This is a genomic window from Streptomyces sp. NPDC091682, assembly GCF_044756625.1.
Classification (GTDB): Bacteria; Actinomycetota; Actinomycetes; order Streptomycetales; family Streptomycetaceae; genus Streptomyces.
Genome location: NZ_JBIVTH010000033.1, coordinates 1 through 52,078 on the forward strand (window position 1 = coordinate 1; position 52,078 = coordinate 52,078).

Here is a 52,078-nt window from a genome sequence, read left to right on the forward strand (position 1 = left end):
CCCCCCCCCCCCCCCCCCCCCCCCCCCCCCCCCCCCCCCCCCCCCCCCCCCCCCCCCCCCCCCCCCCCCCCCCCCCCCCCCCCCCCCCCCCCCCCGACCCCCGCCACCGCACACGGCACGGGCCCGCATTTCCAGCCCCGCCAGCGTTTGAGGCGGAGCCCGGCACGGATCCGGACCCGCCGCACACCACCGAGCAAGCCCGCAGGGCAACGGCACGGGTCCGGACCCGCCGCACACCGCCGAGCGAGCCCGCAGGGTTACGCGTCCAGGTGACCCGTGTCGTTCCAGCGTTCCAGCGCCGGCGCGCCGTAGGCCCAGCCGAGGACCGAGAGGGAGGTCGGCTCCAGCCGGATGCGGGCGCCGAAGGAGGCCTCGAAGCCCAGCCAGCGCGCGGCCAGCGTGCGCAGGATGTGCCCGTGCGCGAAGACCAGGACGTCGCGCTCCGCCGAGCGGGCCCAGGCGACCACCTCGTCCGCGCGGGCCGCCACGTCCGCCACGGACTCGCCGCCCGGTACGCCGTCGCGCCAGATCAGCCAGCCCGGCCGGACGGCCTGGATCTCGGCCGGGGTCATGCCCTCGTAGTCGCCGTAGTCCCACTCCATCAGCGCGTCCCACGGTTCGGCCCGGGCTCCGAAGCCCGCCAGGTCGCAGCTCTCGCTCGCCCGCACGAGCGGGCTGGTGCGGACCTCGACGCCCGGTAGCCCCCGCCACGGGTCACGGGCCAGCCGCTCGCCGAGCAGCTTCGCGCCCAACTTGCCCTCCTCCAGCATCGGCACGTCCGTGCGTCCGGTGTGCTTGCCGAGCTGGGACCACGCCGTCTGGCCGTGGCGGGCCAGCAGGATGCGGGGGGCCATGTCACTTCTCCCGGTTCGTTCGAGGTCCGTCCATCATCCATCACCGGCCCCCACCACCGGTTTCCGCGCTCCTTCCACGATTGTCAGTGGTGGATGGGACACTTCCGCGGGTGAGCTCTTACCCGCCCAGCAGCCCCGCGCAGCCGACGACCCTGCGGCAGCGGCTCGCCGGTCTGCGCGGCCCCGCCGTGCCGCCCCGTCCGCTCGACGCCCGGGCACTGGCGGCCCTCGCCGCCAATCCCGGCTGCGGCAGACGCGCCCTGCTCGACGGCGCCGGGGTGGACAAGACCGCCCTGGCCACGGCGCTCGGCTCCCCCGCTTCCTTCGGGCAGTCGCAGTTCGCCATAGTCCGCGGGAACTCCTTCGAGGCCAAGGTCAAGGGCGACGGCGGGGCCGAGCTGCTGCGGCTGGTCCACGCGCACCTCGCGCCGACCGCGGAGTCGCCCGGGTCCCCCGGGGCCGGTGCCCGCGTACCCGACCTGACCGCCGCCGGACCCGAGGGCCGCGCCGCGCGGACCGCGCTCGCCCTGCGCGAGGCGACCGCCGCCGGCCGGGACTCCGGGGCCTGGACGCTGCTGGACCACCCGATGCTCGCCCTGGAGGTGGCCGGCTCCCCCGCCTATCTGGAGCCCGACGCCGTCGTGGTCCACCCCGACGGCCGCTGGACCGTCGTGGAGATCAAGTCGTTCCCGATGGTCGACGGCGCCGCCGACGCCGCGAAGGTGGGCGCCGCCGCCCGGCAGGCCGCCGTCTACGTCCTGGCCCTGGAGCAGACCGCCGGGAAACTGCCCGGCGCCGAGGTCGGCCACACCGTGCTGCTGGTCTGCCCCAAGGACTTCTCGAACCTGCCCACCGCCGCCCCCGTCGACATCCGCCGCGAGCGCTCCGTGACCCGCCGCCAGCTGGACCGGCTGACCCGCGTCGAGGAGCTGGCCGCCGCCCTGCCCGAGGGCCTCAGCTTCGACCCGGCGACGCGGACCCCCGAGCAGCTGGTCGAGGCGGTCTCCGCGGTCGACGCCGCCTACGCCCCCGAGTGCCTGGCCGCCTGTGAGCTCGCCTTCCACTGCCGCGACCGGGCCCGCGCCGCCGACCAGGTCACCGCGCTGGGCCGGTCGGTACGGGGTGAGCTGGGTGCGCTGACCACCGTCGAGGCCGCCCTCGCGGCGGCCGCCGGCTTCGGCTGCGCCGAGGATCCGACCGCCGCCGCGCTGCACCGCGCCGCCCGGTTGCGCGCCGAGGCCCTGGAACTGGCCGCCGCCGCCCGTCCGCCGCACCACGCCCCGGAGACCCCCGCATGTCCCTGCTGAACACGCTGGCCCGGCTGGAGGCCGTACGTGCGGGCCGCGCCCAGCCGCTCGCGACCGTGCGCCACCGTCACCTGAGCGAGCGCCCGATGGTTTTCGTGCCGCTGACGACGGCCGGTGAGGCGGGCGCCCCGCTCGGTGCGATGGTCGGCACCGACCGGCACGAGCCGCGGGTGTTCGTGATACCCCAGCCGCGCGACCGCGACCGGCGCTGGGCCTTCCTCGCCGATCTGGCCGTGCAGGTGCTGGGCCACATCGACGCGTACGCGGACGTCGTGGAGCCGGCCGAACGCAGCGAGACCGACCCGGAGACGGGCAAGCGGGTCAAGGTCGAGACCGAGCTGTGCGTGGACGCGCCGCAGCTGATCGTGCCGAGCCGGGCGGGCATCGAGTACGTCCGGCTGCTGGGGCGCTCGATGCGGTTCCGGCGCACCGCCGAGGAGGATCCGGACAATCCGTATCCGGCGCCCTCGCAGGTGCCGATGCTCGGCCGCTGGTTCACCCACCTCGCCGAGCGCTCTCGGGTGCCCGGCTCCTCGATGCTGCTGTCGGCCACCGACCTGCTGTCCCGGCACTGGGCCACCGGCCAGAGCAACCTGGAGGACCAGCACCTGGGCGCGCTCCTGGGCTGGATCGCCCCGCCCGCGGGCCGGTCGGGCGCCGAGGAGGCGCACCGGGCCGAGCTGGGTCGTGACCGGGACGGCCAGCTGCTGTGCCCGCCCGCGGGTCCGGCCACCGATCCGGCTTTCGACAACAAGCTGCTGGCTCCCGCCATCACCCGCTACGACGCCGCGCGCGCGGCCCTGGCGGCCGGCCCCGGCGACGACGACCGCCATGTCCGGGCGGCCGAGCAGGAGGTGCACCGGCTGGTCGAATCCCAGCTGTCGGGCACCTGGTGGCAGACGTGGCAGGCGATCGACCTGCTGCGCGCCCTGCCGCCGGGCGAGCGCGCGGAGGAACGCTGGACGCGCGACCGCTGGTCCTACACCGGCCACCGCGACCGCGTACGGGCCGGTGAGCCGCCGCAGCCGCGCCGCGACGACGCGGTGACGGCGGCCCAGAAGCTGGCCGTGCGGGAGACCGAACAGGTGCGGCTGGACGCGCAGGAGGCCCTGGACGACCCCCTGGTGATGGCGGGCCGACGGCTCGCGGGCGAGGCCTTCGCCGGTGAGGTCACCGAGGTGGTGATGGAGTGGACGGAGTCGAAGCGGCCGAGCCCGCGCCCGCTGGTGACCGTGGTGACGGAGGACCGCCCGCAGCTCGCCGACGAGGGCGGCGGGAAGGTGTTCCGCTCGCTGGAGGGGCGCCCGCAGAGCGCACAGTTCGTCCGCTTCGAGGAGGACGGGCGGCTGGTCCTGCGGCTCCTCGACAAGATGGGCCGCGGCCGGGACCCCGAGCCGGGGACGGTCCCGGAGAAGGGCGACCAGCTCTGCTGGACGCTCTTCGAGCACGATGCGCGCGGCGGCCCGAAACTGCCGGAGCCCGAGCAGACCCCGTGGACGCACGGCGGCCCGCCGGGGTCGGCGGGCGCCCTTCCCCTGCCCGACTCCGTGACCGACGAGGACCTGCTGTGACCACGACCGCCCCCTTCGACCCGGGCGCGGCGGCCGCCCGGGCGACCGCCGCGATCCTGGCCGACACCCTGCACGGGTCCGAGCGGGGCGTGGTCGTCGACTCCCCGCCCGGGGCCGGCAAGTCCACGCTCGTGGTCCGTGCGGCCCGCGAGCTGGCCGCGGCCGGACGCCGCCTGATGGTGGTGGCGCAGACCAACGCGCAGGTCGACGACCTGGTGCTGCGCCTCGCCGACAAGGACCCGGAGCTGAAGGTGGGCCGGCTGCACAGCAGTGACGGGGACGCCTACGACCCGGCGCTGCGCGAGCTGCCCTCGGTCACTTTGTCGGCCAAGCCGAAGGACCTCGCGGAGCTGCCGATCACCATCTCCACGGCGGCCAAGTGGGCCTTCGTCAAGGACGTCGAGCCGTGGCAGCACGCGATCGTCGACGAGGCGTACCAGATGCGTTCGGACGCGCTGCTGGCCGTGGCCGGGTTGTTCGAGCGGGCGCTGTTCGTGGGCGACCCGGGGCAGTTGGACCCGTTCAGCGTGGTCGGCGCGGAGCAGTGGGCGGGCCTGTCCTACGACCCGTCCGCCTCTGCGGTGAGCACCCTGCTCGCGCACAATCCGCAGCTGCCGCAGCACCGGTTGCCGGTGTCCTGGCGGCTCCCGGCGTCGGCGGCGCCGTTGGTCTCCCGCGCCTTCTACCCGTACACGCAGTTCCGTAGCGGTACGGGCCCGGGCGAGCGGCGGCTGTCGTACGGGGTGCCTTCGGACGGGTCGGGTCCGGACCGGGTGCTGGACGAGGCGGCCGAGGCGGGCTGGGGCCTGCTGGAGCTGCCCGCGCGGCACACCCCGCGCACGGACCCGGAGGCGGTGCGGGCGGTGGCCCTGGTGGTCCGCCGGGCCCTGGACCGCGGGGCGGTGACCTCGGACGAGCAGTCCCCGGACCCGGCCCCGCTGACGGCGGATCGGATCGCGGTCGGCACGGCCCACCGGGACCAGGCGGCCGCGGTCCGTGCGGCGCTGGCCTCGCTCGGGGTCTCGGGGGTCACGGTGGACACCGCGAACCGGCTCCAGGGCCGCGAGTACGACCTCACAGTGGTCCTCCACCCGCTGTCGGGCCGCCCGGACGCGACGGCCTTCCACCTGGAGACGGGCCGCCTGTGCGTACTGGCCTCCCGGCACCGGCACGCGTGCGTGGTGGTGGCCCGGGCGGGCATAGCGGAACTCCTGGACGACCATCCCTCGACGGAACCGGTCCAGTTGGGCGTGACGGTCAAATTCCCGGACGGCTGGGAAGCGAACCATTCGGTGCTCGCCCACCTGGCCGAGCACCGGGTCCCCTGGCGGCCCTGAAGATCGGCACGGGTGGAACCGAAGACCCCTCCGCGCACATCCTTGAACATGTTCAAGTGAATGTGACCAGGGGGTTTTCAAGTGATATCCGTACGACGCAAGCGCATCACGGTGTGGCTCGCGATCACCGCCACGACAGCCGTACTGGCCTTCGGAGGCTGGTACGCGTATCAGGTGTCGGCTGCCTTCGTCGGCGTCCTGGGCGCGCCGTGCGACAAGGCGGCCGCGTTCGTCCGCGCTGCCGAGCTGCCCGCGGGGACGCACGACCGGCGGTGCACGACGGGCCAGTGGATGAGCATCTCGTACGACCTGGACTTCCGCGCGCCCCGGAAGGAGACGGAGGCATGGCTGCGGACCTCCTATCCCGAGGCGACGTTTTCCATGGGCTGCCTGGACAGCGACGCGTGCGCGAGCCCGCCGCTGCCGGGTCACGCGCCCGTCAAGGACGAAGCCGGCCACCGACTCGCGGACGCGGTGAACATCGAGCTCGACTACGAGGACGGGGACGTCACGCACGTGCGGATCTCCGGCTGGACCGGCTGAGGCCTACGCGGCCACCGGGTCAGGGCTCGCGGCGGGCACCCAGGTGCGCGTGGAGGGTTTCGCCGACCTCGGCCAGGGTGCGCAGCTGTTCCGGGGTCAGGACGTCGATCAGGTGGTGGCGGACGGACTCCACGTGGAGCGGGGCCGCGTCCGTGATCGCGGTGACGCCGGCGTCGGTGAGGACGACCTCCGCGCCCCGGCCGTCGGCGGCCACCTCCTCGCGGCGGACGGCGCCGCGCTGCTCCATGCGGGTGAGCTGGTGGGACAGCCGGCTGCGGGACCAGCGCATCAGCTCGGCCAGCGCGCTGATGCGCATCCGGTGGCCGTCCGTGGAGCCGAGCACCGACAGGACGTCGTAGTCGGCTTCGGAGAGCCCGCTGTCCTGGCTGAGGTCGCGTGCGATCTCCGCGTTGACCAGCGGGAACATCCGCCGCCACGCGTACCAGGCGTCCTGTTCGGACTCGGTGAGCCAGCGGGGCCCGGGCTGCGGTGCGGGGGTCATGCCCGCCACTCTAACCAGGTCGGTGACACATCACTTACCTGGTTGACATGTCATTCAGATTCTGGGTTTGATCAACCGACACATCAATGATCACGCCGACCGGAAGTCCTCGCCATGACCCGCCTGCACGTCATCTCCGCCGCCACCCGCCCCACCTCCGCCGGCCGCCCGCTCGCCCGCTGGGTGACCGAGCAGGCCCGCGGGCGCGGCGGCTTCGACGTCACCTCCGTCGACCTCGCCGAGATCGCCCTGCCCTTCCTCAACGAGCCGGAGTACGCCTCCACCGGCAACTACGCGCACCAGCACACCCGCGACTGGAGCGCCCTGGTCGACTCGGCCGACGCCTTCCTCTTCGTCCTGCCGATGTACAACGGCGGCTTCACCGCCCCCTTCAAGAACGCCATCGACTTCCTCTACAACGAGTGGAAGGGCAAGCCGGTCGGCATCGTCAGCTACAGCGCCGGCCCCACCGGCGGCGCCCCGGCCGCCGAGATGCTGCTGCCGGTCCTCACCCGTCTCGGCATGCTGCCCGCCGAGCGCTCCGTCGCGATCCCGGGCATCCCCAAGCTGCTCGGCCCCGAGGGCTTCCGGGCCCCGGAGACGCTCGCGGGCGAGCTCGCCGGGGTCCTGGACGACGTGGCCGAGCTGGCGGCGGGGCGCGCCGCCGAGGCCGTCACGGCGTGAGCAGGGTCCCCACCGGATGGTCGTACGCGGCGTGCGTGCGCAGCCGTACGCCGTAGCCGAGGGCGCCGCCCGCCTCCGCCACCGGGGCGGGCGGCACGGGGGCGGTGCCGGCCGCCCGGGCGCGGAGGCGTGCGACTGACGGCCGGTCAGCGCGACGTGGGCCGGAGGGGGCGCGTCCCGATCGCCCGTGCGACTCCCCCGTCACTGGGCCTTTCCACCTGCTCGTGCACCTCATCGGCCATACGGGTGTTCTAGCCCGTCGCGCAGGGGTCTTGCGCGGCGTTGGACAATGGACGGTGGCCCGGAATCACGTCGTACGCGCAGCAGGAGGACACGCATGGCAGAGCCCGAGCGGACCGAGCGGCGGCTGCGGCCGGCGCCTCTGCTCTTCGAGCCCTCGGAGGCCGTGGCGGACCCTGAGCACTTCTTCGACCTCGAGTCGATCGAGGACCCTCGGGAGCTTCTGACCCGCGCGACCGAGCTGACGCTGGCCTTCCGGGCCGCGCAGGAGCGGGCGGTGGAGTTCCAGGCCCTGGCGGCGGCCCAGCTGGCGGATCCCCGCCGGTTCGACCGGCTCTCACCGGCCCTGATCGCCGAACAGGCGGAGTGGACCGAGGACTACGCCCGCAAGATGATCGAATTCGGCGAGACCCTCCAGCGCGGCACGGGCATGCCGTAACCCCTCGACCGATCGCCGCGGGGGCCGGGCGTCCGGCACCTGCGGCGGTTCGAGGGGCGCACCATACTCCGCCGGCGGCCCCGCCGTCCCGGTTTTTCGTAACTCGCGGATACTAGTCCGCTACGGCGGGTAGACAGTGGCATATGACGACGCTGACGACGGCTCCCGGCTGCACCGCCCTCCATGCGCGCAACGAGCGCACCCGCACCGCGCCCGCCACCCACGTCACCCCCCAGGGCGCCGCCTGGCTCACCTCCGGAGCCGCCCATCCCCGGCGCACCCTCGCGGTGTGGGAGGCCCGTCCCGGGCTGCCCGCCACGCTGCCCTGCGGCGATCCCTTCGACGTCGTCAACGTCCCGCTGGTCCTCGGGCGCCGCATCCTCGACCTGCTCTGGGCCGAGGGCCCCGGCTCCGGGCCGGTCGCCGTGCACCGCGGCCGGATGCTGCTCTTCGCCGCGCCCGGCACCGCGCACCGGCTGCCGGCCCTCTTGGCGTGGGAGGAGTGGGGAGGCTCCCGCACCGCCCCGGCGCCGCTGTGCCACGGCCGGGGCGACGCGGTCACCGTGCCGCCGCTGGCCGCCACGCCCGGGCCGTCCCGGTGGCTCGTGGCCCCCGACGCGCGCGAGCCCTGGCTTCCCGGGCCCGAGGCCCTGCTCTGGGCCTTCGTACGGGCGGCCCGCACCCCCGCACCGACCGGACCTGGGGATATCGATTTTTCGTTCCGCCGATCCTCCTGCTAATGTCTTCCACGTCAGACAAGCGCCGCTAGCTCAGTTGGTTAGAGCAGCTGACTCTTAATCAGCGGGTCCGGGGTTCGAGTCCCTGGCGGCGCACAGACGGAAGAAGGCCCCCACGCAAGTGGGGGCCTTCTTCGTTGTCCGGCGGGGCCGTCCGGCGGGGCGCGCCGCGGGGTGTCCCGCGGCGCGCCCGGCCGTCACGTCGTGATCTTCACGGTGTACGCGCCGGACCGGGTGCGGTCCGCGACCTCGATGGTGATCCGCTCGCCCGGCACGGTGTACGTCTCGCCGACCTCCAGCGGTGCGTCCGCCAGCGGCGGGTACACCGAGCGGTCCCAGCACGCCTCCGTCGACGGGTGCGCGTCCAGCACCTCGATCGGGCCGCCGCCCGACGACGCCTCGTTGCGCACCCGGTAGACCAGGACGCCCTCCGTGCACGTGTCCCCGTCGTTGCCGGCGGAGCCCCGCGCCTCGACGGCGATCGCGCTGCCGGGGCCCGTGCGGATCACCGCGAGCCGCGTGCCGCCCGTTCCGCCGCTCAGCGGGGCCTGGGCCAGCGGCTGCAGGGTGTGCAGCGAGGATCCCGTCTGCACGCAGTCCACCTGGGAGGCGTCCAGCCAGCCCAGCTTCCACTTGTGCCAGGCGAAGAGGTCGGGGGCCATGCCGAACTGGCTGCCCATGACGTCCCAGTCCCCGACGTAGGTGTCCCAGTCGCCCTTGCCGTCCGTGGGTCGGTGGTAGAGGTCGGGCAGGTCGAAGACGTGCCCGGTCTCGTGGGCGAGCACGTTCCGGTCCGGCGGGTGGCGCTCGAAGACGGTGACGATCCGCCGCAGTTCCGTGCCGTCCGCGACGATCGGGTGCTCGAAGTTGACGACCTTCGTGGCGTCGGAGTCCACGCCGGGCGCGTCCGGGTCGGCGACGAAGTAAACGACGTCGTACTTGCGGAAGTCCACCTGGGCGTCGGCGGTGGCGACCGCGTCCCGCAGGTAGGAGGCCCGGTCCCCGGGGGCCCAGTCCCGCTTTATCCCGTACGCGGTGGACGGCTTGGGCATCTGGATCCACTGCTTCTGCGGGTGCGGGACCAGCCGGAACCGCCCGTACGAGGCCTGCTGGAAGAAGTCGCTGGTGGCGGGGAAGTAGTCGCCGACGATCTGCTCGGTGGTCAGGGCGCTGCGGTGGTCGGGGAAGGAGAGGAAGACCATGACGGCGTTGAGGGTGCGCTCGGGTTTGGGGTAGGCGCCGTTCCAGGTGTCCAGGCCGAGGGAGTGGTGCGCCGAGGTGCGGGTCAGCGCGCAGGGTCCGGCTCCCGAGTCGGCCACCGCGGGACCGGCGACGAGCGACATGGCGGCGAGCGCCGTCAGGGAGGTGAGCGCCGCGGCGGTACTTCGGATGCGGGAGCGTTCCACTCCCCCGGGTGTCTGCTGTCGCGCCACATCGACCTCCGGTGGTGGATTCGTGCCTGTTCATCCACCTTGAGGCGATTGTCTTACTAATGCCCTGTTCCGCTGCCCCACACGAGTGAGCCGTACGGCAAGTCGGTGACCCTCGAACTTCACGCCCCCACCTACAGAAAGTCACGACCGATCACCTGAGATCAGCAGGGGCCTCGGCATGCTCAGAGCCGCGCAGAAACGATCGCCCGGTCTTCCGTCACCGATCCGTCATCACACCGAACCGAACCGTCTCAACCCGTGGCGCCGCTGGATAGGGCCTCCCCGCAGCCTCTATGATCGGCACACTTTCCTGCGCGGACACTCACGAACACTGCGGGAGCCAACGGTGAGCGGAACCTCAGAAGGAACCGGTTCGGCGGCCGACAGCATCCGATCGGCCATTACGGAGCGTCACCCGGCAGTGCCGGCAGTGCCGTCGACATCGGCCGCCCAGGCCGTCCAGGCCGCGCCGGCCCCGCCGTACCGCGCCGCCGACTCCGACCTGCGCGACTACCGGGCCGCCTTCAACGCGGCCCACCTCGCCATGGCCGTCGTCGACCGCGAGGGCTACGTGGTCGCCGCCAACCAGGCCTTCGCCGGGCTGCTCGGCAGCGAACCGCACACGCTCGTCCACCGGCCCGCCGCCGACCTGGTCGACCTGGCCGCCGAGGCCCGCACGTGGGCCGCGTACCAGGAGGTGCTCCGCGGCCGCCAAGCCCGACTGCGCTGCACCCGCCGCCTCAAGCATCCCGACGGGCACTCGCTCTGGACCGAGGTCACCCTCGGGCCCGTCCCCGACACCGGGGACGTCCTGCTGTCGGTGGCCGACATCAGCGACCGCCGCGACCTCCAGGCCCGCCTGCGCCACCTCCAGATGCACGATCCGGTCACGCGCCTGCCGAACCGCGCGCTGTTCTTCGAGCGGCTCTCCGCCGCCCTGGAGGCCGCCTCGTACGAACACGGCGGCGGCACGGGCCGGATCGGACTGTGCTACCTGGACCTCGACGGGTTCAAGGCCGTGAACGACACCCTCGGCCACCGGGTCGGCGACCGGCTGCTCACCGCCGTCGCCGCCCGGCTCACCCAGTGCGCCGACCAGTCGGGTTACGGACGCACCGGCGGGCACCTGGTCGCACGCCTCGGCGGCGACGAGTTCGCCCTGCTGGTCGAGGACTCCACCGGCACCGAACAGCTCGCGGACCTGGCGCGGAGCGTGCTGACCGCCGTACAGGAACCCTTCGACCTGGCCGGGCAGCGGCTGTCCGTCTCCGCCTCCATCGGGGTCGTGGAGCGGGCGGCGGCCGGCACCTCGGCGACCGGCCTGATGCAGGCCGCCGACACGACCCTGTACTGGGCCAAGGCGGACGGCAAGGCCCGTTGGACGCTGTTCGACCCGGAGCGCAACGCGCACCGCATGACCCGCCAGGCGCTCTCCTCCACGCTCCGACGGGCCGTGGACCGGGGGGAGTTCGAGCTGGAGTATCAGCCGCTGGTGGACCTGGAGAGCGGCGCGGTGCGCGGGGTCGAGGCCCTGGTGCGCTGGAACCACCCGCAGTTCGGCACGCTCACGCCGAATCGGTTCATCGGGATCGCCGAAGAGGACGGTTCCATCGTCCAGTTGGGACAGTGGGTCCTGCGGACCGCCTGCCGGCAGGCCCGCCGCTGGCAGATCGAACAGCCCAGCGACGCCCCGGTCTTCGTGTCCGTCAACGTCGCCGTCCGGCAGGTCTGGGACTCGGACCTCGTGGGCGACGTCGCGGAGATCCTGGCCGAAACGGGCCTCGCCCCGCAGCTGCTCCAACTGGAGCTCACCGAGTCGGCGGTGATGGGCTCGGCCGGGCGCCCCCTGCAAGCCCTTCAGGCGCTCAGCGACATGGGCGTGCGGATCGCGATCGACGATTTCGGCACCGGCTATTCGAACCTCGCCTACCTCAGCAGACTTCCCGTGTCCGTTCTGAAACTGGACGGTTCGTTCGTGCGCGGATTCCGCTACGAGGAGGGCTCGCACCCGAACCCGGCCGACGAGACGATCGTCGAAGCCCTGGTCCAGCTCGCGCACCGGCTCGGCCTGACGGTGACCGCGGAATGCGTGGAGACCGCCGGACAGGCGGCGCGGCTGCGGCGCGTGGGCTGCGACACGGGCCAGGGCTGGCTCTACTCGCGGGCCGTGGGACCGGAGCGGATCGCCGAGATGATCGGCACCAGACCGGGCGCGGAGCACCCCGGCTAGCCGTTCCGCTTCGCCGTTCTCGACCTGCGGGCCAGCGCTTCCGGTGGCCTACGCCGTGCGGCCGGGCAGGCCCGGCCAGTTGGAGCCGATGGGCAGCGGGTAGCCGTCGTCGACCCGGTCGGCGGCGATGTCGTACCGCACGTACTGCGAGCCCTTGAAGAAGTACGCCTTCCCGTTGTCCCACACGATCCCGGCGTCGACCCCGTCGCTCCACAGACCGGGCCAGTACGGGCTGATCGGCAGTGGGTATCCGGGGTCCACCTTGTCGGTGGCGATGTCGTACCGCATGTACTGGTTGCCGCGGAAGAAGTACGCCTTGCCGTTGGTGGGCCACAGGACGGCGGCATCGATCCGGTCGCTCCACAGGCCGGGCCAGTTCCCGGCGATCGGCCGCGGGTAGCCGGGGTCCACCCGGTTGGTCGCGATGTCCCAGCGCACGTACTGCCTGCCGCGGAAGAAGTAGACCTTCCCGTTGGGCCACGGGATGCCCGAGTCGACGGTGTCCCACAGGCCCGGCCAGTTCCCGGCGATGGTCAGTTCGTAGGTGGGGTCGACGACCCGGTCTTCCGCGATGTCGTAGCCCCTGTAGTGGGTGCCGCGCATGAAGTAGGCGTTGCCGTTGTTGTACATGATGGCCGCGTCGAGGCCTCCGCCGCTCCAGAGTCCGGGCCAGTTCTCGCCGATCGCCCGCGGGTAGGCCGGGGCGACCCGGTCCGCGGCGACGTCGTAGCCGACGTACTGCCAGCCGCGCATCAGGTACGCCTTGCCGTCGTTCCACATCACGGCGCCCTGGATGCCGTCGCCCCACAGGCCGGGCCAGTTGCCGGCGATCGGCTTGGGGTAGCCGGGGTCCACCTTGTCGGCGGCGATGTCGTAGCGCATGTACTGGTTGTCACGGAAGAAGTAGGCCTTGCCGTTGTTCCAGACGATCGCCGCGTCGATCCGGTCGCCCCACAGACCGGGCCAGAACTGGCCGATGGGCAGCGGGTAGCCCGCGTCCACCTTGTCGGTCGCGATGTCGTAGCGCATGTACTGGCTGTCGCGGAAGAAGTACGCCTTGCCGTTGGGCCACACCACACCGGCGTCGATCCGGTCGCCCCACAGTCCGGGCCAGTTCGGGTTGATGGGCAGCGGGTAGCCGGGGTCGACCCGCCGGCTGGCGGGGTCGATCCGGTAGTACTGGCCGCCGGCGAACACGTACACCTTGCCGTTGGGCCAGAAGACGGGCGCGGTCAGCATGCGGAGGCTGAGCGTTTCGACGAAGGAGCTGTAGTTGTCGGCGTTCTTCGCCGCCTTGTCCGGGTTGCTGATCGCGAGGGCGCGCGAGGCCGGAAGGCCGTAGACGATGTCGTCGGTGTCGACGTTCGTGGCCGCGTGGCTCCACTCGTGCGCGACGGCCCCGAACCGGGAATCGGTTCCGGTCGCCGGGAGCGTGTAGAAGGCCGGACAGACGTAGACGGTGTCCGATCCGAGGTGGGTGTAGTTGGTGGTGTTGGCTCCGCAGCTCGGAGGGCTCAGGTCGTAGGTGATCTCCCTGTTCATCCAGGCGCGCGTCCCGGCCATGCGGTCCCGCACGGTCTTGTAGCGGGAGACGCTGTCCACCCCGAACCATTCCCGGTAGAGGCTGTTGTCCGTCCGGCCGCTCCAGCTGTCCAGCTCGGCGATGGACGCGTCCAGCCAGGCGCACGCGTTGTCGTGCGCGGCGAACACCTCGGCGAACCCCGGGGGAAGCACGATGTCCCGCAGCAGCGCCGACGGCCGCTCCGTGTCCGGGGCGATCACGACCCGCCGGGCGTCGTCCCTCGGCCCCTCCCTGCGCGCCCGCTCGCCGGACGTGGCCCGTGCGGTGCCGTCCGGCAGGAGGTCGAAGCACGTGCTGACCGGATCGAGGGTGAGTCCCTGGTGCTCGTGCCGGGGGCGTGAGGTGATGGCGTCCGGCCCCACGACGGGGATGACATCGGCGAAGCGCACCAGCAGGGTGACCTCGTACGTACCGGGCTCGTCCAGCGCGAACGACTCGGTGACGTCGAGCTCCTCGACGATGGTCTCGCCGATGCGGAGGGTGCGGTAGGAGTCCGGACCGGGGTCAGTACGGCTGACCAGCCGTCCGTCGTAGGGAACGGCCTGGCTTTCGTGCCGCACCTCAAGGAAGTTGAAGACTTCACCTTCGAGGGGGGTGTTCCACACAAGTAGCCGGTAGTCCCTGTCGCCCAGGTTCTCCAGCTCGAAGATGAGTGACACCGGTTCACCCCGGCTGTACGTCGGGGCGGCCCTGATGGCCAAACGGAAGTCGTCGCGCATGGGTCGACTCCTCACGCGAGGGGGAGGAAGAGCGAGCCCTGGCCGGAGAACTCCACAATGGGGCCACAGGCCCGCCCTTCCAGCGTCGACCACTCCCGACCGCCCCGCATCCCAGGGCTGCCGGGAGATCGCCTCAGAGACTCCGGACGAACGCCGTGAACGCCTCCGGGGTGACGGTGAAGGCGGGGCCGCCGGGGTTCTTGGAGTCCCGGACCGCCACCTTGCAGGGCTGGGCGGCCACCTCGACGCAGTCGCCGCCGGTGTTTCCGCTGTACGAGGCCTTGCGCCAGGCGGCGGAGCCGAGCGGGGCGCACTCGACGCATTCGCCGCCGGTGTTCCCGCTGTAGCTCGACTTACGCCACCGCGCGTTGGTCAGGTTCTGGTTGATGCCCATAACGTTCCTCCATTACGCGGACAATCAGTGCCGCCGAAGCCTCAACGGAGAGAGCAGCGGCCTGCACGTGAGCGTAACGAAGCGAGGCTTCTTTGACCGTGTCAGGGTTGGCCGTCATGTGTCCGGAGATGAGGTCCTCCGAGTAGACCATGTCTGGGTCATCGTCGAACCTCATGGCAGTGAACGAGCCGATCAGGCTGGCGTGTTCACCTGCCGCGAAGGGCAGCACCTGGATCCTTACCCAGCGCTTCTCTCGAAAGCGCAGTAGGTGGGCCAGCTGGTCCCGCATGACGTCCAGGCCGCCGATCGGTCGGTACAACGCAGCCTCGTCGAGCACCACCCACACCATGGGCGGGTGCTCCCGGTCCAGGATTCGCTGACGGTCCAGTCGTGCGGCCAGCATGTCGTCCAACTCCTCCGGCAGTCCGCTGGCCAGCACAGCGCGCGCGTAGTCAGGCGTCTGCAACAGCCCGTACACCAACTGCGCCTGATACGTGGAGATGTACGAGGCCCGAGCCTCCATCTCTGCGAACGGCTGGAACCACGTCGGCAACACGCTCCGCAGGACCAGCCCCACCAGGCGGGAGAAGTGCCCGTCCGTGCCCAGGGCCGCGTCCACCCGTTCCGAGAAGTCCCGCGTCGGGACCCGCTTGCCGTTCTCGATCATGCCGATCAGGGAGCCCGTACAGAAGATGATCGCGCCCAGCTGCGCCTGCTTGAGGCCGGCCTCTTCTCTCAGTCGGCGCAGCTCGTAGCTGTAGTAGTCCAGCGGCGAGGCACTGGGATCGATTTCACGGACCTGAGCCATGGGACGGTCACTCCGATCAGGAAGTACAGCCTATCTCCGAGCGTAACGAGTTGGATACGCAGCGGTGCGCAAAATCCGGTAACCGTCCCTGGTCCTGCGTGGGTATCGCTAGGTTGAATCACAGCACCGAAAGGGGGTGGGCCAGGTGATCCGTGCGTACAAGTTCCTCATGCGGCCCACTGCCGGGCAGCAGGTCGCGCTGGGCGAGATGCTGCGCGATCACTGCTCGCTCTACAACGGCGCGTTGCAGGAACGCCGGGACGCCTGGCGGCATGTGTCGAAGACGAGTGTCCAGTACGGGATGCAGTCCGCGCAGCTCAAGGAGATCCGGGCGTTCGACCCGGAGTGTCAGGGCCGCTGGTCGTTCTCCTCTCAGCAGGCGACACTGCGCCGTCTCGCCAAGGCGTTCGCCGCGTTCTTCCGCCGCGTCAAGTCCGGTGACACGCCTGGCTACCCGCGCTTTCGCGGGATGAACCGGTTCGACACGGTGGAGTTCCCCGAGGACGGCGACGGCTGCCGATGGGACTCCACCCCGCACGACCCGGTCACCTGCGTCCGCTTCCAGGGTGTGGGGCACGTCAAGGTCAACCAGCACCGGCCATTGACCGGCAAGGTCAAGACCATCACCGTCAAGCGCGAGGGAAAACGCTGGTATGTGATCCTGACCGCCGAGCAGGCACAGCCCGAGCCGAAGCCCAAAACGGGCAGCACGGCTGGAATTGACATGGGTTTGACCCACTTCCTCGCCGACTCCAGCGGCGGGTTTGTCGAGAACCCGCGCCACGGGCGGAAGGTTGCCGCGAAGCTCGGAGCCGCACAGCAGGCCCTTGCCCGGTGCGAGCGCCGAAGCAACCGGCGCAAGAAGACCGTCCGCAAGGTTGCCGACCTGCACCGCAAGGTCCGCCGCCAGCGCCTCGACCACGCCCACAAAACCGCCCTGGACCTGGTCCGCCAACACGACTTCATTGCGCACGAAGACCTCAAGATCCGCAACATGGTCAGGGCGCCCAAAGCGAAACCCGACCCTGACCATCCCGGCAGCTTTTTGCCCAACGGGGCCGCCACGAAGGCCGGACTCAACCGCTCAGTCTCGGATGCCGGATGGGGGGTGTTCCTGAAGATCCTGCACGCCAAGGCTGAAAGCGCCGGACGAGAGCTGATCGCTGTGGACCCCCGCAACACCTCCCGGACCTGTCCCCAATGCGGGCACGTCGGAGCAGAGAACCGGCCCACCCAGCAGAGGTTCCACTGCGTCGCCTGCGGCCACCACGCGCACGCAGACACGGTGGGCGCCTTGAACGTTCTACGGGCCGGGCTGGTCCGTCGCGACGCCAACCCGGCCTAGCGAGAAGCCCCCTCCTTCAGGAGGGGGAGGAGTCACGTGACACACCGCCGCCCCACCCCGGTGAGGGGCAGGGCGGAGGTGTCGCTCGGCGCGGGGTGGGGGGAGATCAGCAGGCGCCGAGGTCCTTCCAGACGCCCCACTCACCCGTGGTGCCGGGGTCTCGTTCTGCGTCCACCACTGGGCCTTGTACTTGCGGCCGTTGTGCGCGACCTCGTTGCCGGCCGTGTAGACCGTGCCCGCGACGTACGCCGGCGTCGAGCCGCAGCCCGTCGGCGGGGTGGTCGGGGGCGTGGTCGGCGGGGTCGTGGGCGGAGTGGTCGGAGGCGTCGTCGGCGGGGTGGTCGGCGGGACGGTGGTGCCGCCGAGGGCGTCCGAGATCTGGTTCAGCAGGGTGGTGTTGTTGTCCAGGCCGAGCAGGGAGTACATCATCGCGCCGGCCAGGCCGCGCTGCTTGCCGTAGTCGACCCGGGCCTGGATGGACTTCTGGTTCAGGCCGGTGAAGAACTCGCCGTCCTTGTAGAAGTACGAGGCCTTGGCCTGGTCGTCCCAGAAGGTGGTCGCCGGGTTGTCGACGAGGCCGCCGAGCTCCTTGTAGTTGGCGATGCCGGCCTGCTGGCTGGTGGGGCGGGCGCCCGAGGCGCCGGTCGCGGACTGGGCGAGGCCGTTGTTCGCCCCGGCGGGGACGCCCTTCCAGCCGCGGTAGTAGAACTCGTAGCCCAGCGTCAGCTTGTTGGCGGGAAAGCCGCCGGTGATGCCGTAGGCCGGGTTGCCGTCGATCCAGGAGTCGATCGCGTTGTCGACGCTGTACTTCTGGGTGCCCGGCGCGATCGGGTCGGTCGGGTCGTTCGCCCCGGAGTAGAGCGGGGACTGGTGGTAGGTCGGGCCGTCGCCGTCCCAGGCTCCGTGCATGTCGTACGTCATGATGTTCGCGTAGTCGAGGTACGAACCGATCTTGTCCGTCTCGATGTACTTGATCTTGTCCTGGCCGGCCGGGAGGGCGGCGGTCAGCAGGAACTTCTTGCCGCCGTTGGCCTGGCCGTAGGCGTCGAGCTGCTCGCGGAACTCCTTGAGCAGGAGCGTGAAGTTCTGCTTGTCCTCGGGGGCGTAGTGGTTGCCGAGGTGGCCGCCGGAGGAGCCCGGGTACTCCCAGTCGATGTCGATGCCGTCGAAGATGCCGGCCGCGACGCCCTGGCCGCCGTAGCCGCCCTCGACCGGGAGGTTGCCCTTGATGTACTGGTCGATGCAGGAGGAGACCAGCTTCTTGCGGGAGGCGTCGGTCTTGGCCGCGTCGCTGAAGTACTTGGAGTAGGTCCAGCCGCCCAGCGAGATGTTGATCTTCAGCTGGGGGTACTTGGCCTTCAGCTGCTTGAACTGGTTGAAGACGCCGACGATCGGCTGGTCCCACTTGTCGGCGACCCCGCTGACGCTGTCCGCGGCGCTGAAGGACTTCTGGTAGTCGGCGCAGGAGTCGCCCGCGCCGTCACCGGCGTTGGGGTTGTTGTCGTCGCCCGCCGCCTTGTTCGCCTCGAAACAGGTGAGGTTGGTGGGGTGGATGTTGCCGAACGAGTAGTTGATGACGTCCAGCTTGCCCGCTATGCCCCGGGTGTCGAGGTGCTTGGGGTAGAAGGCGTTGCCGTACACGCTCCACTGGTCGTAGTAGGCGATGCGGACGCCGCCCGCCGCTGCCGCGGCGCCGGCCGGGACGCCGGCGGCCTGGGCGGTGCCGAGTCCCGCGAAGGAGGCCAGCGCTCCGGCGGCCAGCGCGGCCGTGGCGGCGGCCGCGATGAGGGGTTTACGGATGTGCATGAGCTGTCTCCGTGGGGGTGGGAGGGGAGTTCAAGCGGTTCGGGTGAGAGAAGTGATAGCGATCACTCCACCCCCACGTCAATGGTTCGGACCAAAGAAGGACTAGACCACTCACGCGCTATTTCCCCAAGTCAGAGACCTGAGCGCACAACAGAAACCGCCCGCCACCCCGGGTGACGAGCGGTTTAAGGCTGCCTTCAGGCAGCTCCGTGCAAGGTTTCGGCAACAAACCAGCCAAACGCCGTTCGCGCGGGGTCAATCGGCGGCGGGTACCTCCACCGGCATCCCGTACACGTCTGCGACGAGCTCGTACGAGCGCAACCGGGCGGCCCCGCTGTGGGCGTTGGTGGTCAGCATCAGCTCGTCCGCACCCGTTCGCTTGGCCAGGTCGTCGAGCCCGGTGCGGACCTCGTCGGGGGTGCCGTGGACGACGTTCGCGAGCCAGCTGTCGACGAACTCCCGCTCCAGCGGGGAGAACGCGTACGCCGCCGCCTCTTCGGGCGTCGGGATCAGGCCGGGCCGTCCGGTGCGCAGGCGCAGCATCGACAGCGCGCCCGTGAGCACCTGGGCGCGGGCCGCCGCGTCGGTGTCGGCGGCGAGCGCGGAGACCCCGATGACGGCGTAGGGCGCGTCGAGGACGGCCGAGGGGCGGAAGCTCTGGCGGTAGAGGTCGAGCGCGGGCAGGGTGCCGGCCGCCGAGAAGTGGTGGGCGTAGGCGAAGGGCAGGCCGAGCTCGCCGGCGAGGCGGGCGCTGAAGCCGGAGGAGCCGAGCAGCCACAGCGGCGGCCGGCCGGCGGGGCCCTGGACCGGGCCGGGTACGGCGTGCACGCGGGCGTACGGGTGCCCGTCGGGGAAGTCGTCGTCGAGGAAGCGGGTGAGCTCCGCGAGCTGCCGCGGGAACTCGTCGGCGGCCTCGTCGAGGCGGCCCGGTCCGCGCAGTGCGAGGGCGGTGCGGCCGTCGGTGCCCGGGGCGCGGCCGAGTCCGAGGTCGATCCGGCCCGGGGCGAGCGCCTCCAGGGTGCCGAACTGCTCGGCGACGGCGAGCGGGGCGTGGTTGGGCAGCATGACCCCGCCGGAACCGAGCCGGATGCGGGAGGTGTGCGCGGCGAGGTGGGCCAGGATCACGGCGGGCGAGGAGCTGGCGACGCCGGGCATGGAGTGGTGTTCGGCGACCCAGTGGCGGTGGTAGCCGCGGGATTCGGCGAGGCGGGCGATCTCGACGCTCGTACGGAGGGAGGCGTGGGCGGTGCTGCCCGCGCCGACGGTGACGAGGTCCAGGACGGAGAGCGGTACGGTCGCCCGGCCGTGCGCGGTGGCGCGGATCCCGCTCGCGTTCCGGTTCTCCGCCGCGCCCGCCCTCACGTGGGCCCGTACGTCGTCCCCTGCGTCACTCATCGTCGCTCCCGTTTCGCTCTCCTGGGCGTGCGGCATCAGTACGACACCGTACGAAGAACTCGAACCATGGGCGGTCGCCGGGCATTCCCGCGGGGGGCCGACTGATGGTCATGCCACTGGCATATGCCAATGGAGTAGGTCCAGGCAGACAGACATAATTGAGCCAGCAATCTCCCCAACCGGCGCTCCACATGGGCCTCTTGATGGCTATCGTGGTAGGGCAAGCGGTAACAACCTGCTAGGGGGGAAACCGTGGCGCTGAAGCCCGAGCCGACCGCGCCGTTCCACTCGGTGCAGTACGCACTACGCGTACTCGAAACGATCGCACGTCACACCGGTGGTGTGACGGACGTGCAGATCGCGCGTGAGACCGGCCTGCCCGCAGCCCATCTCGCTCCTATGCTGCTGATGCTGCGCCGCGAGGGATACGTCCTGCAGGTGTCCGACGGCGCTTACGCCATAGGGGATTCCCTCGTCCTGCTCGGCTCCGGCATCGACCGGCAGCAAGCGCTCACCGACAAGCTCCAGGAGACCCTGGACCGACTGCGCGACTCGGTCGGCGCGGCCGTCTACATCAGCCGGTACGTGGACGGCGAGGTCAGGATCACGCAGTTCGCGGACAGTCCCCGCACGCCGAAGGTGCACGAGTGGGTCGACTTCCGCTCCGCAGCGCACGCCAGTGCGGTCGGCAAGTGTCTGCTGACGCAGCTCGACCTGAACGGGCGGCGCGACCACCTGTCCCGCCACAAGATCGCCCGGCTCACGTCGAAGACGATCGTGAACGAGCGGATCCTGTTCTCCAAGCTGGACGCCCAGCCGGCCACCGTGCCCATGCTGGACCTGCAGGAATACGCCGTGGGTACGGTCTGTGCGGCGGTCCCGATCACGGCCGGCGCCTCGGTGGGCTGTCTGGCCCTGTCGATGCCGGTCGAGCACGCACACCGGCTGCGCGCCGCGGCGGACACCTTGAACCGGAAGGCCGCACCTCTGCTGCTGTCGCTCACGCTCTAGGAACGGCGACTGGGGCGACAGCGGGGCGACACTAGGCCCAGAAGGCTCGGAAAACACTTCGGGCGGTTCCCGGTGAAACCGGAAACCGCCCGAAGGACAGGTGCGCCGCCAGGGACTCGAACCCCGGACCCGCTGATTAAGAGTCAGCTGCTCTAACCAACTGAGCTAGCGGCGCCTGCTGACAGAGAAAATACTACCTGGTCCTCAGGGGTGCTCAAAACCATTAGCCGCGGAGGTAGGCGAGGACCGCCAGGACCCGGCGGTGGGTGTCCTCCGCGGGCGGCAGGTCGAGCTTTCCCAGGATGTTCCCGATGTGCTTGCCGACGGCCGCCTCGGACACCACCAGCTCCCGGGCCACGGCGCCGTTCGACTTCCCCTCCGCCACCAGGCCCAGGACCTCCCGTTCCCGCGGGGTCAGCGCGGCCAGCGGGTCGCGCCGCCGGCGCAGGAGCTGGCGCACGACCTCCGGGTCCACCACCGTGCCGCCGGCGGCCACCGTCACCACCGCGTCGAGGAACTGCTCCACCTGCCCGACCCGGTCCTTCAGCAGGTAGCCGACGCCGCCGCCGTCCCCGGAATCCAGCAGGTCGGCGGCGTACGAGCGCTGCACGTACTGGCTGAGCACCAGCACCGGCAGGGTCGGGCGCGCGGCCCGGAGCTCCACGGCGGCGCGCAGTCCGTCGTCGGCCAGGCCCGGGGGCATCCGTACGTCGGTCACGACGACGTCCGGGTCGTGGACGGCCACGGCGCGACGGAGCTCGTCCGCGTCCCCGACGGCCGCCGCCACCCGGTGGCCGAAACGCGTCAGCAGGCCGACGAGCCCTTCGCGCAGCAGGACCCCGTCCTCGGCGAGGACGATCTTCAAGGGCTCACCGGACAAGGGATCTCCAGGCTCAGAACGGTGGGGCCGCCGGGCGGGCTGGTGATCGTCAGTGTGCCATCGAGGACCGCGATCCGGTCGGCCAATCCGGTGAGCCCGGACCCGGCGGCCGCATCCGCGCCGCCGCGGCCGTCTTCGGTGACGTCTATGAGCAGCGCGGCGCCGGTGTGCCGGGCGGTGACGGCGGCGCGGGCCGCGCCGCTGTGCTTGCCGATGTTGGCGAGGGCCTCGCAGACCCCGAAGTAGGCGGCGGCCTCGACGGACTCCGGGAGGCGCGGCAGGCCGGTGCTCAGATCGGCGTCCACGGGGACGGCGGAACGCTCGGCGACGTCGGCGAGGGCCCCGGTGAGGCCGTAGTCGGTGAGGACCTGCGGATGGATGCCGTGGATCAGCTCGCGCAGTTCTGCGAGGACCTTGCCGGCCTCGTCGTGGGCGGCCCGTAGCCGGTCGGCGAGCGGGCCCGGGGGTGCGTCGAGGCGGGCCAGGCCGAGGGTCATGGCGAGGGCGACGAGCCGCTGCTGGGCGCCGTCGTGGAGGTCGCGCTCGATCCGGCGGCGCTCGGCCTCGAAGGCGTCGACGAGCCGGGCCCGGGAGCGGGTGACCTCGGCGAGCAGGCCCTGGAGCTCGCGCTCGCGGGGCGCGAGCAGGGCGCGGGTGAGGGCGGCGCGGGCCCCGGCGAGGGCGCCGAGCGGAAGGAGGAGGGCGGGGAGCAGCACGGCCCCGGCGGCGGCGATCGCGAAGGCGGGCGGGTAGGAGGTGATCAGCCACAGCTTGACCACCTTGACCTCGCCGTCAGCGGCGAGGGCCAGCTGGAGCGGGGTGGTGACCAGGAACAGCGGCAGGCCGAGCAGGGCCGCGACGGCGGCGAGGTCGACCCACCAGAGGAGGAGGCCGTGCAGGACGGCGTAGGCGAGCTCGCGCCAGGTGGCCTGCTCGCGGTAGCGCAGCCTGGCCCAGGCGAGGAGGCCGGGTTCGGCCGGCGTGCGGTGGGGGGTGCCGGCGGGGCCGCGGTCGACGAGGCCCAGCCGGCGGCGCTCGACGGCGCCGGTCGGTACGCCGACGAGCCCGAGCAGGGCGAGCAGCGGCAGGCCGACGAGGAAGGGGCTGAGCGCGGCGCCGGCCGCGGTGAGGAGGACGAGGACGAGGAGCAGGGGGATCCCGGCGAGGGCGCCCCCGGCGAGGTACCCGGCGGCCCGCCAGGGCCAGGCGGAACGGAGGTACCGGCCGCGGGCCAGGGCGGGCCAGGGGGTACGCGGGTGATCGTCCATGCGGGAACGCTAGCCGCGGACCCGGCGGGGTGAACATGGCCCCAGCGGGCGTCAGCGGGGTATGCCCAGCCCCACCCCGGGGCGCCGCCCGACCCCGCGCCTCACACGCCGGCGGGGCTGGATTTCCCGGTCAGTGGGTCAGTAGGTCGGACCGGCCGTGCGACTCGTACTCCGCCATGAGTGCGGTCAGGGCGGCCGCGTCCAGGCGGCGGTAGCTCCCGGCCGGGGAGCGGTGCCAGACGGGGTCTTCGCATTGGAAGCCCTCGCGGCGGAGGGAGACGCGGTGGATCTTGTTCGTCGCCGTGGTCGGCATGGTCTCGACGATGCGGACGTAGCGCGGGGCCATCTTCGTGCCGAGGTCCGGCTGGCTGGAGAGGAAGGTCTCGAAGGCGGACGGGTCGAAGGCCGCGCCCTCCCGGAGGGCGAGGGCCGCCATGACCTGGTCCCCCGCCACCTCGTCGGGGACGGCGTAGACGGCGACCGCCGCCGCGTCCGTCCAGCGGGCCAGGATGTTCTCGATCACCGCCGCGGCGAGGTTCTCGCTGTCGACGCGGAGCCGGTCGTCGGTGCGGCCCGCGAAGTAGAGGAAGCCCGCTCCGTCGCGGAAGAAGAGGTCGCCCGTCCAGTACCAGCCGTCGCGGGTGCGGTCGGCCTCCGCGTCCGGGTTGCGCCAGTAGCCCTCGAACAGGCTGCGGCCGCGGTTGACCAGTTCGCCGATCGCCGCCGAACCGCCCAGGAGGCGGCCGTCCGGGTCGAGGACCGCGGGCGGGCATTCGACGCCCGTCTCCGGGTCGATCACCGCCAGGTCGTCGCCCGCGCCCGCCCGACCCAGGGCGCCCGGCGGGGTGTCCGGGGTGCGTTGGACGGAGGCGCCGCCCTCGGTGGCTCCGTAGCCCTCCACCAGCCGGACCCCGAACCGTTCGGCGAAGCGGGCCGCGTCCACCGCCCCGGCTTCGGTGCCGAAGCCGAGGCGCAGGGTGTGGGCGCGGTCGTCGGGGCGGGGTTCGGTGGCCAGGAGGTACTGGACCGCCCGCCCGACGTAGGTGAAGTACGTGGCCCCGTACGCCCGTACGTCGTCCAGGAACGCGGAGGCCGAGAAGCGGCGGCGCAGCGCCACCGGGGCCCCGCCGACGAGCGCCGGCAGCCAGTCGGCGATGACGGCGTTGCCGTGGAAGAGCGGCATGCAGATGTAGTGGACGTCGTCCGGGGTGACGGTGAACTGGCGGGCCAGCGCCGCTCCGGCGGCCGCGAGCCGGCCCTGGCTGCAGATGGCGGCCTTGGGGGCGCCGGTGGAGCCGGAGGTGAAGTAGAGGAGGAGGCGGGAGTCGGGGGCGGGGGCGCGCAGCGCGGCTTCGCCGGGCTTGGCGGCGGCATACGGGGCGAGCAGGGCCTCGTACTCCTCCGTGCCGGTGACCAGGACGCGTACGCCGGGCAGGTCGAGGCCGCGCAGCAGCGGCAGGTGGGCGCGCTCGGTGATCAGGATCCGGCAGTCGGTGTGCAGGATGTCGCGGGCGAGCTCGGGGCCGCGCCTGGTGGGGTTGATCCCGGCGACGGCGGCCCCGGCGAGGGCCGCCGCGCCGAGCCAGAACGGGAACTCGGGGGTGTTGTCGAGCAGGACCCCGAGGTGCGGCTCGGCCTCCGCGGGCATGAGGTCGACGAGGAGCGCGGCGCGCGCGGCGGCCTCCTGGGCGGTCCGGTGGTGGGTGAGGACACCGTTCTCGTGCTTCAGCCCGGGCCGGTGGTCGCCCCATTGGCGCGCTATGAGCTCCGCGACGGTTTCGGGTGCAGGCGTCGTCCGCATGCCGCCGGAGGGTAGCTGACGTAGCGTCAGAATTGAACGTCGGAGCAGGCGTAGAAGGCCATCGGGGTGTCGTTGACGGTCCAGACGGCCAGGATCAGGTGCCGGCCCGTCTTGCCGCTCGGCAAGACTCCCTGGTGGACGGTGGTCATGGCGGGGCGGGCGCCGTTGTAGGCGACCGCGAGGAAGGGCTGGGGTTCGAGGTCGGCGCGGGTGAGGGCCTTGGTGCCGGTCCAGCCGTTCTTGGTGACGTAGTACTTGATGTCGGTGGTGGAGTGGTTGGCGGTGAACTGCCACCGGAAAGAGTAGCTCTGCCCGCTGGTCACCTTGGTGGTGGGCCAGGCGCCGCCGCGCGGGTCGTCGAGCTCGGAGAACTGGGAGAGTCCGCCGGAACATATCTTGCCGTCGGCGGGACCGGCGGCCGGGAACCCCTTGAAGCCCTCGACGCTCTGCGGCTCCCACTGGATCGCACCGCAGTTGGTAACGGTGCGGTTGGCGCAGAGCTTCTGGCGGCTGATCGGGGTGTCGGTGTAGCCGTGGCTACTGGCGGCGGGGGCGCCGACGAGGGTGATTCCGGCGACGAGGCCGAGGCCGAGCGCGGCGATGCCGGCCCGTTTGGGCATTCTGGGCATGCGGATGGGACGCATGATGCTCCTTGAACGTGGGGGGAGTTCGATGAGAGCGCGCGCAGGTGGGGGTTAGGTCTAGACCAAGTCCCAGATTATTGACGAGAGTTGGCCATGTCCAGACCAATGGGAAAACGGGTGGTCCGCTACCTTCCGGCCACCCGTTCCCGTACCGCTGGACGTCCGCTCCCTACTCGGAGCGTCCCGTGTAGAAGGCGACCGTGAGGTCCTTCACCAGCGCCTTGCGCTCGTAGTCGTCGAGCTCGACCAGCCCGCGCGAGGTCAGCCGGTGGACGGTGTCGTCGACGGCGTCCACGACCGAGCTCAGTACGGTGTCCCGGTGTTTGGCGTCGATCGCCGCGACCCGGCGGCGGCGCATGGCCTCGGCCACCTCGGCCGCGTACTCGATCCGTGTCGGCTGGGCCGAGAACACCTCGATCCCGACCGCCTCGGTCTCGGCCGCGAGCATCCGGGTCAGCGCGTCACCGACGGCCTCGGCGTCGCGCAGGGTCGGGGCGTCCTCGTGGAAGGCGTCTGCGGGCAGCTGCGACAGCACGCGGGCCATGGCCGATTCGACCTGCTCGGCGAGGTACTCCGTGTGGTCCTCGACGGCGAGGGTGGCGCGTGCGGTGTCCTTGACCTGCCAGACGACCTGGACGACGACCTGGAGGGCGAGGCCGCCGGCGTCCACGGCGGGCATCGGGTCGCTGCGCCAGTGGCGCAGGCGCACGTCGACCCGGCGGCGCAGCAGCAGGGGGCTCACCCAGGTCAGGCCGGTACGCCGGACCGTGCCGCGGTAGCGGCCGAAGAGGGTGAGCACCCAGGCGTGGCCGGCGCGGGCCCGACCGAGTCCGCCGAGCGACACGAGGGCGACGATCCCGAGGAAGGCGAGCGGCGGCCAGTGGGTGGCGCGCAGGCCGTGGTAGGCGCGGGGGGCCGCGCCGAAGGCGGCGACGAAGGCGGCGGGGACGACCCCGGCCCGCCAGAGCACGGCCGCGCAACCGGCGAGGGCCGTCCCGCCGACGATCACGCCGACCCAGCCGGGCAGCACCGGGCCCCTGTGCTCCCGGAGCCGGTCGTCACCGCGGGGGACCCGGCGGCCGGGGGCGGGGCGGGGTGCCTGCGGCGCGGGTGCGGTGGCCTGCGGCGCGGGTACGTGTACGGCTGGCTGCTGCTGCGTGCTCTGGAACGGGAGGTGTACCGGCACCTCGGTGACCGAGGTACCCCGGTGGGCTCCGGAGCGCGGGAGCTCCGGGGCCGCCCCGGCCTCGCCCAGGCCGCGGGCCACCGCCTGGGCGACGATCTCGACCGGTCCGGGTCCGGGGATGCCGGAGTGCGGCGGTGGCGCCGCGTCCACGGGTTCGGGAGCGGCGAGGGACTCGGGCTCGGATTCGGGCTCCGCCCCGGCCTTCGGCCCGGGCTCCGGCTCGAACTCGAACGCGAACTCCGGCCCGGGCTCCGGCTCGAACTCGGCCACTGGTTCGGGCGTGGCCTCGGGCTCGGTTTCGGTTGCGGGCGCGGGCGCAGCCTTGGCTTCGGGCGCGGCTTCGGCCTCGGCCTCGGCCTCGGCCGTGAACTCGGTGTCCATGCCGGCCTCGGCGGTCCGCAGGCGCAGGGTGGCCGGCCCGACGGGGACCTCCGCGTCCTGCGGGTGCGGGATGTCGAGGCCGGCGACGCCCTGGCCCCCCTCGTCGTACGGGTGGGCCCGGGCCGCCGGCACCTCCCACCCGTACGGCAGCTCGGGCGCCGGGCGGGTGGCCCGCGCCGCGGCCCAGCCGAACGAGGTCTCGGCGGCGCCGGCGGGCTCCGACGCGGCGGGGCCGCCCGTCGGGGCGGGCGGCGGGCCCTGCGGGGCGGCGTCGCGCGGCGCCGCGACGGCGACGGCGACGGTCGCGCGCACCGGTTCCGGCACGGGCGTCGGCTCCGCGGCCCACACCGGGCGGGCTGCCACCGGGACGGCGGACTCAAGGCCGCGGGCGGGCACGGGCGTCGGCTCGGGCACGGGCGTCGGGTCCGCGGCCCACACCGGGCGAGCTGCCACCGGGGCGGCGGGCTCGGGGGCGGGCACGGAAACGGGCGCGGGGGCGGGTGCGGGCTCCGGCACGGGGGCGGGATCCGCCGCGCGGACCGCCACCGGGGCGCCAAGCGGCGGCACTCGGAGGGTGCCCGTCGTCGAGGTGGTGCGCGTGGGGAACATCGTTACCTCCGTCATGCGAACAGCCGGCGCCAGGTTTCCGGGCCCGGGTAGCCGTTGGCCGAGGCGCCGGTCCAGCCCTGCGCGCGCTGGAAGGCCTCGACGTTGCGGCGGTCGGCCTCGCTCCAGCGCAGGTCCGGACCGGATGTGTAGTACTTGCCGAAGCCCTTCTTCACCAGCTGGCGGCCGAGGGCCCTGATGGCCTCGTTCGACTGGCCGGGGCGGAACACCAAGGCGCCCGGGTAGGCCCGTACGCCGCCCGGCCCCGGCGCGGCACCCACCGTCGGCGGGATGTTCTTGCCCTGCTTCTCGACCAGCAGCTTCCAGGTGTGCGCACCCGGAATCCCGTCGGCGTCCGCACCCGTCCAACCCTGGGCGCGCTGGAAGGCGGCGGTGGCGAGCTTGTCGTGGTCGCTCCACACCCGGTCGGCCACCCCCTTGGGGAAGAAGCGGTACGCGCCGCGCTCGATCAGCATCCGGCCGAGCTGGGCCACGTGGTCGTTCGTGGCGCCGGGGCCGAACTTGTCCGCGCCCGGGAAGACCGTCACGTCCCCCGGCTTGGAGCCCGCCGGCGGCTGGGCGCCCGGTGGGGTCGGGGCGGCCGGGACCTCCGGCATGATCCCGGCCGGCACGCCGTTGAAGCGGTACGGGACGTACTTCGTCGCGTTGCTCCAGTACCCGTAGGGCGTGGCCAGCTTCCGCGTGTTGGGGCGCGTCTGCTCGTAGGCGACGTAGTGCGTGTGCGTCGAGTCGACCCAGCCGCCGAAGATGACCACGTGCGAGCCGTTGTTGGGGTCCGCCGGGTTGTGGAAGAGGAGCATGTCCCCCGGCAGCAGCTCATCCTTTTCGATCTTGGTGGCGAACTTGTCGAGGCTGCCGGTCCATTCGTTCGACCCGAGGTTCCAGACCATGGAGACGTAGCCCGAGCAGTCCTGTCGGTACCCGTCCGTCCAGTACTCGGACATGCTGTACGGGACTTCCGCGTCCAGCCACAGCTTCGCCCGGTTGATGATCGTCGCTCGGTCGATCCGCCGCACCGCGCCGGGCTTGGCCGGGGCGCCGGGCTTCCCCACCGGCCCGCCCTTGGGGCCGTGCAGCGGGGTCCGGGCGCCCTGCGGCGAGCTCGGGTCGTCCAGGACCGCCGGCCCCGGGGTCGGCGTCGGCGTCGGCGTCGGGGTGGCCGCGGCCACCGCGGTCGTACTGCCGCCGCCCAGGACCACTCCCGCGGCGGTGGCCAGTACCAGCGCCCGGCGGGCGCCGCGTGCGGCCGGGTGCCCCCCGTCCCGGAGCGGTACGGCCCGCGCGCGGGCGAGGGCGCGGCGGCGCTGGGCGCAGCCCCGGCACGCACAGTCGCCCGCGGGCTCGTACTCCTCGAAACCGGGCATCGGCATCTGCACATGCGTCGGAGGCTGCATCGTCATGCGGTTCCGTCCACTCCCCTGCTCGTCCACTCGTCACCGGTCGGCCGGAGCCACACCTGATGAGGCATCAGGTGTGGCGCGCGCAGACATATGGTGCACGATAGACCCCTCAAACATGGGTTAATCGGACAAGGCGGGCGTGGCTGGTCACGGACACCCCTGGAGGTGGGGTAGAGTTTTCCCTGTCAGCAAGCGCCGCTAGCTCAGTTGGTTAGAGCAGCTGACTCTTAATCAGCGGGTCCGGGGTTCGAGTCCCTGGCGGCGCACAGACGGGAGAAGCCCCCGCAGCGAAAGCTGCGGGGGCTTCTTCGTTCTCCGCCGGCGGCACGGCCGCTCAGGCCGCGGTTCCCGGTGCGCCCGGGCGGGCGCCCACGCCCGTCAGGTAGGCGGAGACCACCACGTTCGCCGTGTACTCCTTGGCCACCTTGTCGTACGAGCCCCCGCAGGTCAGCAGCCTCAGCTCCGCGCGGCCCCGGACCCGCGGGCCGTAGGCCTTGTGCGCGTCGAAGGCCGCGCGCTCGTAGACCCGTACGTCCTCGATCGTGAACTCGGCGACCGAACCGTCCGTCCGCACCACCCGCACCTTGTCGCCCGGCTGCGCGGAGCTCAGACCGTAGAACACCGCCGGCTTGGACCGGGTGTCCACGTGCCCCACCATCAGCGCCGTCCCGGCCATCCCCGGCTGGGTGCCCCGGCCCCACCAGCCCACCGTGCCCGGCTGGTCGTACGGGGGCGGCTCGATCGCCCCGTCCTTGTCCAGGTCCCGGCTGATCACCGGGGCCTGGATGCCTATGGAGGGCACGTCGACGCGCTGGGGCGGGGCCGCGGCGAGCGGGGCGTGCGCGGCCGGCAGCCCCGGACCGACCGTCCCGCCGGCCTGACCGGCGGGCGGGGGCGGCGCCACGGTGAGCTGGCGGCCCCACAGCCACAGGCCGAGCACCAGTACCGCCCAGGCGGCGAAGGTCAGCAGCCGGCCGCCGGCGGAGGCCTTGTCCTCGTTGCCCGCGTTGCCCGCGTCGTACGCGTCGTACTCGTTCACCGGCGCCCACCGGCGCCCACCGGCACCGGCCTCACTCGCCGCTGCGGCGGCGGCGCAGGGCCAGCGCCCGGCCCGCGACGGCCAGGGTGGCGACCGCGGCGAGGACCGCGCCGATCACCGTGTGCGGCAGCCCCGGCCCGTCGGCGCCGTGGGCCTTCTTGGCCGACTCCGCCGCGAGCTCGGCGGACATGCCGCCGCCGCCCGCGTGCACCGGCCAGACGGGCGAGGCGTGGTGGGACGGACGGTACTCGGAGATCTGGACGGAGCCGCTGACCCTGTCGTGCCCGTCGCACGTCACCCGGACGGAGTGCCAGCCGGGCGAAACGTGCGAGCGGATCATCGCGTCGCCGTAGAGCGGGCTACGGCCGCCGTCGCGGCCGTAGAGGTCGACGTCCGACACGAAGGCGGCGGACTTGGCCGCTCCGCGGGTGCCGTCACAGCCCTGGACGCGCAGCTTGACCTGCGCTCCGGGGTGAGCCGGATTCGGGTCGACCGTGACGCTGCCGCGGTCACCGCGGTCCTCCTCGCCCGCGAGGGCGATCGGCGCGGTCACCGCCGAGAATGCCGCCAGGGCGATGGCCATCGCGGTGGCGCGGACAGCGATCGGAACACTGCGCATGGTGAACCTCCTCGACAAGGAGATTCACGCGCGGCGCGCCACCGCGCATCCGGAGCGGCGCCGTACGTGTCGGCCGCACGCCCCAAACGCGGTACGCCCGTTCGGCCGTACGCCGCACACCGCGTACCCGCGTACCCGCGTCAGATCAGGTCGACCAGGTCCGCGATCGAGGCGACCGTCTTGGTCGGGCGGAACGGGAACTTCTCGGTGTCCTGTTCGGTCGTCAGGCCGGTGAGGACGAGGAAGGTCTGCATGCCCGCCTCCAGACCGGCCAGCACGTCGGTGTCCATCCGGTCGCCGATCATCGCGCTGGTCTCCGAGTGCGCGCCGATGGCGTTCAGGCCGGTGCGCATCATCAGCGGGTTCGGCTTGCCCGCGAAGTACGGCTTCTTGCCGGTCGCCTTGGTGATCAGCGCGGCGACGGCGCCGGTGGCCGGGAGCGGGCCCTCGGTGGAGGGGCCGGTCTCGTCGGGGTTGGTGCAGATGAAGCGCGCGCCCGCGTTGATCAGGCGGACCGCCTTCGTCATCGCCTCGAAGCTGTACGTCCGGGTCTCGCCGAGGACCACGTAGTCGGGCTCGTGGTCGGTCAGGATGTAGCCGATGTCGTGGAGGGCGGTGGTCAGGCCCGCCTCGCCGATGACGTACGCCGTACCGCCCGGACGCTGGTCGTCGAGGAACTTCGCGGTGGCCAGCGCCGAGGTCCAGATGTTCTCGACGGGAACCTGCAGCCCCATGCGGCTCAGGCGGGCCTGGAGGTCGCGGGGGGTGTAGATCGAGTTGTTGGTCAGCACCAGGAAGGGCTTGCCGGACTCGCGCAGCCGCTTGATGAAGGCATCGGCGCCGGGGATCGGGGTGCCCTCGTGGATGAGGACCCCGTCCATGTCGGTGAGCCAGGATTCGATCGGCTTGCGCTCTGCCACTGGACTGTTCTCCGCTCTCGGTGACCTGCGACCTCTGGTCTCTACCACCCTATCGGGGCCGGGCCGCGGACGTTCCTGCTGTCCACGGCCCGGACCGGGGACCGGGGAGCGGTCAGCCCAGGCGGACGTTGTCGACGGTCCAGAACCAGTTGTTGTTGCCGCTGTAGCGGAAGCGGACCTGCACGTCGGTGGCGCCGGCCGGGACCTGGAGGGCGAGGGACTCGGACCCGGCGACCGCGTCGGCGGCGTAGGTCTTCACCACGGTCGGGGCGCCGCCGTTGTAGGAGACCAGGACCTGGGCGGTCTGGCCGGCCTCGTGGCGGTAGTGCGTCTGGAAGGTCAGATTCCGCTTGCTGCCGCCGCTGACCGCCCACTTGGGGGTGGAGAGGGTGGAGTCGAAGGTGCCGGTGTGGCTCTTGTCGTCCCACTCGTCGGAGTCGGCGACGGCGAAGACGTCTCGGGAGCGGACGTTCAGCTCGCGCCACTGGTCGCGCTGCGACTGGCTCCAGAACTCGTCGGTCGCGAAGGCCCAGCCGGCCCACTCGGTGACGCCGCCCGCGCCCATCTTGGAGTTGTCGACGGACCAGCCGGCGGGCGGGGTGTGCGTGAAGCCCTTCACCCCGGCCGGGATGCCCGTCTCGTCCACCCTGGCCCGGAGGTTCGGGCGCAGGGTGTCGAAGGGGTCGTCGTCCGGGGCGTTCAGCGGGACGCCGTCGAGGCCGGAGCCGCTGACGCCGACCTGGGCGAGCGCGGTGGCGGCGACGTCGGCCAGTCGCACGTCGGCGCGTACGGAGCCGGCCGGGATGCCGGCGCCCTTGGCGATGACGAAGGTGCCGCGCTCCTGGATGGTCGACCCGCCGTGACCGCCGGAGTCGGTGTGGCCGTGGTCGGTGGTGACCAGGATCTTCCAGTTCTCCTGGGCGTAGGTCGGGCGGTTCTTGACGGCGGTGAGGAGCTGGCCGACCAGGGTGTCGACGCGGGCGATGGTGTCGAGGTACTGCTGGCTGGCCGCGCCGTAGGAGTGGCCGGCCGCGTCGATCTCGCCGAGGTAGACGAAGGCGGCGTCCGGGTTCTGGCCCTGCAGTTCGGCGGCCGCGGCCGCGGCGATCTTCGGGTCCTCGGTGCGGTAGCCGTCGCGGTCGCCCTTGAGGGAAAGGCGCTTGTCGACCTTCGAGGAGAAGATCGGGCCGTTCTGGTCGGTGGAGGTGATGGGCTCCCAGTCGGCGGCCGCGTATGTGTTGAGGGCCGGCTTGGCGTTCTCGATGCGGGTCAGGAAGTCCGGGTGGGCGGCGTAGTTCTTGCCGGTGAAGGAGTTGTCCTTCACGCCGTGCTTGTCGGGCCACACCCCGGTGGCGATGGTGGACCAGCCGGGTCCCGAAGAGGTGGCGGCCATCGGGCTCGCGTAGAGGGTGCTGCGGGCCGTCAGCCCTTGCGCCATCAGGCCGTTCAGGTGGGGTGCGTTGGCGACCTTGACGCGGTCCAGGACCGCGCCGTCGATGCCGATGACGAGCACCTTGTCGGTGTTGGCCGCCGCGGCGGCGCCGGCGGGGGTGGCCAGGACGGCGGCAGCGATCAGGGCGGAGGTGACGGCGGTCGCGGCAACGGCACGACGTCCGGGCAGGGCAGGGGACACGTACTCCTCCTGGGAGCAAGTGAGCGGCGAAAGGAGCGGGGGAGTTTCGACGTGCACCGGGTCCGGACCGAAGGTGCGGTCCTCGGTCCAGACCTATCCCCCAGACTTCGTCCGGGGGGACCCCCAGGCAAAGGTCACTCTGACGGTCGGGGGTGGCCAGGGAGTAACCGGTCAGCTTCCGGTTGCCGACTTCCACGCGTCGACGTAGCCGGTGAGGTTCTCGTCGATGTCGGACCAGTTCGGCTCGAAGATCTCCACGCCCGTCATGAGCTTGGTGAGTTCGATGGCGTTGGCGTCGGTCGGCTTGACGTCGGTGCGCGCCGGGAAGCCGCCGCCGACCCCGCTGACCAGCTGCTGGGCCTCCTCGCTGAGCAGGAAATCGAGGAGCTTCTTGCCGTTCTCGGTGTGCGGGGCCCCGTTGACGAGGCCGGCCGCGTACGGCAGGGCGAAGCTGGTGGGCTTGCCGCCCTCCTTCGCCGGGAACCAGATGCCCAGGTTCGGCATGGACTTGGACTGCGCGAAGTTCATCTGGACGTCACCGTTGGCCACGAGCAGCTCGCCCTTGTCGGTCTTGGGCGCCAGCTTGCTGGTGGAGGAGGACGGGCCGACGTTGTTGGCCTGGAGCTTCTTCAGGTAGTCCATCGCCGCGTCCTTGCCGCCGAAGTCGTGCATCGACTTGATGAGCACGGCGGTGCCATCGCCCGCGACGCCCGGGGTGGAGTACTGCAACTTGCCCTTGTACCGGGCGTCCAGCAGCTCCTCCCAGGTCTTGGGGGCCTCGGCGAGTTCCTTCTTGTTGTAGACGAAGCCGAAGTAGTTGTTGACGACCGAGGTCCACTTGCCGTCGGCTGCCTTGTCCGCGCCGTTGACCTTCTCGGAACCCTGCGGCTTGTAGGACTGCAGCAGGCCCTTGCCGTCGGCCTGCTGGATGAAGGGCGGCAGGGTGATCAGTACGTCGGCTTGGGTGTTGGTCTTCTCGCGGACGGCGCGCTGCACCATCTCGCCGGACCCGCCCTCGACGTACTTGACCTCGATGCCGGTCTTCTTGGTGAAGTCGGCGAAGACCTTGTCGTACCAGCCGTCGCCCTTCTCGCTCTTGAGGCCGTCGGCGCTGTAGACGGTGACGACCTTCTCGCCGCCCTCGGAGTCGGCGGCGGAGGAGCCGGCTCCGCAGGCGGTGAGGGAGGAGGCGAGGGCGAGGCTGCCGGTGACGACGGTGGCGGTGCGCAGGAGTCTCTTGCCTGTCATGGAACTTCCTTACGGAGAAGGGGAGTCGGGTACGGGGAAGGGGAATCGCAGGGGAGGGCGGTTCAGCGGTAGGAGGCCCTGGTGCGGACGCGGGACACGAGCAGGAGGACCAGCAGGGTGGTGGCCATCAGGACCACGGCGACGGCGGAGCCGCCGTAGAGCGAACCGCGGTCGGTGGCGGTGAAGATGCGGACCGGGAGGGGCGTCCAGTCCGGCGGGTAGAGCATCATCGTGGCGCTCAGCTCGCCCATGGACAGGGCGAAGCAGAGGCCGGCCGCCGCGGTGAGGGACGGCAGCAGGAGGGGGAGTTTGACCCGCCACAGGACGTACGCGGGACGGGCGCCCAGGGAGGCGGCGGCCTGCTCGTACGCCGGGTCGAGCCGTACGATCGCCGCCGAAACCGACTGGTGGGCGAATGCCGTGACGAGGATCGTGTGCGCCAGGACGACGATCGTGCTGGTGCCGTTGAGCAGGACCGGGGGCCGGCTGAAGGCGACGAGCACGGCGAGGCCGACGACCACCGACGGCACGGCGACGGGCAGCACGAACAGCGCGTCCAGGAAACGTTTCCCGCGCTTGTTCAGCGTGGCCGCGGCGAGCGCGGCCCAGGTGCCGACGGTGAGCGCGAGGAGGCTGGCGGCGAGGGCGGTGACCAGGCTGGTGGTCAGGGCCCGGAGGGACTCGCCGCGCACGGCGGCCGCGTAGTTCTCGGTGGTCGGTCCGGACGGGAGGGCCCCGGACCAGTGGGTGGCGAAGGAGGCCCCGACCACGACGAGCAGGGGCAGCGCGAACAGCGGCAGGAAGAGGAGGCCGAAGAGGCCCCAGGCGGCCCATCGGCCGCTCTTGCTATGCACCAGCACGCTTGCCCACCGTCCGGTAGAGGCCGAACAGGCCGACGGATATCGCGATGTTGACGACGGCGACCACGCAGGCGGCCGCGTAGTCGGATTCGAGGATGGCCTTGCCGTAGATGAGCATCGGGAGGGTCGTGACGTCCTTGGCGCCGGTGAACAGGACGATGCCGAACTCGTTCAGGCACATGACCAGGACGAGGCTGCCGCCCGCGGCGAGGGCCGGGAGGGCCTCGGGCAGGATCACCTGCCGGACGATCCGGGCGGGCCGGGCGCCGAGGCCGGCGGCGACCTCCAGCTGGGCGGTGTCCAGCTGGGAGAAGGCGGCGAGCAGCGGGCGCATCACGAAGGGCGTGAAGTACGTGATCTCCGCGAGCAGGACGCCCCAGGGCGTGGTGAGGAAGCGGAAGGGACCCTCGGCGGCGCCGGTGAGATCGGTGACGAGGCCGTTGGCCATGCCGACCGTGCCGTAGACGAAGAGGAGGGCGAGGGTGATGAGGAAGGAGGGGAAGGAGAGGAAGACATCGATGAACTTGGCGACGCCACGGGCCCCGGGGAAGGGCACGAAGGCGATGATCAGCGCGAGCACGAAGCCGAGTACGAGGCAGCCGGCGGTCGCGCCGACGGCCAGCCAGACGGTCGTCCCGAGGGCCTCGCGGAAGCCCTGCGAGGCGAAGACGGAGGCGTACGCGTCGAAGGCGCCGCCGCCGTTCTCGGGGCTGAGGGACTGCTGGACGACCAGCGCGAGCGGGTACAGGAAAACCAGCGCGAGCACGACCACGGGCGGCAGGGCCCACACGCCGCGCGGCACCCTCACCCCTGCCGGCGCACCATCCAGCCCAGCCGTCGCACCATCCAGCCCCGCCGGCTCACCATCCAGCCCCGCCGGCGATTGAGGCGCGGGGTCCGGGGCGGAGCCCCGTGGGGGTTCGGCTCGCCGCGAGGCGTCACGCACGGGACACCCCCGCCCCCAACAGCACCGCGTCCCGCGGCTCGAAGTGCAGCGTGACCCGGTCCCCCAGCGCGGGCGTCTCCCGCAGCTCGGGGAGGTCCGCCTTCACGCGGTGCCCGCCGACGTCCACGTACAGCCGGTGCGTCGAGCCGCGCCACTGCACCTCGGTGATCGTCCCGCTCAGCGCGTTGGGGCCGGTGCCGAGGCCGAGCAGGTGCGGCCGTACGCACAGGGTGGCCGTCGAGCCCGGCGCCGCGCGGCCGCGGTCCAGGGCCAGGGGGTACCCGGCGAACAGTGCGCCCCCCTCGGCCACGGTGACCGGCAACAGGTTCGCGTTGCCGACGAACGAGGCGGTGAACGCGGTGCGCGGGGCCCGGTACAGCTCCTGGGGGGTCCCGCAGTCCTGCAGCCGGGCCCGGTCCATGACGGCGATCCGGTCGGCCAGGGTGAGTGCCTCCACCTGGTCGTGGGTGACGTACAGAATCGATACGTCGGGCAGTTCGCGGTGCAGCCGGGCCAGCTCGGTGAGCATCCCGGAGCGCAGCTGCGCGTCGAGGGCGGACAGCGGCTCGTCGAGCAGGAGCACCCCGGGGCGGATGGCGAGGGCGCGGGCGATGGCCACGCGCTGTTGCTGGCCGCCGGAGAGCTCGCGGGGGTAGCGCCGCGCGTAGGCGGCCATGCCGGTGAGTTCGAGGGCTTCGGCGACCCGGCCGGGGATCTCGGCCCTGGGGGCCTTCTGGGCCCTGAGGCCGAAGGCGACGTTGTCCTCGACCCGCATGTGCGGGAAGAGCGCGTACTGCTGGACGACCATGCCGATGCCGCGCTGGTGCGGCGGGAGCGCGGTGACGTCCCGGCCGCCGATCAACACCCGCCCCGCAACGGGTCGTACGAATCCGGCGACGGCGCGCAGGGCCGTGGTCTTGCCGGAGCCGGAGGGGCCGAGCAGGGCCATCACCTCGCCCGGTTCGACGGTCAGGTCGAGGCAGTCCAGGACGGTGTTGCCGCCGTAGGCGACGCTGACCCCGTCGAAACGGATGCCGCTCACGGCGACTCCAGTAGCAGCGAGGGAAGTTCGGCGACGGAGGCCAGGACGTGGGTCGCGCCGTGTTCCGTCAGCGCCGCGCGGTCGTGGGCTCCGGTGAGGACGCCCGCCACGGTCCCGGCGCCGGCGCGTCGGCCGCTGAGCACGTCGTAGGCGGTGTCGCCCGCGACCACGACGTCGCGCACGTCGGCCACGGCTCCGGTGCGCAGGAACGCGGTCAGCACCATGTCCGGGTACGGGCGGCCGCGGCCGCCCGCGTCGGCGGGGCAGAGGGTGAAGTCGGCGAGGTCCTGCCAGCCGAGGGCGTCGAGGATGGCGTCCTGGGTGACCCGGGCGAAGCCGGTGGTCAGGACGACGGTGCGGCCGTCGGCGCGGAGCTGCTCGATCGCGGCGCGGGCGCCGGGGAGCGGGGTGACGAGACCGCCGTCGACGAGGGCGCCGTAGGCCTCCTCGAAGGCGGAGTTGGCGCGGCGGGCGAGTTCCTCCGTGCCGAAGAGGTGGCGGAAGACCGAGATCTTGGACTCGCCCATGGTGTCGAGGACGTACTGGAGCTTCTCGGCGTGGTCGGGGGTCCCGGGCCGGACGCCGAGCCGCTCGGCGGCCTGCTCGAAGGCTCGCTCGACGAGTCCTCCGTCGGCGACGGTGGTGCCGGCCATGTCGAGGACGACCAGCTTGCGGCGGGTGCCGTCGGTTCCGTGCGTGGTGCTGCTGTCGCGGTTGCTGTCGCTCATCTGACTTACCAGCCCAGTTCGTTCGCGGTGGTCTCGGCTATGGCGGGCGAGCAGGTCATGCCGCGCCCGCCGGGTCCGGTCACCAGCCAGACGCCGTCGGCCACCTGCTGGCGGTGGACGACGCGGGTGGTGTCCGTGCACTGCGCGTACACGCCCGCCCAGCGGTGGCGGATCCTCGGCAGCGGGCGGCCGAGGAAGGATCCGGCCACGGCGGCGACGTGCTCGTAGGGGTCTTCGAGGGTGTCGAAGGCGAAGGGGTGCTCGTACTCGTGGGTGTCGCCGATGGTCAGTCCGCCGTCCCAGCGCTGGACCATCAGCAGCTGCATCTTGTGTTCGGCGGCGATCGGCGCCTGCTCCTGCTCGGCGTTGAGCGCGTCGAGGGCGGGGGACTCGTAGGCGGGGTAGTAGCGGAAGCTGTCGGCGTCCGCCACCGAGGTGGGCAACGACTCGCCGAGCGGGTCGGTCTGCATCATTTGGAGGCGGACGCGGCGCACGGGCAGGTCGGGGACCAGTTCGCGGACCAGGCCGGACAGCCAGGCCCCGGTGGCCAGGACCACCGCGTCGGCGCGGTGGACGTCGCCGTGGTCGTCGCGGACGGCTGCGGGGCCGACCACTTCGCGGACCTCGCGACCGGCGAGGAAGGCGTAGCGGCCGGCGGCGCGGGTGCGCAGGGCCTCCCGGAGGTGGAGTTGCGCGGTGCGCGGCTCGACGGCCGCGTCCCGCTCGCACCACAGGGCCGCCTCGAACGCGCCGCGCAGGGCCGGGTTGACCTCCCGCGCCTCGGCCGCGGTGAGCAGCTTGTAGCCGCGGGCGGCGGCGTCCGGGCGGGCCAGGGCCGCCTCGGCGACCGCGAGTTCGCGGGGGGTGCGGACGGGGGTGAGGGAACCGTTGGCGCGGAAGCCCAGGCCGGGCACCTCCGCGCCGATGCGCTCCCAGAGCTCGCGGGCCCGCAGGGCGGTGTCCAGCTCCTCTCCCCCGGCCCGTCCGCTGACCCAGATCTGGCCGAAATTGCGCAGGGACGCGCCGCGGGCCTCCGTCTCTCGCTCGATCTGGACGACCTCGTGGCCGCGTTCGACTGCTTGCCAGGCGTGCATGGTGCCGACCACGCCGCCTCCGACGACTATGACTCTCACGCCGCCAACGGTGGGTCGGGTCCGTGACCCGGGAGGATCGGTCCGGCAACCGCCCGGTGAACAACCCTCGACGCTTGGACTAGACCCGTTATCTTCTCGTGACATCAATGCGTCCCTTTCTGCCCGGTACGCACCGATGGATCCTGGGCTATTCGGCGCGCAGTCGGGTCGTGAAGCTGAACCGGTCACCACGGTAGAGCGAACGCACCCGCTCCAGCGGCCGGCCGTCCTGGTCCCGCGAGAAGCGGTGGATGAGCAGCATGGGCAGGGCGGGCGGGGTGCCGATCAGCAGGGCTTCGCGCGGGGTCGCCAGGACCGTCTCCAGCTTCTCGTCGGCCTCGCCGAAGGAGATGCCGAGGCTGTCGCGGAGGTACCCGTAGAAGGAGGAGTCGGGCTGGAAGTCGCTGTCCAGGCGGGGGGCCCGGGCCACCCTGATGTACGTGCTCTCCAGGCCGACGCGCTCGTCGTCGGCGAGCAGGACGCGCTCCAGGTGCCAGACGGGCTCCCCGGGCTCGGCCCCGATGCCGGGAGCGACGTTGGGCGGGCAGGGAAACTGCTCCAGGCCGATGAGGTGACGGCCCGGACGGCGGCCCTGGCGGCGCACGCCCTCGGTGTAGCTGGCGAGGGACAGCGGCTGTTCCAACTTGGGTCCGGCGGCGACGGTCCCGCGGCCGGAACGGCGCAGCCGGCCCTCCAGCAGCAGCTCGCGCAGGGCCTGGCGGACGGTCTCGCGGGACACCTCGTACCGCTCGGCGAGATCGCGCTCGGTGGGCAGTGCGCCGCCCTCGCCGAGCTCGTCGAGGAGCTCGGCGATCCGGGCCTTGACGGCGTAGTACTTGGGGATGCGACCGTGCTCGGGAATGCCGGAACGCACGGGTGAGCCGGGGCGGTGCCGCTGGGTCTGTTCTTCCACGGTGGGACTCTATGCGGGGCGGCCGGCGCCGCGAGGTGACGGGGCACGGGCGAAGCGCGGGCGGCTCACGGACGGTCCCGGACGGCTCGCGGACGGCTCGCGGACGGCTCACGGACGCTCGACGAGCCGCCTGCGGACGCCCGCCGGAAGACTGGCGGACGGTTCAGCGCGCGGAACGGCCGACGGGCGGTTCAGCGTGCGGAACGGCGCAGTCGGCGGGCCCCCAGCAGGAGGCCGCCACCGGTGGCGAGCGCGGCCACTGCGCCCGTGCCGTACACCCAATCGCGCGGGCCGGTGTGGGCGAGGGAGCCCGCTTCGACGGGATCCTCCGGCCCCTCGACCGAGAACCGGTAGCCGCCCGCCTCGCCGATCCAGTCGCCGTCGTCCCCCTTGCGCTGAACGAGGGCGGCGTCGGCGACGACCTCGCCGACGGGCGCGTCGGGGGCGAAGGAGAGGCCCACCTTGACGGTGAGGGAACCGCCGGGGCCCACCGCGAAGCCCGGAAAGGCGTCGCCGCCGTCGAAAACGGCGATGATCTCGTCGCGGTCGCTGCTCTCCAGACTGACGGGGAAGGTGCCGCCCGGGGCATCGAACTCCATGCGCAGGTGCGCGGGGCGCAGGGTGTGGGCCTTGTCCGCGAAGACGACGATCGGGTGGATGGCCGTGCACTCGGAGTTGGTGGTGTTGGTCAGGTCCAGGTACCAGGTCTGCAGCCCGGCACCGGTGCGGTACACGGCCGGACCTCCGCGGATCCGCGCCCCGATGGGGAAGGCGCTGCTCTTCCCGTCGCCGCAGGTGGCCAGCGTGCGCGAGGGCAGTGCGGGTGCAGGGCGTCCGCCGCCCGCGCCGATATCGGCTCCGGCGGTGGGCGCGGTGGCGGCGACCAGGGCAGCGGAGAGGGCGGCGGTGAGGGCAAGGGCTTTGCGCAGTCGCATGGAAGACCTTCGCTGCTCGCCGGACGGGACGATGATCGGACGAGGTGACAATCACCCCGACCCTGCCCGCACCCTGCCACCCCCGCGCGATCCCCCACGGGGAGCCGCGCCCGAGTTGCTCCGGTTTACGCCTGGATGGCGGATGAGGTCAAGTGCCTCACCGCCCTTCGAGGTACGGGACCCGGGGGAGCCCCGCCGTTTCAGCCCGCGCGCCCGAACAGTGGCGCCAGCGCCAGCTCCGCCGCGCCCTCCGCCACACCGGCTCCCGCCAGGGCGACCACCGGGCGGGCCGGATCCAACGCGCGGGCCGCGAGGACGGCCCCGACCCCGGCCACGAAGACCTCCGGCGCCGCCGCCACCACGCGCCCGCCGAGCAGCACCCGGTCCACGTCCAGCAGCGCGACCAAATTGGCCGCACCCTCGCCCAGGATCCGTGCCGCCTCGGCGAGATCACCCCGGGCCACCGCCCCCAGGCACAGCACCTCCATGCAGCCCCGCGCCCCGCACCGGCACGGCGGGCCGTCCAGCAGGAGCACCTGGTGACCGAACTCCCCCGCCGCCGAGCGGGCCCCCCGGTAGACCCCGCCGCCCAACCACAGTCCCGCTCCGATCCCGGTCCCGACGTGCAGGTACACGCAGGTGGGGGATCCGCCGCCGGCATACGCAGCCGCATCCGGCCCGACGTCCGCCCCACGCCCGACGTCCGCCTGCACGCCCGCCTGGGCAGCCACATCCGCGTCCGCGTCCGGCCAGGCGACCCGGAGCCACGCCCCGGCGGCCGCGGCCGCACCGGCGTTCGTGTCCTTGTCCAGGAGCACCGGCAGGCCCAGCAGCCCCTCCAACACCCCCCGCAGCGGGAAGCCCTTCCAGCTCGGAAACCCCGTCACCCGCCCCATCGACCCGGCCCGGTGGTCGAGCGGCCCCGGTGCGGCCACCCCGACGCCCAGGAGCGGCAGCCCGGCCGGGTCCGCGACCCTCGCGACCGCCCGTACGATCGCCTCCACCGCCGCCTCCGGGCCGAGCCCGAAGTCCAGCGGGCCACCGCTCTCGGCGACGACGCGGCCCGCCAGGTCCACCCGTACCGCCCGGAGCTCGTCACGGTCCAGCTGCACTCCGACGGCGTGACGTACGTGCGGCACCAGCTGGAGCAGGGTGCGCGGCTTGCCGCCGGTGGACGCGGCGCGTCCGGCCTCCGCGATCAACCCGTCCGCCCAGAGTCGGGCCGTGATCTTGCTGACGGCCTGCGGGGTGAGCCCCGTACGGGCGGCGAGTTCGGCGCGACCCAGGCCCGCCGGGCCGGCGCCGCGCAGCAGATCCAACAGCAGTGCCTCGTTGTACCCGCGCAGTGCAGGCAGGTTCACCCCGCCACGGCTCTCCCCGCTACCCCTGTTCACCCGCCCATTGTCCACCCTCCTTGCACTTTGACAACAGTGTCGCCAAAGTGGTCCCCATGAGCACCTCCGCCCCTACCACCCCCCTCCGCGTCGGCCTCATCGGCTACGGACTCGCCGGCTCCGTCTTCCACGCCCCCCTCGTGGCCGCCACGGACGGGCTCGCCCTCGACTCCGTCGTCACCTCCGACCCGGCCCGACAGGCCCGTGCCCGCGCGGAGTTCCCCGGCGTGCGCATCGCCGCCACCGCCGCTGAGTTGTGGGACCGGGACCTCGACCTGGTCGTGATCGCTTCCCCCAACCGGACGCACGTCCCGCTCGCCACCACCGCACTCGAAGCCGGCCTCCCGGTGGTCGTGGACAAGCCGCTCGCCGCCACCGCCGCCGAGGCCCGCGCGCTCGCCGCCCTCGCGGACCGAAGCGGTACCTTCCTCTCCGTCTTCCAGAACCGCCGCTGGGACAACGACTTCCTCACCGTGCGCCGCCTCATCGCCGGCGGCGAACTCGGCGAAGTACAGCGCTTCGAATCCCGTTTCGAGCGCTGGCGCCCGCAGCTGAAGGGCGGCTGGCGCGAGTCGGGCGCCCCCGAGGAGATCGGCGGCTTGCTGTACGACCTCGGCAGTCACGTCGTGGACCAGGCGCTGGTGCTGTTCGGCCCGGCCGTACGGGTCTACGCGGAGGCCGACTCTCGCCGCCCGGGCGCCGAGACCGACGACGACACCTTCATCGCGGTCACGCACGCGAACGGAGTCCGCTCCCACCTCTACGTCAGCGCGACCACCGCCCAGCTCGGACCACGGTTCCGCGTCCTAGGCTCCCGGGCCGGCTACGTGAAGTACGGCCTCGACCCGCAGGAGGGCGCCCTGCGCGAGGGGCTGCGGCCGGACGGGGACCTGCCCTGGGGCGAGGAGCCCCCGCACCTGTGGGGACTCCTCGGTTCCGGCGAGTCCCCGCTGACCGGCGGCGGGATCCCGGTCCCGACCGAGCAGGGCGACTACCCGGCGTACTACGCGGCGGTCGCAACCGCCCTGCGCACGGGCGGGCCCGCGCCCGTGACGGCGATCGAGGCCGCGCACTGCCTCGACGTACTGGAGGCGGCCCGCCGGTCGTCCGAGGAGGGCGTGATCGTGGAGCTTCCGGCCGTGGCGTCCGATCCCGCCTGACGGCCGAAGCCCCGGATACGAGGAGCAGGCGAAGGCACGGGTGCGGGGCGTGACTGCCGGCGGCAGACCCGCCCCGTGACCGTGACCGCACCCGTGACCGACTACGCGCCCTTGAACTCCTGGCACTGCCGGCCGAGACCCGTGATCTCCACCTCCACCACGTCACCGGCCCGCAGGTAGGGCTTCGGCTCCGGCTGCCCCATGGCCACGCCACCCGGCGTACCGGTGACGATGACGTCGCCCGGGTACAAGGTCATGAAGTGGCTCAGGTACCGGACGACCTCGCCGACCGGGAAGATCTGGTCCGCGGTGTTGCCGTTCTGCTTGAGCTCACCGTTGACCCACAGCTTCACGTCCAGGACCTGCGGGTTCGGCACCTCGTCGGCGGTGAGCAGCCAGGGGCCGAGCGGGGTGAAGGTCTCGCAGTTCTTGCCCTTGTCCCAGGTGCCGCCGCGCTCGATCTGGAACTCGCGCTCCGAGACGTCGTTGACGAGCACGTACCCGCCGACGTGCGCAAGTCCCTGCACGGCGGAGTCCAGGTAGCGGGCGGTGCTGCCGATGACGACGCCGAGCTCGGCCTCCCAGTCGGTCTTCACGCTGCCGCGCGGGATCAGCACGGTGTCGTCGGGGCCGACCACGGTGTCCGGGGCCTTCAGGAACAGGATCGGCTCGGCCGGCGGCTCCGCGCCGATCTCGGCGGCGTGCCCGAAGTAGTTCAGGCCGATGCCCACGACCTTGCCGATGCGGCCGACCGGAGCGCCGATGCGCAGACCTTCGCCGCTCAGGACCGGAAGCTCGCCGGATTCGGCCGCGTCCCGTACCCGGGTCAGGACGAAGTCGTCAGCGAGCAGGCCGCCGTCCACATCCGTGATCAGGCCGGACAGGTCGCGCAGGGTCCCGTCCCGGTCGAGCAGCGCGGGGCGCTCCGACCCTGCGGGTCCGACACGCAGCAGCTTCATGGGCATTCTCCCGTGGTCGTGGGTGGTCGGCCCGGGGGCGTGCCCAGGGCCGGCCGATGGGTTGCGGCCATCGGAGGATTGGTTGATCCTCCAAGATGGCCACCCAATCCGCAAGACCCTGTTCACAGACTGGAACGCTCGCCTCCACCCGTCAGCTGCTCCGCCCGCTCCTTGCGGTACTGGAGCCAGGTACGCTCCGCCACCGACCACGCGGTGGTGGTCAGCAGGTACAGCCCGGCGGCCAGCGGCACCACGGCAGCCGTGATCAGCGTCCCGAACGACAGCAGGGGCAGTACGCCGCCCAACTTGCGCATGACCTCCTGCTGCTCGGCGCTCACCTCGGCCATGACCCCGCCCCCGGCCCCCGACGTGACCCCCGCCTTCGCTCCGCCCTTGGGGGCGACCCGACCGGCCGGCTTCTTCGGGTCGGCGGCAGCCGCAGCGGCGGCCGCAGCGACCGAGGCGGCCGTCCGGCGCCCCCGCACCGCGCTCCAGGCGGCCACCACCGCGATCGCCCCGAACAGCCCGAGGAACACCAGCCCCTGCGCCCCGAACGGGCCGCCCTCGCCTAGCGCATCGGTCCACCGGGCCCCCAGCGGCGCGGCGAAGAGCCGGTGCCCAAGCAGCTCGTTCGCCTTCCCGCCCACCTCGGTGGAGGAGAACGCCTGGTACATCACGAAGAACACCGGCAACTGCAGCAGAATCGGCAGGCACCCCGCCGCAGGAGTCGCTCCCCGGAAGGCGGCCCGACTCAACGGGTGCAGCGCGAGCCGTACGAGCACGGTGAACAGCACGATCGCGGCAGCGGTCGCGGACTGCGCCAACACCGGCTCCAAAAGCCGGCCCAGCTCAGCAACAAGGTGGGTGAAAACGGACACGCGGGCCCTCCGAAGGGTCTCGTCGAACGTCGAAAGAGATGCATTTCGGCGTGACGACCCGCGAGGGGCGACAACAGTGATCAGTCAGCAGAAGGCGAGAAGTACTGCGCGCCCCTACGCGGCCGTCGGGACGAGACGGCCGGGCGCCCTGGGCCTCGACCGGCCCGAGGCATCGGGATCACGCTGCGGCAGGAACGCCGTGCGCTGCTCGCGATCACGGATCGCGGTGCGTATTCGGTGCGGCGGCACGGGCCGCACGAGCCGCGCGGCGGCGGCGAGAGCCGCGGTGCCCACGGCGACGGTGGCCGCGAGGGCGACCACCACGGCGCCCAGCCCGCCCTCCCCGGCGAACAGCCCGAGGAATCCCCCGAGCAGCACGAGCGGGAGCAACAGGGCAAGGGCCCGCGAGATCCGCGAGGCCCATGAGATCCGCGCGAACAGGGCGTAGGACAGCAGGCGGCCGCCGCGTCGTTGCCGAGCCATACGGACCTCCCCCTCTCCACTCCCGCGCACGAACTCCCGTACGAGATCGATGGTAACCGGGCCCACCGGCAGATCCATCGGCCGCAAGTATCAAGGTCAGGAAGACTTGAGTAGGGTCCCCCAGACCACCAGCCGGTACTTCGAGCTGTACTCGGGCGTGCAGGTGGTGAGCGTGATGTACGCCCCGGGCTCGCTGTACCCCTGGTCCGGTTTCACCACGCTGCGCGGCACGGGTGCGATCACTCCGGTGTCCCGCTCGGTGGTCTCGCCCAGGACCTTCCCGACCACGTACGTGAACCGGCGCCCGCGCACGTCGACGATCAGTTCGTCCCCCGCCCGCAACCGGTTGACGTACCTGAACGGCTCGCCGTGCGTGTTCCGGTGCCCGGCCAGAGCGAAGTTCCCCTGCGCACCCGGCCCGGCGGTCCCCGGGTACTGACCGGCGTAGCCCTTGTCCAGGACGGCCCGCTTGTCGACGCCCTGCGCGACGGGCACGACGAGCCCGAGGCGCGGGATCCGCAGCACGGCGTACGCCCGGTCCCGCCCGGCAGGCCCGTCCGGCCCGCCGGCGGACCTGCCGGCCCGGGTCGCCGCGGCCGCCGCCCCCGGATCCGCCGGCCCGCTCGACTCCGGCCCCGCCGCCGGAACGCCACCGCCACCGACGCCCGCCCCGTCCCCGCCGCCCACTTCGGCCCCACCACCGGCCCCGGAACCACGGTCGGGACCGTCGCCCCAGGACCGCTCCAGTGCCTGGACCTGCTCCTGCGCGCCGGCCGCCGCCTGCCGATTGGTCCACCACACCTGATGCACCACCAGCAACAGGACCACCACGCCCACGGTGACGATCAGCTCGGCGCCCGCCCACAACACCGCCGCGAGACCGGCCCGGCGCTCCCGCCGGCCGCTCCCCTGCACCACCACGGGTACGCGATCTCGCACGGGCGGCACCCTAAGTCCTCCCCCGCCAACTGACCAGCGGCAGTACGGTGTGAACCATGCGCCCCGACACGCCTGCCGAGCACATCGCCGAAGCCGAGCGCCTCATCCGCACGGCGACCCGCTACCCCGAGGACCAGGAGCCCTTGCTCCTCCAGGCCGCGGCCCACCTCGAACTGGCCGACGCACGCGACCGGGCGAGTGCCCTGTACGACCAACTCCTCTCCTCCTCGCCCGCCGACCCCCACCTGATCAAGGCCCTCCAGGCGGCGAACCTCTGGGAGTACGGCCACGAGGCGGAGGCACGCGCCCTCATCACGGGCATCCGTGCCGCCTCGCCCAAGGACCCGGCGCCGTGGGAGGTCATCGCGGAAGCCCTGGAGGCCCACGACGAGTTGGAGGCCTCGCACGACTGCTTCACCGAGGCGGCCACCCTCCTCATCGCCGAAGACGACCCGCTGACCCCGGCCACCACCGCCCTCCTCACGGGCCGCCACCGCGTACGCCGCCTCCTCGGGCTCCCGCACGACGACTGGGACATGGTCGCGGACACCCGCCACATCGGACCGATCCCCCTCGACGAGCTCCACGACCCGAAGCGCATCTGGGCCCTGGGCTCCGACGACCCCGCCGAACTGCGCGCCGAGATCGCCCGCCTGCGCGCCGAACTGGGCGACCGCCGCGCGGCGCTCTCCCGCCCCTTCCCGGTGGCGATCCTGCACTGGCCGCAGCGCGAACTGTCAGAGCTGCTGACCAGCTACCCGACGCTCGCCTCCGAATACCCCTCGCACGAGGCCCACCTGCGGGAGATCGAAACGTCCCTCCGCGCCCTGGCCGCCTCGGGCACCACGAACCTCGGCATCGTCACGGCGAGCGTCCCCTCCTACGAGGCATTCGCCGCGTCGGAGAAGACTTCCCCGGCTTCCCCGTCCCTCCTGGCCGAATACGCCACGACCCTGGCGGCCCGCGGCAAGGCCACCTCCTGGCCCCCGACCCCCACGGCCTCCTGCTGGTGCACGTCGGGCAAGCCGTATTCGGAGTGCCACGGGGGCTGAACACGGGGTGCTCAGCACAGGGGGGGCTGAGCACCGGGGCCAACCACCAGGGGCTATGACGCAACGGTCCTCAGCGGTCCGCCGCCGCGTAGGAGGCCGTGGCCACCGCGGCGGCGGCCGTGAAGACCGCCGGCCAGGCGCCGATCTTCTTCGCCAGGGGATGCGATCCCGCGAACGCGGCGACGTAGGCCGCGCCGAGGAGGGCCGTCGTCGTCGGGGTCGTGCGGCGGCGCCATTCACGGGCCGCGAGGGTACCGGCGGCCGCGAGGACCACGCCGCCGAGCGGGCGTACACCGGTCCACCGGGCCGTGGCGTAGCCGCCGACCAGGCCGGCCGCCGCTAGTGCAGAGGTGGGAATCTGCGCGATCTGCGCCATCGTCGGGGCCTCCAGCCGTTCGAACGTCTCCGGACGAGGCTAACGCGCGCGCCGGGTGAAGCGGCGCGCGGTCGTCACGCCCAGGACCACGACGGCTCCGCCGAGGACGCCGGGCGGGACGGCGTCCTGGACGGCGCGGGGCAGGACGGCGATGACGCCCAGGGTGATGAAGAACGCCACGGCGCACGCGGCGAGGCCGACCAGGGCTTTGCGCAGGAGAGAGCTGGACACACGGGTTCAACGCCGGGCCCGGGGCGGCGATACGGGCGGTCCGGGCCGCCGTACGGAAGTCGGATTTGTCGCACACACTCCGGATCCGCGTAGGTGCCCTCCGTGGAACCTCCCCGGCGTAGATTCACTCTCCTACACGGGCGATACGACCCAAGTCGCCCAAGCCGGCCCAAGGAGCTGCAAACGTGATCTGTTACGGACCGGCCGTGCTGGACCTATCGGACGAACTGGCCGACGCCTACAGCGAAGTGTTCTCCGCGCCCCCGTGGAACGAGGATGAAGAAACCATTCGCCAGTTCTCGCTCCGACTCCAGGCCGACAGCCGCCGCGCCGGATTCCGTACCGCCTTCGCGCAGTCGCCCGCCGGCATCGACGGCTTCGCCACCGGCTGGCTGACCCCCAAGGCCTTCCCCCGCGACCGCGGCTACGGGCAGGTCTCCGCGCAGCTCGGCCGGCAGCGCGTGCGCGAACTCCTCGTCGGCGCACTGGAGATCGACGAACTCGCCGTACGCCCGCACGCGCGCGGGACCGGCACGGGGCGCGCCCTCCTCGCCGAGATCACCTCCGACGCCCCCGACGACCGCGCCTGGCTGCTGACCGCCCGGGTGGCCACCGACACCGTCGCCACCTACCGGCGCCTTGGCTGGCACGAGGTCACCCCCCTGCCCGACACACAGAACGGCGTCGTCGTCTTCCTCGCCCCGAACCACCCCTCGGCCTGAGCATCGGGCGCGCACCACCGGGCCTACCGGGGCATGATCGCCCACAACACTCCGCCCGCCCGCCTCGCCCGCCTCGCCCGCCTCGCCCAGCGGCAGCTCAACATGGCCACCCACCACCAGCTCACACAGGCCGGGATCCCGGCCGGCACCATCAGCGGCCGCAGCCGCCGCGGAGGTCCCTGGCAGCGGCTCCTGCCACGGGTGTACCTCCTGCAGACCGGCCCGCCCGACCCCAGGCAGCAGGCGCTCTCCGCCGTCCTGTACGCCGCCCACCCCGCGGCCGATCCGCTCTCCGGGTCCACCGCCGCGCTCACCGGCGGCGCCGCCCTCGCCCTCCTGGGCGTCCGCGACGCCCCGCCCGAACCGCTGGACGTCCTCGTCCGCGCCCCGCGCTCGCCGGCCGCCACCGGCCGGGCCCGGCCCCGCTCGACCTCGCGCTGGCCCGCCACCCTCCACATCTGCGGCGTCCCCAGCGCCCGCCCGATCCGGGCCGCCGCCGACTTCGCGTCCCGTACGGACGATGCCGATCTGGTGCGCTCCGTACTGGCCAACGTCGTCCAGGGCGGCTGGTGCCACCCGCACGACCTGCACGCCGAACTGCGCGCGGGCCGCGTCCGCAGCCGCCCCGCCGTACGGGCCGCGGCCGCGGAGCTGGTCGCCGGGGTCCGCTCGATCGCCGAGGGCCGCGCACGCGACGCCCTGGCGGCGACCGACCTCCCGGACCCGCTCTGGAACGCCCGCCTCCACGACCCGGGCGGAGCCTTCCTCGCCAGCCCGGACGCGTACTGGCCCCGGGAGGGCGTGGCCCTGGAGATCGACTCCGCGGAGTACCACTACACGCGCGACGCCTGGCAAGCCACCCTGCACCGGCGGCTGCGCCTGGAGTCCCGGGGAGTCCTGGTGGCCAGTACGACCCCCGGCATCCTGCGCGACAGGCCGGCGGACGTGATCGCCGCCCTGCGCGCCCTCCTCGTACTGGGCGCCGCCCGCCCCGCGCCCCCACAGGTCACCGCCCGCGGGCACGCCCAGCTGGAACTGCCGCTCCCGCCGTCCTACGCCCCGAAGGCGCGGGACACCGTATAGATCAGCAGGCCCGCCAGAGCGCCGACCACCGTGCCGTTGATCCGGATGAACTGCAGGTCACGGCCGATGTGGGCCTCGATCTTGCGGGAGGTGTGCTCGGCGTCCCAGCCCGCCACCGTGTCCGTGATCAGCGAGGTGATCTCGGTCCGGTAGGTGGTGACGACATAGACGACCGCGCCCTCGATCCAGCCCTCCACCTTCGCCTGCAGGCGGCCGTCGGTGGCCAGGCGCGCACCGAAGGAGATCAGCGAGGCACGGACCCGCAGGCGCAGCTCGCTCTGCTCGTCCTCCGCCGCCGAGATGATCATCGACCGGATCGCCGACCAGGCGGAGGCGATGACGTCCTGGACCTCGTCGCGCGCCAGGATCTCGGACTTGAGCCGCTCCACCTTCGCGCGGGTCTCCGTGTCCGACTGGAGGTCGGCCGCGAAGTCCGCCAGGAAACGGTCCACCGCCCCGCGCGCCGGATGCTCGGGCATGTCCCGCATCTCCGTGACGAAGCGCAGCAGCTCCTTGTAGACGCGCTCGCCCACCTTGCGGTCCACGAACCGCGGGGTCCATCCCGGAGCGCCGCCCTGGACCGCGTCCGTGATCGAGGCCCCGTGCGTGACGAGCCAGTCGTGCGCCTTGGCGCAGACGAGGTCGACGGCGCGGCGGTGGCCGCCGTCCTCGACGACCCGCTCCAGGGTCTTGCCGATGCCCGGCGCGATCTCGGCGGTCTCGGCACGCCGGGTGATGGCCTCGCCCACCACGGCCTGCACGTCGGAGTCGCGCAGCACGGTCAGCGCACCGCGCAGGGCGGCCGCGAGCTCGGCCGTGACCCGGTCGGCGTGCACGGGCTCGGCGAGCCAAGAACCGAGCCGGCCGCCGATGCCGAGGGCGTGGAGCCGGGCCCGGACCACGTCGGCGGAGAGGAAGTTCTCCCCGACGAACTCGCCCAGGGTGACGCCGAGCTGGTCCTTCTTGGTCGGGATGATCGCAGTGTGCGGGATGGGCAGGCCGAGCGGGTGGCGGAAGAGGGCGGTCACGGCGAACCAGTCCGCGAGCGCGCCGACCATGCCGGCCTCGGCCGCGGCGGCGACGTACGCGGCCCAGCCGCCCGCGCCCCAGGCGTGCTGGGCGTACTTGGCGAGTACGTAGACCAGCGCGACCAGGATCAGCAGACCGGTCGCGGTGGCCTTCATCCGGCGGACCCCGCGGCGGCGCTCCTCATCGGCGGCGCTGAACACGAACGCGCCACGGGTGGGCGGTGGTGCGGTTCTGGTACCTCCGGTGGTGCTGCGGTTCTCCACGTGCTCCTGCCTTCCCCCGGGGGCGCCGGTTTTGTCTGCATAGCATCCGACTCCTGGGCGGGACGAGGAGTTCCCGCCACGCCAGTCCGCTCCCGCGGGGGTGGCGGTGACGGCCCGGGGTACCCCCGGCCCCCTCGGCCTCCGGCCGGGCCGCGTCGACCTACGGTTCGCTCCCGCGGGGTCGGTGCGGGGCGCTCCCGCGGGGCCGGTGGGGGTCGGCCTGCGGGCCGGGATCCGGGCCCGGTGTGGGCCGGTCCGCGGTGCCGGGGAGGGATGTCTCCTCGGCTCGCGCCAGGCGGGCAGGTCTCGGCTGCGTACGGTGGTTGCGCGCTCGTCCTGCGGGGACACCCCTCCCCGTCCCCGCTCCCC

Annotated in this window: 46 protein-coding genes, 3 tRNA genes and 2 pseudogenes; 16 read left to right on the plus strand and 35 right to left on the minus strand. The window is 72.5% G+C overall.

What is annotated here, in order from left to right; all coding sequences use genetic code 11:
• Positions 1-257: 257 nt before the first annotated feature.
• Complete coding sequence (locus tag ACIQK6_RS39720; RefSeq protein WP_329101729.1) at positions 258-854, minus strand: histidine phosphatase family protein; 597 nt, start codon at positions 852-854, stop codon at positions 258-260.
• A gap of 110 nt (positions 855-964) precedes the next feature.
• Between ACIQK6_RS39720 and ACIQK6_RS39725 the strand changes: the two genes are divergently transcribed.
• The 4 genes from ACIQK6_RS39725 to ACIQK6_RS39740 all read left to right on the plus strand — a co-directional run bounded on the left by ACIQK6_RS39725 (position 965) and on the right by ACIQK6_RS39740 (position 5,612).
• Positions 965-2,161 carry a hypothetical protein gene (locus tag ACIQK6_RS39725; protein WP_329101727.1) on the plus strand — a complete coding sequence of 399 codons (1,197 nt, stop codon included), beginning with the start codon at positions 965-967 and terminating at the stop codon, positions 2,159-2,161.
• A complete protein-coding gene (locus tag ACIQK6_RS39730) occupies positions 2,149-3,732 on the plus strand; it encodes a hypothetical protein (protein WP_329101726.1) in 1,584 nt (527 codons plus the stop codon). The genes ACIQK6_RS39725 and ACIQK6_RS39730 overlap by 13 nt, the downstream gene beginning before the upstream one ends.
• A complete protein-coding gene (locus tag ACIQK6_RS39735; RefSeq protein ID WP_402697288.1) occupies positions 3,729-5,069 on the plus strand; it encodes an AAA domain-containing protein in 1,341 nt (446 codons plus the stop codon). The genes ACIQK6_RS39730 and ACIQK6_RS39735 overlap by 4 nt, the downstream gene beginning before the upstream one ends.
• An 81-nt stretch (positions 5,070-5,150) precedes the next feature.
• Positions 5,151-5,612 carry a hypothetical protein gene (locus ACIQK6_RS39740; RefSeq protein WP_329101721.1) on the plus strand — a complete coding sequence of 154 codons (462 nt, stop codon included), beginning with the start codon at positions 5,151-5,153 and terminating at the stop codon, positions 5,610-5,612.
• A gap of 19 nt (positions 5,613-5,631) precedes the next feature.
• On the opposite strand, the gene ACIQK6_RS39745 is transcribed toward ACIQK6_RS39740, so the two are convergent.
• Positions 5,632-6,114: a MarR family winged helix-turn-helix transcriptional regulator gene (locus ACIQK6_RS39745; RefSeq protein WP_329101719.1), complete on the minus strand. Its 483-nt coding sequence runs from the start codon at positions 6,112-6,114 to the stop codon at positions 5,632-5,634.
• A gap of 114 nt (positions 6,115-6,228) precedes the next feature.
• On the opposite strand from ACIQK6_RS39745, the gene ACIQK6_RS39750 reads away from it, so the two are divergent.
• The 4 genes and pseudogenes from ACIQK6_RS39750 (at position 6,229) to ACIQK6_RS39765 (ending at position 8,310) form a co-directional block, all read left to right on the plus strand.
• A complete protein-coding gene (locus tag ACIQK6_RS39750; protein WP_402697291.1) occupies positions 6,229-6,798 on the plus strand; it encodes an NADPH-dependent FMN reductase in 570 nt (189 codons plus the stop codon).
• Between the two features lie 337 nt (positions 6,799-7,135).
• Positions 7,136-7,477, plus strand: coding sequence for a hypothetical protein (locus ACIQK6_RS39755; RefSeq protein ID WP_329101715.1), 342 nt, complete (start codon positions 7,136-7,138; stop codon positions 7,475-7,477).
• A 143-nt stretch (positions 7,478-7,620) separates the two neighbouring features.
• A pseudogene (locus tag ACIQK6_RS39760) lies at positions 7,621-8,275 on the plus strand (hypothetical protein).
• Positions 8,237-8,310, plus strand: a tRNA-Lys gene (locus ACIQK6_RS39765). Before ACIQK6_RS39760 ends, ACIQK6_RS39765 begins: the two are co-directional and overlap by 39 nt.
• Before the next feature lie 101 nt (positions 8,311-8,411).
• Here ACIQK6_RS39765 and ACIQK6_RS39770 read toward each other — a convergent pair.
• Entirely contained in the window at positions 8,412-9,647 is a 1,236-nt protein-coding gene (locus tag ACIQK6_RS39770; protein WP_329101713.1) for a M6 family metalloprotease domain-containing protein, read from the minus strand.
• A 346-nt stretch (positions 9,648-9,993) separates the two neighbouring features.
• On the opposite strand from ACIQK6_RS39770, the gene ACIQK6_RS39775 reads away from it, so the two are divergent.
• On the plus strand, positions 9,994-11,877 hold the full coding sequence (locus tag ACIQK6_RS39775) for a putative bifunctional diguanylate cyclase/phosphodiesterase (RefSeq protein ID WP_402697293.1): 1,884 nt from the start codon (positions 9,994-9,996) through the stop codon (positions 11,875-11,877).
• A 48-nt stretch (positions 11,878-11,925) separates the two neighbouring features.
• Here ACIQK6_RS39775 and ACIQK6_RS39780 read toward each other — a convergent pair whose 3' ends face one another.
• The 3 genes from ACIQK6_RS39780 to ACIQK6_RS39790 all read right to left on the minus strand — a co-directional run bounded on the left by ACIQK6_RS39780 (position 11,926) and on the right by ACIQK6_RS39790 (position 15,380).
• Entirely contained in the window at positions 11,926-14,178 is a 2,253-nt protein-coding gene (locus tag ACIQK6_RS39780) for a hemopexin repeat-containing protein (RefSeq protein WP_329101711.1), read from the minus strand.
• Between the two features lie 133 nt (positions 14,179-14,311).
• Positions 14,312-14,572, minus strand: coding sequence for a DUF397 domain-containing protein (locus tag ACIQK6_RS39785; RefSeq protein WP_329101709.1), 261 nt, complete (start codon positions 14,570-14,572; stop codon positions 14,312-14,314).
• Positions 14,532-15,380: a helix-turn-helix transcriptional regulator gene (locus ACIQK6_RS39790; protein ID WP_329101707.1), complete on the minus strand. Its 849-nt coding sequence runs from the start codon at positions 15,378-15,380 to the stop codon at positions 14,532-14,534. Before ACIQK6_RS39790 ends, ACIQK6_RS39785 begins: the two co-directional genes overlap by 41 nt.
• A gap of 145 nt (positions 15,381-15,525) precedes the next feature.
• On the opposite strand from ACIQK6_RS39790, the gene ACIQK6_RS39795 reads away from it, so the two are divergent.
• Positions 15,526-16,725, plus strand: a complete 1,200-nt coding sequence (locus ACIQK6_RS39795) for an RNA-guided endonuclease InsQ/TnpB family protein (RefSeq protein WP_402697296.1) — start codon at positions 15,526-15,528, stop codon at positions 16,723-16,725.
• Positions 16,726-16,831: 106 nt separating this feature from the next.
• On the opposite strand, the pseudogene ACIQK6_RS39800 reads toward ACIQK6_RS39795, so the two are convergent.
• Both ACIQK6_RS39800 and ACIQK6_RS39805 read right to left on the minus strand, forming a co-directional pair.
• Positions 16,832-18,531: pseudogene (locus tag ACIQK6_RS39800) on the minus strand (glycosyl hydrolase family 18 protein).
• Between the two features lie 255 nt (positions 18,532-18,786).
• Positions 18,787-19,926 (minus strand): LLM class flavin-dependent oxidoreductase, encoded by a 1,140-nt coding sequence (locus ACIQK6_RS39805; RefSeq protein WP_329101701.1) that lies wholly within the window; start codon positions 19,924-19,926, stop codon positions 18,787-18,789.
• A 252-nt stretch (positions 19,927-20,178) separates the two neighbouring features.
• Here ACIQK6_RS39805 and ACIQK6_RS39810 point away from each other — a divergent pair, with 252 nt between their 5' ends.
• Positions 20,179-20,937, plus strand: a complete 759-nt coding sequence (locus tag ACIQK6_RS39810) for an IclR family transcriptional regulator (protein WP_030012142.1) — start codon at positions 20,179-20,181, stop codon at positions 20,935-20,937.
• Positions 20,938-21,038: 101 nt separating this feature from the next.
• Here ACIQK6_RS39810 and ACIQK6_RS39815 read toward each other — a convergent pair.
• The 7 genes from ACIQK6_RS39815 to ACIQK6_RS39845 all read right to left on the minus strand — a co-directional run bounded on the left by ACIQK6_RS39815 (position 21,039) and on the right by ACIQK6_RS39845 (position 29,094).
• A tRNA-Lys gene (locus ACIQK6_RS39815) sits at positions 21,039-21,112 on the minus strand.
• A gap of 48 nt (positions 21,113-21,160) precedes the next feature.
• On the minus strand, positions 21,161-21,817 hold the full coding sequence (locus ACIQK6_RS39820) for a response regulator transcription factor (protein WP_329101698.1): 657 nt from the start codon (positions 21,815-21,817) through the stop codon (positions 21,161-21,163).
• Entirely contained in the window at positions 21,799-23,085 is a 1,287-nt protein-coding gene (locus ACIQK6_RS39825; protein WP_402697298.1) for a sensor domain-containing protein, read from the minus strand. The genes ACIQK6_RS39820 and ACIQK6_RS39825 overlap by 19 nt, the downstream gene beginning before the upstream one ends.
• 130 nt (positions 23,086-23,215) lie before the next feature.
• Positions 23,216-24,886 carry an AMP-binding protein gene (locus ACIQK6_RS39830; RefSeq protein ID WP_402697300.1) on the minus strand — a complete coding sequence of 557 codons (1,671 nt, stop codon included), beginning with the start codon at positions 24,884-24,886 and terminating at the stop codon, positions 23,216-23,218.
• A 26-nt stretch (positions 24,887-24,912) separates the two neighbouring features.
• The gene (locus tag ACIQK6_RS39835) at positions 24,913-25,506 is read right to left on the minus strand and encodes a lytic polysaccharide monooxygenase auxiliary activity family 9 protein (protein WP_329107923.1); all 594 of its coding nucleotides are present in this window, start codon (positions 25,504-25,506) and stop codon (positions 24,913-24,915) included.
• A 193-nt stretch (positions 25,507-25,699) separates the two neighbouring features.
• Entirely contained in the window at positions 25,700-27,721 is a 2,022-nt protein-coding gene (locus ACIQK6_RS39840; RefSeq protein WP_329101692.1) for an SPFH domain-containing protein, read from the minus strand.
• A complete protein-coding gene (locus tag ACIQK6_RS39845; RefSeq protein WP_402697312.1) occupies positions 27,718-29,094 on the minus strand; it encodes a peptidoglycan-binding protein in 1,377 nt (458 codons plus the stop codon). Before ACIQK6_RS39845 ends, ACIQK6_RS39840 begins: the two co-directional genes overlap by 4 nt.
• A 222-nt stretch (positions 29,095-29,316) precedes the next feature.
• On the opposite strand from ACIQK6_RS39845, the gene ACIQK6_RS39850 reads away from it, so the two are divergent.
• Positions 29,317-29,390: transfer RNA gene (locus ACIQK6_RS39850), tRNA-Lys, on the plus strand.
• Positions 29,391-29,458: 68 nt separating this feature from the next.
• On the opposite strand, the gene ACIQK6_RS39855 is transcribed toward ACIQK6_RS39850, so the two are convergent.
• The 13 genes from ACIQK6_RS39855 to ACIQK6_RS39915 form a co-directional block, all read right to left on the minus strand.
• Positions 29,459-30,163 (minus strand): class F sortase, encoded by a 705-nt coding sequence (locus ACIQK6_RS39855; RefSeq protein ID WP_329101690.1) that lies wholly within the window; start codon positions 30,161-30,163, stop codon positions 29,459-29,461.
• 31 nt (positions 30,164-30,194) lie between these two features.
• Positions 30,195-30,782, minus strand: a complete 588-nt coding sequence (locus tag ACIQK6_RS39860) for a hypothetical protein (protein WP_402697303.1) — start codon at positions 30,780-30,782, stop codon at positions 30,195-30,197.
• A 140-nt stretch (positions 30,783-30,922) separates the two neighbouring features.
• Positions 30,923-31,702: an HAD-IIA family hydrolase gene (locus tag ACIQK6_RS39865; protein ID WP_329101685.1), complete on the minus strand. Its 780-nt coding sequence runs from the start codon at positions 31,700-31,702 to the stop codon at positions 30,923-30,925.
• A gap of 112 nt (positions 31,703-31,814) precedes the next feature.
• Positions 31,815-33,335: an alkaline phosphatase family protein gene (locus ACIQK6_RS39870; protein ID WP_402697305.1), complete on the minus strand. Its 1,521-nt coding sequence runs from the start codon at positions 33,333-33,335 to the stop codon at positions 31,815-31,817.
• Between the two features lie 171 nt (positions 33,336-33,506).
• Positions 33,507-34,583 carry a 2-aminoethylphosphonate ABC transporter substrate-binding protein gene (locus ACIQK6_RS39875; protein WP_402697306.1) on the minus strand — a complete coding sequence of 359 codons (1,077 nt, stop codon included), beginning with the start codon at positions 34,581-34,583 and terminating at the stop codon, positions 33,507-33,509.
• Between the two features lie 62 nt (positions 34,584-34,645).
• Positions 34,646-35,443: an ABC transporter permease subunit gene (locus tag ACIQK6_RS39880; protein ID WP_329101678.1), complete on the minus strand. Its 798-nt coding sequence runs from the start codon at positions 35,441-35,443 to the stop codon at positions 34,646-34,648.
• On the minus strand, positions 35,430-36,293 hold the full coding sequence (locus ACIQK6_RS39885; RefSeq protein WP_402697313.1) for a 2-aminoethylphosphonate ABC transporter permease subunit: 864 nt from the start codon (positions 36,291-36,293) through the stop codon (positions 35,430-35,432). Before ACIQK6_RS39885 ends, ACIQK6_RS39880 begins: the two co-directional genes overlap by 14 nt.
• Before the next feature lie 88 nt (positions 36,294-36,381).
• On the minus strand, positions 36,382-37,431 hold the full coding sequence (locus ACIQK6_RS39890; RefSeq protein WP_329101675.1) for an ABC transporter ATP-binding protein: 1,050 nt from the start codon (positions 37,429-37,431) through the stop codon (positions 36,382-36,384).
• Positions 37,428-38,159, minus strand: a complete 732-nt coding sequence (locus ACIQK6_RS39895) for a phosphonatase-like hydrolase (RefSeq protein WP_329101673.1) — start codon at positions 38,157-38,159, stop codon at positions 37,428-37,430. The genes ACIQK6_RS39890 and ACIQK6_RS39895 overlap by 4 nt, the downstream gene beginning before the upstream one ends.
• 5 nt (positions 38,160-38,164) lie before the next feature.
• Positions 38,165-39,292, minus strand: coding sequence for a TIGR03364 family FAD-dependent oxidoreductase (locus ACIQK6_RS39900; protein ID WP_329101671.1), 1,128 nt, complete (start codon positions 39,290-39,292; stop codon positions 38,165-38,167).
• Between the two features lie 148 nt (positions 39,293-39,440).
• Positions 39,441-40,205 (minus strand): GntR family transcriptional regulator, encoded by a 765-nt coding sequence (locus ACIQK6_RS39905; RefSeq protein WP_329101669.1) that lies wholly within the window; start codon positions 40,203-40,205, stop codon positions 39,441-39,443.
• Between the two features lie 191 nt (positions 40,206-40,396).
• The gene (locus ACIQK6_RS39910) at positions 40,397-41,140 is read right to left on the minus strand and encodes a hypothetical protein (RefSeq protein ID WP_329101667.1); all 744 of its coding nucleotides are present in this window, start codon (positions 41,138-41,140) and stop codon (positions 40,397-40,399) included.
• A 200-nt stretch (positions 41,141-41,340) separates the two neighbouring features.
• A complete protein-coding gene (locus ACIQK6_RS39915; protein ID WP_402697308.1) occupies positions 41,341-42,534 on the minus strand; it encodes an ROK family protein in 1,194 nt (397 codons plus the stop codon).
• Positions 42,535-42,590: 56 nt separating this feature from the next.
• Between ACIQK6_RS39915 and ACIQK6_RS39920 the strand changes: the two genes are divergently transcribed.
• Entirely contained in the window at positions 42,591-43,694 is a 1,104-nt protein-coding gene (locus ACIQK6_RS39920; protein WP_329101663.1) for a Gfo/Idh/MocA family oxidoreductase, read from the plus strand.
• Positions 43,695-43,795: 101 nt separating this feature from the next.
• On the opposite strand, the gene ACIQK6_RS39925 is transcribed toward ACIQK6_RS39920, so the two are convergent.
• The 4 genes from ACIQK6_RS39925 to ACIQK6_RS39940 all read right to left on the minus strand — a co-directional run bounded on the left by ACIQK6_RS39925 (position 43,796) and on the right by ACIQK6_RS39940 (position 46,953).
• The gene (locus tag ACIQK6_RS39925) at positions 43,796-44,653 is read right to left on the minus strand and encodes a fumarylacetoacetate hydrolase family protein (protein WP_329101661.1); all 858 of its coding nucleotides are present in this window, start codon (positions 44,651-44,653) and stop codon (positions 43,796-43,798) included.
• 122 nt (positions 44,654-44,775) lie between these two features.
• Positions 44,776-45,531 (minus strand): YidC/Oxa1 family membrane protein insertase, encoded by a 756-nt coding sequence (locus ACIQK6_RS39930; RefSeq protein ID WP_329101659.1) that lies wholly within the window; start codon positions 45,529-45,531, stop codon positions 44,776-44,778.
• A 114-nt stretch (positions 45,532-45,645) separates the two neighbouring features.
• A complete protein-coding gene (locus tag ACIQK6_RS39935; RefSeq protein ID WP_329101657.1) occupies positions 45,646-46,014 on the minus strand; it encodes a DUF6412 domain-containing protein in 369 nt (122 codons plus the stop codon).
• A 96-nt stretch (positions 46,015-46,110) separates the two neighbouring features.
• Positions 46,111-46,953, minus strand: a complete 843-nt coding sequence (locus ACIQK6_RS39940; RefSeq protein WP_329101654.1) for a class E sortase — start codon at positions 46,951-46,953, stop codon at positions 46,111-46,113.
• Positions 46,954-47,009: 56 nt separating this feature from the next.
• Here ACIQK6_RS39940 and ACIQK6_RS39945 point away from each other — a divergent pair, with 56 nt between their 5' ends.
• Positions 47,010-48,005 (plus strand): hypothetical protein, encoded by a 996-nt coding sequence (locus tag ACIQK6_RS39945; protein ID WP_329101653.1) that lies wholly within the window; start codon positions 47,010-47,012, stop codon positions 48,003-48,005.
• Between the two features lie 70 nt (positions 48,006-48,075).
• Here the strand turns inward: ACIQK6_RS39945 and ACIQK6_RS39950 are convergent, their stop codons facing one another.
• Both ACIQK6_RS39950 and ACIQK6_RS39955 read right to left on the minus strand, forming a co-directional pair.
• Entirely contained in the window at positions 48,076-48,372 is a 297-nt protein-coding gene (locus ACIQK6_RS39950; protein WP_329107917.1) for a hypothetical protein, read from the minus strand.
• A 48-nt stretch (positions 48,373-48,420) separates the two neighbouring features.
• Positions 48,421-48,612, minus strand: coding sequence for a hypothetical protein (locus ACIQK6_RS39955; protein ID WP_329101651.1), 192 nt, complete (start codon positions 48,610-48,612; stop codon positions 48,421-48,423).
• A 185-nt stretch (positions 48,613-48,797) separates the two neighbouring features.
• Between ACIQK6_RS39955 and ACIQK6_RS39960 the strand changes: the two genes are divergently transcribed.
• Together ACIQK6_RS39960 and ACIQK6_RS39965 are read left to right on the plus strand one after the other, a co-directional pair.
• Positions 48,798-49,334 carry a GNAT family N-acetyltransferase gene (locus ACIQK6_RS39960; RefSeq protein WP_329101649.1) on the plus strand — a complete coding sequence of 179 codons (537 nt, stop codon included), beginning with the start codon at positions 48,798-48,800 and terminating at the stop codon, positions 49,332-49,334.
• Positions 49,335-49,367: 33 nt separating this feature from the next.
• Positions 49,368-50,417, plus strand: a complete 1,050-nt coding sequence (locus ACIQK6_RS39965; RefSeq protein WP_402697310.1) for a hypothetical protein — start codon at positions 49,368-49,370, stop codon at positions 50,415-50,417.
• Here the strand turns inward: ACIQK6_RS39965 and ACIQK6_RS39970 are convergent.
• On the minus strand, positions 50,387-51,646 hold the full coding sequence (locus ACIQK6_RS39970) for a DUF445 domain-containing protein (protein WP_329107914.1): 1,260 nt from the start codon (positions 51,644-51,646) through the stop codon (positions 50,387-50,389). The two genes, ACIQK6_RS39965 and ACIQK6_RS39970, sit on opposite strands and share 31 nt — an antisense overlap.
• Between the last annotated feature and the right edge of the window lie 432 nt (positions 51,647-52,078).

Bases quoted from the DNA above. Each gene is read 5' to 3' on its own strand.
- ACIQK6_RS39825 (WP_402697298.1), bottom strand. From the start codon at position 23,085: ATGGACGATCACCCGCGTACCCCCTGGCCCGCCCTGGCCCGCGGCCGG.
- ACIQK6_RS39750 (WP_402697291.1), top strand. From the start codon at position 6,229: ATGACCCGCCTGCACGTCATCTCCGCCGCCACCCGCCCCACCTCCGCC.
- ACIQK6_RS39790 (WP_329101707.1), bottom strand. From the start codon at position 15,380: ATGGCTCAGGTCCGTGAAATCGATCCCAGTGCCTCGCCGCTGGACTAC.
- ACIQK6_RS39755 (WP_329101715.1), top strand. From the start codon at position 7,136: ATGGCAGAGCCCGAGCGGACCGAGCGGCGGCTGCGGCCGGCGCCTCTG.
- ACIQK6_RS39720 (WP_329101729.1), bottom strand. From the start codon at position 854: ATGGCCCCCCGCATCCTGCTGGCCCGCCACGGCCAGACGGCGTGGTCC.
- ACIQK6_RS39845 (WP_402697312.1), bottom strand. From the start codon at position 29,094: ATGCCGATGCCCGGTTTCGAGGAGTACGAGCCCGCGGGCGACTGTGCG.
- ACIQK6_RS39830 (WP_402697300.1), bottom strand. From the start codon at position 24,886: ATGCGGACGACGCCTGCACCCGAAACCGTCGCGGAGCTCATAGCGCGC.
- ACIQK6_RS39925 (WP_329101661.1), bottom strand. From the start codon at position 44,653: ATGAAGCTGCTGCGTGTCGGACCCGCAGGGTCGGAGCGCCCCGCGCTG.
- ACIQK6_RS39780 (WP_329101711.1), bottom strand. From the start codon at position 14,178: ATGCGCGACGACTTCCGTTTGGCCATCAGGGCCGCCCCGACGTACAGC.
- ACIQK6_RS39895 (WP_329101673.1), bottom strand. From the start codon at position 38,159: ATGAGCGACAGCAACCGCGACAGCAGCACCACGCACGGAACCGACGGC.
- ACIQK6_RS39785 (WP_329101709.1), bottom strand. From the start codon at position 14,572: ATGGGCATCAACCAGAACCTGACCAACGCGCGGTGGCGTAAGTCGAGC.
- ACIQK6_RS39860 (WP_402697303.1), bottom strand. From the start codon at position 30,782: ATGCGCAGTGTTCCGATCGCTGTCCGCGCCACCGCGATGGCCATCGCC.
- ACIQK6_RS39910 (WP_329101667.1), bottom strand. From the start codon at position 41,140: ATGCGACTGCGCAAAGCCCTTGCCCTCACCGCCGCCCTCTCCGCTGCC.
- ACIQK6_RS39935 (WP_329101657.1), bottom strand. From the start codon at position 46,014: ATGGCTCGGCAACGACGCGGCGGCCGCCTGCTGTCCTACGCCCTGTTC.
- ACIQK6_RS39920 (WP_329101663.1), top strand. From the start codon at position 42,591: ATGAGCACCTCCGCCCCTACCACCCCCCTCCGCGTCGGCCTCATCGGC.
- ACIQK6_RS39835 (WP_329107923.1), bottom strand. From the start codon at position 25,506: ATGCCCAAACGGGCCGGCATCGCCGCGCTCGGCCTCGGCCTCGTCGCC.
- ACIQK6_RS39840 (WP_329101692.1), bottom strand. From the start codon at position 27,721: ATGACGGAGGTAACGATGTTCCCCACGCGCACCACCTCGACGACGGGC.
- ACIQK6_RS39805 (WP_329101701.1), bottom strand. From the start codon at position 19,926: ATGAGTGACGCAGGGGACGACGTACGGGCCCACGTGAGGGCGGGCGCG.
- ACIQK6_RS39945 (WP_329101653.1), top strand. From the start codon at position 47,010: ATGCGCCCCGACACGCCTGCCGAGCACATCGCCGAAGCCGAGCGCCTC.
- ACIQK6_RS39730 (WP_329101726.1), top strand. From the start codon at position 2,149: ATGTCCCTGCTGAACACGCTGGCCCGGCTGGAGGCCGTACGTGCGGGC.
- ACIQK6_RS39965 (WP_402697310.1), top strand. From the start codon at position 49,368: ATGATCGCCCACAACACTCCGCCCGCCCGCCTCGCCCGCCTCGCCCGC.
- ACIQK6_RS39745 (WP_329101719.1), bottom strand. From the start codon at position 6,114: ATGACCCCCGCACCGCAGCCCGGGCCCCGCTGGCTCACCGAGTCCGAA.
- ACIQK6_RS39875 (WP_402697306.1), bottom strand. From the start codon at position 34,583: ATGACAGGCAAGAGACTCCTGCGCACCGCCACCGTCGTCACCGGCAGC.